This window comes from Mesorhizobium tamadayense, assembly GCF_003863365.1.
Taxonomy (GTDB): Bacteria; Pseudomonadota; Alphaproteobacteria; order Rhizobiales; family Rhizobiaceae; genus Mesorhizobium; species Mesorhizobium tamadayense.
This window is the reverse complement of record NZ_RQXT01000014.1, coordinates 1-56,607: the sequence shown is the minus strand read 5'-3', so window position 1 is coordinate 56,607 and position 56,607 is coordinate 1. Positions and strand designations below refer to the sequence as shown.

General features: G+C 60.9%; 56 protein-coding genes and 5 pseudogenes (1 of these 61 only partly in view). 32 read left to right on the top strand and 29 right to left on the bottom strand.

The window, feature by feature from the left end; genetic code table 11:
* Positions 1-298, bottom strand: partial view of a hypothetical protein gene (locus EH240_RS13970; protein WP_124999121.1) — the 5' portion only. 44 nt of this gene lie to the left of the window's left edge; only the first 298 of its 342 coding nucleotides appear in the window; it begins with the start codon at positions 296-298; the stop codon falls past the left edge of the window.
* 537 nt (positions 299-835) lie between these two features.
* Here EH240_RS13970 and EH240_RS13965 point away from each other — a divergent pair.
* Both EH240_RS13965 and EH240_RS13960 read left to right on the top strand, forming a co-directional pair.
* On the top strand, positions 836-1,288 hold the full coding sequence (locus EH240_RS13965) for a helix-turn-helix domain-containing protein (RefSeq protein ID WP_124999119.1): 453 nt from the start codon (positions 836-838) through the stop codon (positions 1,286-1,288).
* Positions 1,289-1,433: 145 nt separating this feature from the next.
* On the top strand, positions 1,434-1,766 hold the full coding sequence (locus tag EH240_RS13960) for a hypothetical protein (protein WP_124999117.1): 333 nt from the start codon (positions 1,434-1,436) through the stop codon (positions 1,764-1,766).
* Positions 1,767-1,809: 43 nt separating this feature from the next.
* On the opposite strand, the gene EH240_RS13955 is transcribed toward EH240_RS13960, so the two are convergent.
* Genes EH240_RS13955 through EH240_RS13945 form a run of 3 tightly spaced genes read right to left on the bottom strand, consistent with a single transcriptional unit; the run spans position 1,810 to position 3,666 of the window.
* Positions 1,810-2,508: a transglycosylase SLT domain-containing protein gene (locus EH240_RS13955; RefSeq protein ID WP_167484015.1), complete on the bottom strand. Its 699-nt coding sequence runs from the start codon at positions 2,506-2,508 to the stop codon at positions 1,810-1,812.
* A 1-nt stretch (position 2,509) separates the two neighbouring features.
* Positions 2,510-3,016 (bottom strand): hypothetical protein, encoded by a 507-nt coding sequence (locus tag EH240_RS13950; protein WP_124999113.1) that lies wholly within the window; start codon positions 3,014-3,016, stop codon positions 2,510-2,512.
* Between the two features lie 59 nt (positions 3,017-3,075).
* Positions 3,076-3,666 carry a hypothetical protein gene (locus tag EH240_RS13945; RefSeq protein ID WP_124999111.1) on the bottom strand — a complete coding sequence of 197 codons (591 nt, stop codon included), beginning with the start codon at positions 3,664-3,666 and terminating at the stop codon, positions 3,076-3,078.
* Positions 3,667-3,768: 102 nt separating this feature from the next.
* On the opposite strand from EH240_RS13945, the gene EH240_RS13940 reads away from it, so the two are divergent.
* Together EH240_RS13940 and EH240_RS13935 are read left to right on the top strand one after the other, a co-directional pair.
* Complete coding sequence (locus EH240_RS13940; protein ID WP_245436022.1) at positions 3,769-4,803, top strand: acyltransferase family protein; 1,035 nt, start codon at positions 3,769-3,771, stop codon at positions 4,801-4,803.
* Positions 4,800-5,075, top strand: a complete 276-nt coding sequence (locus EH240_RS13935; protein WP_124999107.1) for a hypothetical protein — start codon at positions 4,800-4,802, stop codon at positions 5,073-5,075. The genes EH240_RS13940 and EH240_RS13935 overlap by 4 nt, the downstream gene beginning before the upstream one ends.
* A 403-nt stretch (positions 5,076-5,478) precedes the next feature.
* On the opposite strand, the gene EH240_RS38870 is transcribed toward EH240_RS13935, so the two are convergent.
* The gene (locus EH240_RS38870) at positions 5,479-5,817 is read right to left on the bottom strand and encodes a hypothetical protein (protein WP_245436020.1); all 339 of its coding nucleotides are present in this window, start codon (positions 5,815-5,817) and stop codon (positions 5,479-5,481) included.
* A gap of 1,457 nt (positions 5,818-7,274) precedes the next feature.
* On the opposite strand from EH240_RS38870, the gene EH240_RS13925 reads away from it, so the two are divergent.
* A complete protein-coding gene (locus EH240_RS13925; RefSeq protein WP_124999103.1) occupies positions 7,275-8,012 on the top strand; it encodes a helix-turn-helix transcriptional regulator in 738 nt (245 codons plus the stop codon).
* Positions 8,013-8,648: 636 nt separating this feature from the next.
* Here EH240_RS13925 and groEL read toward each other — a convergent pair.
* A pseudogene (gene groEL, locus EH240_RS13915) lies at positions 8,649-9,045 on the bottom strand (chaperonin GroEL); the annotation flags it as partial.
* On the opposite strand from groEL, the gene EH240_RS13910 reads away from it, so the two are divergent.
* From EH240_RS13910 to EH240_RS13900, 4 genes and pseudogenes are all read left to right on the top strand, one after another.
* Entirely contained in the window at positions 9,039-10,385 is a 1,347-nt protein-coding gene (locus EH240_RS13910; protein ID WP_124999099.1) for an ISNCY family transposase, read from the top strand. The pseudogene groEL and the gene EH240_RS13910 overlap by 7 nt on opposite strands.
* Positions 10,386-10,706: 321 nt before the next feature.
* Positions 10,707-10,868: pseudogene (locus EH240_RS39850) on the top strand (helix-turn-helix domain-containing protein); the annotation flags it as partial.
* Between the two features lie 30 nt (positions 10,869-10,898).
* A pseudogene (locus EH240_RS13905) lies at positions 10,899-11,069 on the top strand (ISNCY family transposase); the annotation flags it as partial.
* Between the two features lie 237 nt (positions 11,070-11,306).
* On the top strand, positions 11,307-11,597 hold the full coding sequence (locus EH240_RS13900) for a DUF7673 family protein (protein WP_124999097.1): 291 nt from the start codon (positions 11,307-11,309) through the stop codon (positions 11,595-11,597).
* Positions 11,598-12,019: 422 nt separating this feature from the next.
* On the opposite strand, the gene EH240_RS13895 is transcribed toward EH240_RS13900, so the two are convergent.
* Together EH240_RS13895 and EH240_RS13890 are read right to left on the bottom strand one after the other, a co-directional pair.
* On the bottom strand, positions 12,020-12,502 hold the full coding sequence (locus tag EH240_RS13895; protein ID WP_124999095.1) for an RES family NAD+ phosphorylase: 483 nt from the start codon (positions 12,500-12,502) through the stop codon (positions 12,020-12,022).
* Positions 12,499-12,930, bottom strand: a complete 432-nt coding sequence (locus tag EH240_RS13890; protein ID WP_124999209.1) for an antitoxin Xre-like helix-turn-helix domain-containing protein — start codon at positions 12,928-12,930, stop codon at positions 12,499-12,501. The genes EH240_RS13895 and EH240_RS13890 overlap by 4 nt, the downstream gene beginning before the upstream one ends.
* A gap of 755 nt (positions 12,931-13,685) precedes the next feature.
* Between EH240_RS13890 and EH240_RS13885 the strand changes: the two genes are divergently transcribed.
* Positions 13,686-14,924 carry a DUF1173 family protein gene (locus EH240_RS13885; protein WP_124999093.1) on the top strand — a complete coding sequence of 413 codons (1,239 nt, stop codon included), beginning with the start codon at positions 13,686-13,688 and terminating at the stop codon, positions 14,922-14,924.
* A 324-nt stretch (positions 14,925-15,248) separates the two neighbouring features.
* On the opposite strand, the gene EH240_RS13880 is transcribed toward EH240_RS13885, so the two are convergent.
* Both EH240_RS13880 and EH240_RS13875 read right to left on the bottom strand, forming a co-directional pair.
* Positions 15,249-15,848: a thermonuclease family protein gene (locus EH240_RS13880; protein WP_124999091.1), complete on the bottom strand. Its 600-nt coding sequence runs from the start codon at positions 15,846-15,848 to the stop codon at positions 15,249-15,251.
* On the bottom strand, positions 15,848-16,420 hold the full coding sequence (locus EH240_RS13875; RefSeq protein WP_124999089.1) for a hypothetical protein: 573 nt from the start codon (positions 16,418-16,420) through the stop codon (positions 15,848-15,850). The genes EH240_RS13880 and EH240_RS13875 overlap by 1 nt, the downstream gene beginning before the upstream one ends.
* Before the next feature lie 59 nt (positions 16,421-16,479).
* On the opposite strand from EH240_RS13875, the gene EH240_RS13870 reads away from it, so the two are divergent.
* The 15 genes and pseudogenes from EH240_RS13870 (at position 16,480) to EH240_RS13800 (ending at position 30,254) form a co-directional block, all read left to right on the top strand.
* A complete protein-coding gene (locus EH240_RS13870; protein WP_124999087.1) occupies positions 16,480-17,337 on the top strand; it encodes a lytic transglycosylase domain-containing protein in 858 nt (285 codons plus the stop codon).
* 12 nt (positions 17,338-17,349) lie between these two features.
* Positions 17,350-17,658 (top strand): TrbC/VirB2 family type IV secretion system protein, encoded by a 309-nt coding sequence (locus tag EH240_RS13865; RefSeq protein WP_006205835.1) that lies wholly within the window; start codon positions 17,350-17,352, stop codon positions 17,656-17,658.
* Positions 17,655-17,972, top strand: coding sequence for a VirB3 family type IV secretion system protein (locus EH240_RS13860; RefSeq protein WP_124999085.1), 318 nt, complete (start codon positions 17,655-17,657; stop codon positions 17,970-17,972). Before EH240_RS13865 ends, EH240_RS13860 begins: the two co-directional genes overlap by 4 nt.
* Positions 17,973-17,974: 2 nt before the next feature.
* The gene (locus EH240_RS13855; RefSeq protein ID WP_124999207.1) at positions 17,975-20,386 is read left to right on the top strand and encodes a VirB4 family type IV secretion/conjugal transfer ATPase; all 2,412 of its coding nucleotides are present in this window, start codon (positions 17,975-17,977) and stop codon (positions 20,384-20,386) included.
* The gene (locus tag EH240_RS13850; protein WP_124999083.1) at positions 20,383-21,282 is read left to right on the top strand and encodes a hypothetical protein; all 900 of its coding nucleotides are present in this window, start codon (positions 20,383-20,385) and stop codon (positions 21,280-21,282) included. Before EH240_RS13855 ends, EH240_RS13850 begins: the two co-directional genes overlap by 4 nt.
* 41 nt (positions 21,283-21,323) lie before the next feature.
* The gene (locus EH240_RS13845; RefSeq protein WP_245436016.1) at positions 21,324-22,007 is read left to right on the top strand and encodes a type IV secretion system protein; all 684 of its coding nucleotides are present in this window, start codon (positions 21,324-21,326) and stop codon (positions 22,005-22,007) included.
* The gene (locus tag EH240_RS13840; RefSeq protein ID WP_124999081.1) at positions 22,004-22,237 is read left to right on the top strand and encodes a hypothetical protein; all 234 of its coding nucleotides are present in this window, start codon (positions 22,004-22,006) and stop codon (positions 22,235-22,237) included. The genes EH240_RS13845 and EH240_RS13840 overlap by 4 nt, the downstream gene beginning before the upstream one ends.
* Positions 22,234-23,304, top strand: a complete 1,071-nt coding sequence (locus EH240_RS13835) for a TrbL/VirB6 family protein (protein WP_124999080.1) — start codon at positions 22,234-22,236, stop codon at positions 23,302-23,304. Before EH240_RS13840 ends, EH240_RS13835 begins: the two co-directional genes overlap by 4 nt.
* 13 nt (positions 23,305-23,317) lie before the next feature.
* On the top strand, positions 23,318-24,049 hold the full coding sequence (locus EH240_RS13830) for a VirB8 family type IV secretion system protein (protein WP_124999079.1): 732 nt from the start codon (positions 23,318-23,320) through the stop codon (positions 24,047-24,049).
* Positions 24,046-24,882, top strand: coding sequence for a P-type conjugative transfer protein VirB9 (virB9, locus tag EH240_RS13825; protein WP_124999078.1), 837 nt, complete (start codon positions 24,046-24,048; stop codon positions 24,880-24,882). The genes EH240_RS13830 and virB9 overlap by 4 nt, the downstream gene beginning before the upstream one ends.
* A 7-nt stretch (positions 24,883-24,889) precedes the next feature.
* On the top strand, positions 24,890-26,224 hold the full coding sequence (virB10, locus tag EH240_RS13820) for a type IV secretion system protein VirB10 (RefSeq protein ID WP_245436014.1): 1,335 nt from the start codon (positions 24,890-24,892) through the stop codon (positions 26,222-26,224).
* A complete protein-coding gene (gene virB11, locus EH240_RS13815; protein ID WP_124999076.1) occupies positions 26,190-27,236 on the top strand; it encodes a P-type DNA transfer ATPase VirB11 in 1,047 nt (348 codons plus the stop codon). Before virB10 ends, virB11 begins: the two co-directional genes overlap by 35 nt.
* Positions 27,226-29,562, top strand: coding sequence for a type IV secretory system conjugative DNA transfer family protein (locus EH240_RS13810; protein ID WP_245436012.1), 2,337 nt, complete (start codon positions 27,226-27,228; stop codon positions 29,560-29,562). Before virB11 ends, EH240_RS13810 begins: the two co-directional genes overlap by 11 nt.
* Before the next feature lie 131 nt (positions 29,563-29,693).
* A complete protein-coding gene (locus EH240_RS13805) occupies positions 29,694-29,960 on the top strand; it encodes a type II toxin-antitoxin system ParD family antitoxin (RefSeq protein WP_124999072.1) in 267 nt (88 codons plus the stop codon).
* Positions 29,957-30,254: pseudogene (locus EH240_RS13800) on the top strand (type II toxin-antitoxin system RelE/ParE family toxin). The gene EH240_RS13805 and the pseudogene EH240_RS13800 overlap by 4 nt, the downstream one beginning before the upstream one ends.
* A gap of 409 nt (positions 30,255-30,663) precedes the next feature.
* Here the strand turns inward: EH240_RS13800 and EH240_RS39845 are convergent.
* Positions 30,664-30,846 carry a recombinase family protein gene (locus tag EH240_RS39845; RefSeq protein ID WP_342634082.1) on the bottom strand — a complete coding sequence of 61 codons (183 nt, stop codon included), beginning with the start codon at positions 30,844-30,846 and terminating at the stop codon, positions 30,664-30,666.
* Between the two features lie 214 nt (positions 30,847-31,060).
* Here EH240_RS39845 and EH240_RS40035 point away from each other — a divergent pair, with 214 nt between their 5' ends.
* Positions 31,061-31,186, top strand: a complete 126-nt coding sequence (locus EH240_RS40035) for an XRE family transcriptional regulator (protein ID WP_425374796.1) — start codon at positions 31,061-31,063, stop codon at positions 31,184-31,186.
* A gap of 11 nt (positions 31,187-31,197) precedes the next feature.
* On the opposite strand, the gene EH240_RS13785 is transcribed toward EH240_RS40035, so the two are convergent.
* Positions 31,198-33,468 carry a relaxase/mobilization nuclease domain-containing protein gene (locus EH240_RS13785; protein ID WP_124999070.1) on the bottom strand — a complete coding sequence of 757 codons (2,271 nt, stop codon included), beginning with the start codon at positions 33,466-33,468 and terminating at the stop codon, positions 31,198-31,200.
* On the bottom strand, positions 33,465-33,875 hold the full coding sequence (locus EH240_RS13780) for a hypothetical protein (RefSeq protein WP_245436011.1): 411 nt from the start codon (positions 33,873-33,875) through the stop codon (positions 33,465-33,467). Before EH240_RS13780 ends, EH240_RS13785 begins: the two co-directional genes overlap by 4 nt.
* Positions 33,876-34,203: 328 nt before the next feature.
* Between EH240_RS13780 and EH240_RS13775 the strand changes: the two genes are divergently transcribed.
* The 3 genes from EH240_RS13775 to EH240_RS13765 all read left to right on the top strand — a co-directional run bounded on the left by EH240_RS13775 (position 34,204) and on the right by EH240_RS13765 (position 35,800).
* The gene (locus tag EH240_RS13775; RefSeq protein WP_124999068.1) at positions 34,204-34,896 is read left to right on the top strand and encodes a ParA family protein; all 693 of its coding nucleotides are present in this window, start codon (positions 34,204-34,206) and stop codon (positions 34,894-34,896) included.
* Complete coding sequence (locus EH240_RS13770) at positions 34,893-35,234, top strand: hypothetical protein (protein WP_124999066.1); 342 nt, start codon at positions 34,893-34,895, stop codon at positions 35,232-35,234. The genes EH240_RS13775 and EH240_RS13770 overlap by 4 nt, the downstream gene beginning before the upstream one ends.
* Before the next feature lie 212 nt (positions 35,235-35,446).
* Positions 35,447-35,800 carry a WGR domain-containing protein gene (locus EH240_RS13765; RefSeq protein WP_124999064.1) on the top strand — a complete coding sequence of 118 codons (354 nt, stop codon included), beginning with the start codon at positions 35,447-35,449 and terminating at the stop codon, positions 35,798-35,800.
* Between the two features lie 343 nt (positions 35,801-36,143).
* Here EH240_RS13765 and EH240_RS13760 read toward each other — a convergent pair whose 3' ends face one another.
* The 6 genes from EH240_RS13760 to EH240_RS37910 all read right to left on the bottom strand — a co-directional run bounded on the left by EH240_RS13760 (position 36,144) and on the right by EH240_RS37910 (position 42,848).
* Positions 36,144-36,533, bottom strand: a complete 390-nt coding sequence (locus EH240_RS13760; protein ID WP_124999062.1) for a hypothetical protein — start codon at positions 36,531-36,533, stop codon at positions 36,144-36,146.
* Positions 36,534-37,319: 786 nt separating this feature from the next.
* Positions 37,320-38,168 carry a thermonuclease family protein gene (locus tag EH240_RS13755; RefSeq protein WP_245436010.1) on the bottom strand — a complete coding sequence of 283 codons (849 nt, stop codon included), beginning with the start codon at positions 38,166-38,168 and terminating at the stop codon, positions 37,320-37,322.
* 869 nt (positions 38,169-39,037) lie between these two features.
* A complete protein-coding gene (locus EH240_RS13750) occupies positions 39,038-39,334 on the bottom strand; it encodes a hypothetical protein (RefSeq protein ID WP_124999060.1) in 297 nt (98 codons plus the stop codon).
* A 626-nt stretch (positions 39,335-39,960) separates the two neighbouring features.
* Positions 39,961-40,269: a DUF736 domain-containing protein gene (locus EH240_RS13745; protein WP_124999058.1), complete on the bottom strand. Its 309-nt coding sequence runs from the start codon at positions 40,267-40,269 to the stop codon at positions 39,961-39,963.
* A gap of 716 nt (positions 40,270-40,985) precedes the next feature.
* Positions 40,986-41,912: an ArdC family protein gene (locus EH240_RS13735; RefSeq protein WP_124999056.1), complete on the bottom strand. Its 927-nt coding sequence runs from the start codon at positions 41,910-41,912 to the stop codon at positions 40,986-40,988.
* 666 nt (positions 41,913-42,578) lie between these two features.
* Positions 42,579-42,848: a hypothetical protein gene (locus EH240_RS37910; protein ID WP_167484014.1), complete on the bottom strand. Its 270-nt coding sequence runs from the start codon at positions 42,846-42,848 to the stop codon at positions 42,579-42,581.
* 350 nt (positions 42,849-43,198) lie between these two features.
* On the opposite strand from EH240_RS37910, the gene EH240_RS13725 reads away from it, so the two are divergent.
* Positions 43,199-44,848: an MFS transporter gene (locus EH240_RS13725; RefSeq protein WP_124999201.1), complete on the top strand. Its 1,650-nt coding sequence runs from the start codon at positions 43,199-43,201 to the stop codon at positions 44,846-44,848.
* A gap of 315 nt (positions 44,849-45,163) precedes the next feature.
* Entirely contained in the window at positions 45,164-45,589 is a 426-nt protein-coding gene (locus tag EH240_RS13720; RefSeq protein WP_124999052.1) for a hypothetical protein, read from the top strand.
* A gap of 72 nt (positions 45,590-45,661) precedes the next feature.
* Here EH240_RS13720 and EH240_RS13715 read toward each other — a convergent pair whose 3' ends face one another.
* The 5 genes and pseudogenes from EH240_RS13715 to EH240_RS13695 form a co-directional block, all read right to left on the bottom strand.
* Entirely contained in the window at positions 45,662-46,168 is a 507-nt protein-coding gene (locus EH240_RS13715) for a flavin reductase family protein (protein ID WP_124999050.1), read from the bottom strand.
* 27 nt (positions 46,169-46,195) lie between these two features.
* A complete protein-coding gene (locus tag EH240_RS13710) occupies positions 46,196-47,626 on the bottom strand; it encodes an FAD/NAD(P)-binding protein (protein WP_124999048.1) in 1,431 nt (476 codons plus the stop codon).
* Positions 47,623-48,798 (bottom strand): FMNH2-dependent alkanesulfonate monooxygenase, encoded by a 1,176-nt coding sequence (gene ssuD, locus EH240_RS13705; protein ID WP_124999046.1) that lies wholly within the window; start codon positions 48,796-48,798, stop codon positions 47,623-47,625. The genes EH240_RS13710 and ssuD overlap by 4 nt, the downstream gene beginning before the upstream one ends.
* Positions 48,799-48,831: 33 nt before the next feature.
* Entirely contained in the window at positions 48,832-50,079 is a 1,248-nt protein-coding gene (locus EH240_RS13700; protein WP_124999044.1) for an SfnB family sulfur acquisition oxidoreductase, read from the bottom strand.
* Positions 50,076-50,396 (bottom strand): annotated as a pseudogene (locus tag EH240_RS13695) (ATP-binding cassette domain-containing protein); the annotation flags it as partial. The pseudogene EH240_RS13695 and the gene EH240_RS13700, both read right to left, overlap by 4 nt.
* Before the next feature lie 35 nt (positions 50,397-50,431).
* On the opposite strand from EH240_RS13695, the gene EH240_RS13690 reads away from it, so the two are divergent.
* Complete coding sequence (locus tag EH240_RS13690; protein WP_124999042.1) at positions 50,432-51,589, top strand: IS110 family RNA-guided transposase; 1,158 nt, start codon at positions 50,432-50,434, stop codon at positions 51,587-51,589.
* Between the two features lie 81 nt (positions 51,590-51,670).
* On the opposite strand, the gene EH240_RS13685 is transcribed toward EH240_RS13690, so the two are convergent.
* The 5 genes from EH240_RS13685 to EH240_RS13665 form a co-directional block, all read right to left on the bottom strand.
* On the bottom strand, positions 51,671-52,396 hold the full coding sequence (locus tag EH240_RS13685) for an ABC transporter ATP-binding protein (RefSeq protein WP_124999040.1): 726 nt from the start codon (positions 52,394-52,396) through the stop codon (positions 51,671-51,673).
* 64 nt (positions 52,397-52,460) lie between these two features.
* Positions 52,461-53,792, bottom strand: coding sequence for an ABC transporter substrate-binding protein (locus tag EH240_RS13680; RefSeq protein ID WP_124999038.1), 1,332 nt, complete (start codon positions 53,790-53,792; stop codon positions 52,461-52,463).
* Between the two features lie 52 nt (positions 53,793-53,844).
* Positions 53,845-54,882, bottom strand: a complete 1,038-nt coding sequence (locus EH240_RS13675; protein WP_124999036.1) for a branched-chain amino acid ABC transporter permease — start codon at positions 54,880-54,882, stop codon at positions 53,845-53,847.
* A 3-nt stretch (positions 54,883-54,885) separates the two neighbouring features.
* The gene (locus EH240_RS13670; protein ID WP_124999034.1) at positions 54,886-55,782 is read right to left on the bottom strand and encodes a branched-chain amino acid ABC transporter permease; all 897 of its coding nucleotides are present in this window, start codon (positions 55,780-55,782) and stop codon (positions 54,886-54,888) included.
* Complete coding sequence (locus tag EH240_RS13665; protein ID WP_124999032.1) at positions 55,782-56,606, bottom strand: ABC transporter ATP-binding protein; 825 nt, start codon at positions 56,604-56,606, stop codon at positions 55,782-55,784. The genes EH240_RS13670 and EH240_RS13665 overlap by 1 nt, the downstream gene beginning before the upstream one ends.
* Position 56,607 lies beyond the last annotated feature (1 nt).

Genomic DNA, 56,607 nt, shown 5'->3' with positions numbered 1-56,607 from the left:
GCCAGATGAGGTTCGGATCCTTGGGGTTGACGCCGGATGTCGACCAAGGCGAGCGATCGGGCTTTGCAGCGTCATGTAATGGAAGATCGTCATCACAGCTCGACACCTGTAACGAGGAGGGAAGACGATAGCGTCCGAGTTTGTGCGTCAGAAACGCGATGACGCTGACTGCGGCGAGGGACAGGATCAAGAAAGCAGTGGAAAAGCCGAGCATGCGAAGGCCAGCCTCCTGATCGGGCAGGGCGAAGTAGGCGAGCACGCCGCCGGCAAATATTGTGAACGCTAGCTTCATGAGCATGACAATGGCTCCTCCTATTCCCGACGTTGATCATTATAATACCCCAAACAGAAAGTCATTATAATGATCAGCGGGGGACAGGACGGCGCGATCAAGCGTTTTTGACTGGAACATGGTGCCGCTCTCAGTGGCATCAGTTCAGGGTGCGGCATAATTTGCCCGGCGTGGTTTCGGGCTCGAAAAGGATAAAGATTGGGTTCTCGCCGACTCCGCGGGGCGAAGCCTTGCGGCTCATTTTGGGCGTGATCGGCTGCTGTGCAAAACGCTAGTTGTGCCGCTTTACCTAGGTTTACCAGGCCGCCTCGAGAGGCCAGCTCTTGAATCAAGGCGGTTGTGGCGCCTTCAAGTTTCGCTATGGGGGCGACCCAGCGGGGACCAAAAGCTATATGTTCACTTTTTGGAGGCTATAGGAAGGATGCCGCGACACTTTAGTGGCGTAGCGCGCCATCATCTCGTCCGGCTCGGGCGCCAGGCCGACCGCTGGACTTTTTAATAAAATATGGGCTTTATCCCGGTCGAATAAGGCAGGAGTGCACCGTGCCAATTTTTAAAAACAAGACAGAAGACAGCGATGGTTGGCTTTCGATCCTACTCGCGCTGCGACTTCGCCAAATCGAGAACGAGTACGCGGACTATGCGAGTTTTGCCGACGCCACTGGGCTCTCACGTGGCACGCTCTATCAGTTGCGGACGGGCAAGGGCAACCCGACGTTCGTTACTCTTGAGCGTCTGGCACGGCATCTGAAGGTGCCGGTGTGGACGCTGATCGGTCGGACTGGTGACGACGACAGCGTAAAGCGGGACATCGAGACGTTCGGCTTCAACTTCGACGAGATTGCGCGCCATATTGAGGCCACGCGTGCTGTGAAGCGTTCGATGACGGAGTTCAGTGGTGTACCTTCTTTGAGAGAGGCAGCCAGCCCCGCTGGGGCAACCTCCGAGAAGAAGCGGCTACGTCCGGCCAAAAAGGGACGCAGGAAAAGCCTGTAGCATACGAGAAAAGTAGAAGCTGCTAAACAATGAGCGTAGATTTATTTGTTACGATAGGCAGCAAATCTATTTTATATTTCTTTGACTGTCACCACAAAATCCGCCAGCGTCGATGCGATGGCATCACTTTGCTGGAGGGTTCACGATGCAAGCGAATAACTGGCAAGTCGCAGGAGACGACGCGCTCTATAGGGCAGCGGCTGTGTTCGTCGATTGCCACCCGAAACCAGGGGTGGAAGAGGTTTCGGAATTCCTGCGGAAGAAAGGCAAGCCCGAGACGATCACGTTGGTGATCGGACAGTTCATCGTGGCGGCCCTGTTCGAAGGACGACACGCGGACCTGCTATACTGGTCGCTGGTTGCGGCCGAAGTGAACTGCGTTGGGATGGAGCAATGGCCTGATGATGTATGCCAGGAGTTGGCAAGCCATCTGAAACGCGGATTTGGAAAGCTCTCGCCGCGCAATCTCTCCCATTGAAGAGGCTGCGGGCCGAAGGCCCGGCCTCAATGGGGAGACGGGGTCAGACCTGACCAGAGGCAACGTTGATGTCGCTGCCGGCGGGACCGGGAGCGGATGAAGCGAGTTTTGTGTCACCGCCGTTAGGCGTCGGAAAGTCGCCTGGTCCCATTTGGCAGACCGCTTGCGCGCTGCATCCCTGAGGAATGGATTGGCCGGCCGAATTGAGGCCGGCATAGCGGCGGTTTACGTCGTTCGTCCAGTTACGGCGCTGGCTTTCAGTGCTGCCGTTGTAACGATCGGCGAGGCAGCGAATACCTGACGTGCCCCCGCATGATTTGACGGCATCGCGAAGCGTCATTACGCCGCCTTCAATGTTTTCGGACAAGATGCCTCGATCCATTCCGTAGGCGCGGCCGGTCGCCCCCGTAAGCTGCATCGGTCCAAGAACGCCACTGAAGGAGCCGGCACATGCTGACATCGCGCCTTCGTGAGCGGACACGGCAAGAGCGAGCTTGGGATCAACGCCATACTTGGTGGCGGCGTCTACAATCATATTGGCGATGTTCGGGTTGCGCTCCATCATCTCTTGGGTGGACGGATAGCTCGGCAGACCCGCTCCGTTCTTGCAAAGGGAAAGCAAGGTCGTCTTGTCATTGAGGTCGCAAGTATTTGCATCCTGGTCAAAGGATTTCGCTTGCGCAACACGCGCTTGTCCGACGACCAAGAGCGCGGAGAGGAGTATTGGCAGGGGACGCAGCATCTTACTTGCCCGGGCAGAAATTATAGAGGGTGCCATTGATGGAGAGCGCGTCGCTGGATGGGCGCGTAATCTTCATGGGCGTGATTACCGGGGAGTTGCTGCCAGGCTCTGTACATGAGGCTTGGAACGCGTCTCCATGACGGGTGCCTGCTATCTTGCAGGTGCTTGCGCCGACGGTGATTGCGTCGCCGTCGAACTCGGCAAGTTCGAGAGCGCCGACGCCTTGATCGAGATCGGCACATATGTGTGTAGACGCTACATATGATCCCTGTGGAGCCTCGAGCGGATCAAGCGCTTGCGCGATTACCGGCGAGATCAGGACGGCTAGAGTCGTGAAGACTATCGGGCTAGCTGTGGTAAATCTCTTGAACACCATCCCGCCGCGACCGCCGGCAGGAGCCGCGGTCAAGGCCGGCCATCGCGCGCCGTGAGGGAAGCCTTGATCCGCAGACGATGGCGTGTGGGAGGCTGGGGTACTGAACAAGGTCAGGTTCTCCATGTCGGTCATGGTTGCGCTCCTTCCGAATATCGAGGTTGGCGGAAACACCACGGCGGGAACTGCTTCCTCTAGGGTTGCGGGACAGGGACCCGGAATTGGCATTCCTGGGCGATCTCGTCTTGAAAGACGATGCCGGCGCGAATGGTTTTGGCCTGAACATCATATGCACCCATCGCGCCATTCCGCGCGAAGTCGGGGCGGGCGTTGTTCGGTTGCAGGCCATATTCGATGAAACAGCCGAAGCCAGCGTCAGCGACCGTGGATCGGCCGTTCTGATAGATCGCCAAGCGCATGGGGCACCGTTTCAGCGTGGCATTGCCGACGGGATCGGTGCGGATCGGCGAGCAGCCGGTGAGCGTGTGCAGGACCGAGAGGACCACGGTTTTCGTCGGACTGCGCACGACGATGTGGCTCTCGGAAGCCGGCGCGTTGGCGACCGTAAAACGCGTATCGCCTTTGGCCTGGTAGGCCTCGTTGTTCTTTTTCAGGCGGTCGGCCCAAAGCGAGGCGAAGGGCACAGCTTCCGAGATCGGCAGCTCGAGATCGGCATAGGCGACGGCGCGCCAGGCGTTCGGATCAGGCGTGAGCGACTGAGCCGAAGCGTGGGGCGACAATGTAAGGCCCGCGGCCACCGCGATAAAAGTCAGGCGCTCGTGCATTCCTTGCCTCGCTTTTGTGCCCTATGATTAAATCAATATACTGATGATTGTCGAGAGCGTTATTTGATGAAACAGGAAGCTCGCCTATCGGGGTTGGATGAATTGCGGGGGCTGGCGATCGGGCTGGTGGTGCTGTCGCATGTCGGGCCGGTTTTCGGAGAAGGCGGGACGAGCGCCGCTCTGCTTTTTGCGCCGGCATGGAGCATCGGGGTCGACTTGTTCTTTGTGATTTCCGGCCTGGTGGTGGAACGCTCATTGCGAAGCCTGCGCCTCGAGCTCGGAGCGCTCGAGGCGGCCTCCGCCTTCTATGTCAGGCGTGCTATGCGGATCGTGCCGCTGGCCTGGTGCGTCGCCACCATCCTCTCGATCGGGCTGGTGATCCCGGGAAGTGGCGTTAAGCCTGCAGATGCGAGGGCGGCCTTCGCCTTCATCTCGAACGCGCATTGGGCGCCCTGTTTCGGGGGCGCCATAGGATGCGGGAACGCCTTTGCGTTTGGGCCATTCTGGTCGGTCGCCGCAGAGATGCAATTCTATCTGCTGGCTCCGCTCCTGGTGTTCTTGCTACCGCGCCGGGCGCTCGTCGCGCTGGCCGGGCTCGTCCTCGTGGTCGGGGCGTTCACGCTCCGGCCATGGGGCGGGACGCTTTGGACGTTCCGCATCGATGCCATCGCGGTCGGGCTGGCGATCGGCGCAACCATGGGCACAAGCGCGTGGCCACGGTTGGCCGAACATCTGCGGGCGATCGGTAACATGGAAGCGGCGTTCTGGATGACGATCGGGGGCTTCATGCTGGCGATCTTGCCGCCGGCGACACATGGCGTGGGGACTACCGCGCTGGCGCTGATGTGCGGGTGGATCGTGACAAGGGCGACCTTGCGGGATGATTCTGTGAACTGGCCGGGGCGGATGCTGCGCCACTTAGGAGACATCTCCTATGCCCTCTATCTGATTCATCTGCCGGTGCTGGCACTGTCGAATTGGTCCCTTGGCCAATTCCTGGGGGCTCCGGCGACGGCAACGCTCTCGATCGCGATCGCGATCGGGCTGTCTCATGTGCTGACGAAGGCGATCGGAGATCCGCTCCGCCAGCTCGGCCGCCAATGGTCAAATAGAACAGTACGGGAGGTGTCGCCGTGACGGAAGAAAATCGTCATTGGTTGCTTGGTGGTGAAGATGTCGATCAAATTCCGCGAGGGGTGAGGGCGCTGGCGGAGCAGCTATTGACCGAGACCGACGGCGATGCCGTGGCAGCGCTCGTCGCAGCATGCTGCGTCATTGGAGCCATGCGCTCGGCGGTATCGAGGGGTATGGTGCGCGACGGATCCCCGTCAGGGGTCCATATCGCGCAAGTGCTGGATGTGTTCGTGCGAAGCGAGCCGCCCAGCAGAAGAGCAGAACCTAACCGGTAGGTCTCCACCGTGAAGTAGCTACGATGTGGGGAGGCAGTCGCCCCCGTTCTTCCTGAAGAATCAGGATGGGAAGCATGATTTGCGGCCGGAGGTGAGCGATGCGGCCGAGGTGCTAAAGGCTGCCATGACTGATTGCGGGACCGTACGCAATACGCTCGAAGTCGCCGAAGACGGCCGTCACCTCTCGGAAATCTTCGATCCTTTCGGCATATCTGGGGTCTTCGCGAAAGAGACGCGGTAGCGCACCGGCACGCTGCGTGACGACGCATCCGCAGCGTCACAAAAAGCCGCTCGCGAAAGCTCTACCTCTCATGCGCCGCCATCTGTGTGGATCATCTTGGCGACGCGCCTTGTTCTTGTGCGCATACGGCTTGCCGACACGCGGCAGTGTGACGGCCGCCGCTTAGTAGCGGTTGCCGAACCAACCCTTGCTCTTCGGGGGTGAGGGTTCTTGATAAGCCCACGGCACAGACCTGTAGGGCGGCCTCGGATCTTGGACGTGCCAAGCCTTCTGCCAATAGTAGAAATTTAGGGGTACTCGGGCGAGCACGCGACCATCGGCAGACAGGAGGTCGGAAGCGCAGGCGACGACGGGGCCGTCGTAATGTTGCACGCGGCCGGTATAGCCGTTGAGCGCTCCTGGCCGGCAGGCAAAGACGCGAACGCCTGCAGCGATCGTGTCCGGGGCTTCCGCAGGAACGGAGATCGTCTTGATGCCTTCCTTCGTGATGAGCGTGCGCACAGGCACGGAGCTCCAACGTGAGCGGCGCAAGGCGTTATTCGCCTGAGCTTCAGTTGGGTAACCGGTTCGCTGGGTCATGATCGGCGGGAATCGGCCCCAGTCGGGCGCATATTCCTGTCGGCTGCGACTGACTCGATCGGGCTTCCAATAGGATTCTGTGGCCGAAACGGGGCCACGCGGTGCCGAATGTGGAGCATCCGGCACTCGCCCGGCGCAACCGGCGAGCAAGGCCGCAGATGCGGCGAGGGGGAGGATGTGAAGAAAGGAACGCATATCGTGCTCGGGGGTCATGGGTTCGCAGGTGAGGATTTCCGGTACAGCCAAGGCATCTGGACGGTGCTGGCCCAAATGCCACGATAGGTTTTGCGAGCCTCGCGCCCGATCTGGGCGTAGAGGGGGATGCGACGATCGGCATCGTGAGGGTGACGGCTACGCCGGCTTTCAGCACTCTCGCCGGCGACCTCGGCCATTTCGCTGATTGCACAACGCCCGGGGACGACAGCCTCGTCTTTCCGGATCGGTGAGCAGAGGACCCATTTTTTCAAGGTCGCGGTTACGAGCCATGCCATGGCGACAACGCCACATGGCTACGTCTGCTTTTCCAGATCGCGGTCTGGCCCAGGTCGCAGCCGTCAACGCCGCGGAGGGTGCACGAACCAAAAGTTGATTGCTCGTTCCCATGACTCACACTTCTATAGATTCATTAATGCATTAAACTATCTCAAAGATCGCTGTGCAAGTGTCTCTGACTCATATCCAGAGAGGGGAGGAGGGCGCTCGTATCCGGACCGGTTGCCCGATGGGCCGGGGGGTAGGGCCACGGTGCGAGTTGGCGCGGGACGGTCTTATTTTCTTGATTTCGGCTAGGGCTGGGATGACCATCAGACAATCGATACTCTGAATGCGCGCTATGCCGCAGCGGTCGCAGCGGCATCCGAATGGACGAAACTCAGCGGCTTTGTGGGTAGCCTTGCCTGATGTCGCTGCGAGCTTCCCGAAGCCGCTGTTCGAGCGCCAAATAGCGAGCCGTAATCGCACTCAGCTTTGTGAAGAACTGCTTGCTCTGCGCAGGGTTGCCCGGCGCAGGTGGAGGGGCGAAAGAAAAAAGAGCATCGCTATCAGCGTCTATTTGTTCCAGCTCCGCACAGAAACGGCAAACCTCGTGGTCGGTGGTTCCGGAACTCCGATGGGATGCAGGGCGCGAGGAACGCGTGGAGCTAGTCTGCCGACCCACATCGTTTGACGAAAGTACGAGCGTATCCAAGGCGTTTCCTCCACGCCGGGTTGTGGCCATGCAATCTGGAATAAAGCAGGTTGCAACCTGAGTATACTGGCGGTTTCGCCTGTCACTTTTGACAGGTCGTGAGACGCTGGAATCCCGCGAGGAGCAACCTTAGTTAAATAGCCCGCCCGAATGGCTTGGAGAGGCACGTCGATAGCAAGGAGGTAAGCTGGAGATGGCGCAATTTGATTCAAATTTTCACGAAATGATTGAGGGTATTCGAGCAGTTGCCTCTCCTGCGGACGCAACGGACCTTCTCAACGCAATTGTCGAAAGTTACGGCCTGGAGACGGCGGCCTTCCTTACCGTCCGGCCGGTTTACGAGGAGCCGAGTCAGCCGTTCTATGTGACCACCTATTCGCCTGACTGGGTGAAACGCTACATTGAGAAGGATTTTTTCGACATCGATCCGGTGCTTCCCTGTGGGCTGCGTGCTGTGACATTGGTTGATTGGAAGGAGATCGACCTATCGGACAAGGCCGTGCGCACGTTCTTCGGTGAAGCGAAAGAACATGGGGTCGGGAAGCATGGCGTCACGATCCCGGTTAGGGGTGTCGACGGCGACCGCGGCATTCTGAGCGTGACGAGCAACGAGAACGCAGCAGCGTGGCAGGCGTTTCTCAAATCCGAGGTTCGTGACTTCCAGCATCTCGCCGGCGAATTTCACAATGCTATCGGTCGAATCCAAGGAAGGCCACGCCATCAGACGGTCTGCTCTGATAGAGAGGTCGAATGCCTGAAATGGTACGCGAGGGGAGAGAAGGTCAAGAGGACCGCAGAGATACTGTCGCTGTCCCCTCGCACGGTCCGATTTCATCTTGATCTGGCACGGGCCAAGCTGGGTGCCAAAAGCTTGGCGCATGCGGTTGCGATCGCGGCAGAGCGCGGCCTTTTCTTCCGAAGACTGTTCTGATCGGTAGCCATGCTTCGCCGGAAGGGCCGCGGGCGATGGTTGCCGCCGGCAAAACTCGTTCCGCTTCGTGAAGCTGGGATTATAGAATGACTAGATGATGGGGAAAGAAGGGAGACGTCGCTCTGATCCGGAAAGGCGCCGCGACGCTCTGAGGGTAGAGCGCTGGCCAAACCAAGTGCCCTATTCGCAGACCATACGGTACCGCTTGCCGGGCTCGCTGACGTTCTTGCACACAAGCGGCTTGTGTGGCTCGGAAGAGGAGAGCGAAGGACTTGCGACCCGCCAAACGCCTCTCTTTGATGAACGGCGCGGTTCGAGCCTCTCCGGCTCATGTGGCGCAACCGGAAACAGGCTGGTTTCGATCTGTGGCTGCTGCAGCCGTAGCGGCCCTTTGTCAAAGAATCGCCTAGCATCAAGTGATCTCGGAATAATCACCGTACCATCCTCGCTGCGCGCGCAGCCGCTACCCAACAGTAAAGCCAGCCCCACGAAAAAAGGCAGAATCCGTTCAAACATAAGCACAACCATTGGCGGGCATATACCCCGGCTTGCGGTCGCCGACAACCGGCTGAATGGGCACGAAGAAAGGGCGACATTACTCGCCGCCCTTCCGAAATTGTCGAGATGGGTGGATCTTTAGAAGTCCATGCCACCCATGCCGCCGCCGGGCATGCCACCCGGGATAGCGCCGCCGGAGGTTTCCTTCTTCGGAGCTTCGGCGATCATGGCTTCGGTGGTGACCAGCAGGGCGTCCTGAAGGGGCCGTGCGCACGACCTTGACCGGATCGACGATACTCATTGCGATCATATCACCATATTCGCCGGTCTGGGCGTTGTAGCCGTAGGTCGCAGCCTTGTTGTCGAGGATCTTGCCCGCAACGAACGAAGCTTCCGCACCGGCGTTTGAGGCGATCTGGCGGGCCGGAGCCTGCCAGCGCGCGATGGCGATGCCGCGGCCTGGTCGGAATTGACGGCCGGTGATGGTGATGGCCAGCGAAGTGCGCAGCAGAGCGACGCGAGCGCGAGCTGCAACGCATCGAGGTGCTGTCGAAGGTTTTGGAGCGGCGCATGACGGTTGTCTCGGCGGCGCATGTGCTGGATATGACGACGCGTCAGGTCCAGCGTCTGCTGAAGCTGTTCAGAGCCGAAGGCGCCGCAGCACTTCGGCACAAGGCTCGAGGACGACCGTCGAACCATCGATATGTCGCCGGCATCGGTGAACTGGCGGTTCAGTTGGTTCGGGAACACTATCTCGACTTCGGGCCGACCTTGGCGGCCGAGAAGTTGGCGGCGAACCACGGCCTGGTCGTGTCGCGAGAGACGTTGCGCAAATGGATGGCAGAGGCTGGAACCTGGCTGTCGCGAAAGCAGCGCAGGACGTTCCATCAGCCCAGATTACGTCGGGAGTCGTATGGCGAGCTGGTACAGATCGACGGCAGCGATCACCGTTGGTTCGAGGAGCGGGGCGATCCATGTACCCTGCTCGTCTTCATCGACGACGCCACGAGCAAGCTTCAGCAGCTTCGCTTTGTAAAGTCGGAGAGCACCTTCAGCTACTTCGAGGCGCTCGAGCTCTATCTGAAGGCACACGGTTGCCCGGTAGCGTTCTATTCCGACAAGCATACGGTGTTTCGGGTGGCGAAGGCCGAGGCCCGCGCCGGCCGGGGCATGACGCAATTCGGGCGGGCGCTTTCCGAACTCAACATCGAGATCCTGTGCGCCAATTCAAGTCAGGCCAAAGGCCGGGTCGAGCGGGTCAACCGGACCCTCCAGGATCGTCTTGTGAAGGAACTGCGCCTCGCCGGCATATCGAACATCGAGGCGGCCAACGCTTTCCTGCCGGGGTTCGTTGCCGACTTCAACGAGAGGTTCGCCAAGGTCCCTGCCCGACCGGACAATCTGCATCGCGCATTGAATGTTGCGCTGGATCGGCTGCGTGACGTGCTGTGCAAGCGGGAGCAGCGTTATGTCGGCCAGCAATTGTCGTTCTCCTACGAACGCAGGCAAATCATGCTTGAGAAGAACGAGCTTTCGTGCGGGCTGGTCGGCAAATACGTCGATATCTACGAGCTCGCCGACGGTCGGCTGGACGTTCGATGGAGAGCGTGTTCCTTGCCCTACACCGTCTTCGACAAGGAGCAGCGCATCACGCACACGGCGGTCACCGAGAACAAGCGGCTCGGCGAAGTGCTGACCTGGATCAAGGCTCAGCAGGACGAGGCGCGGCCTCCGTCGAAGATCAAGACCAACAGCGAACAGATCGCTTACAAGAAGCGTGGGTCGAAGCCGGGCCGCAGGACAGATTTCATCAACGACCCTGCCGTCATCGCGCGGCGAGAACAGGCACTGACAAGGGTGGCCGCTGCCGAGTGAAGCGGCTTTCAAAGCTAAAGCCAGGGAGCCAAGCTGGAACGCGCCCGATCGGGCTGCGCAACCCCGACCAGCTGACGCCCGATCGGGCACTCATGTCGGCGCCAGGAAGTGCGTCACTGTCGCATTTCTAACTTGCTGGACCCTGCCCCTCGCAAACGCAGGATGCGACATTTCTACTTTGCAGGGCCGGCGACATTTCTACATCGCCGCCACAAGTTAAAATGTCCGGGTTTGGCAAAGTAGGAATGTCGCTCCTGCTTGTGCGCTGCCAATCTCTCCGCCTTCGACGGTGCGGGAGATTTCAACTTGGGACTTGTTCTGATGAGCGAACGCGAGCTGAAGCGTATCGAGGTTTTGTCGAAGGTCATTGAACGACGCATCTCCACTGCGTCGGGCGCGAAGATCCTGGGGCTCACGGTCCGCCAGACCCAACGATTATTGAGGACATTCCAAGACGACGGTGCCGCGGCTCTCCGGCACAAGGCGCGCGGCAGATGTTCGAACAATCGCATCCCTCGGCGGACCGGACAGACCAACCATCTGTTCGGGATTCCTGATGGCAGCCAGGCCAATGGCTATGTGAAACGCGGTCGCAAGCCGGGCCGCAGGACGGATTTCATGAACGATCCAGCCGTCATCGCTCGGCGGGAACAGGCATTGGCGGGGCTGTTGGCTGCGGAGTAGACGTCCAGTCCGGCACTCAAAAGCTAAGGCCGGGGAGCTTGGCTGAGCCGCACCCGATCGGGCTGCGCAACCCGGCCAGCTTACGCCCGATCGGGCGCTCCCGTTGCGCCAGGCGGCACGGCACAGTCGCTTCGGTTGAGCCGACAATGCAGCAAAGGTTGCGCTCGCGTGCCGTAGCCATCATCTTCATGTGGTGTCATGATATAGGTGTCAGAAGCGCCCTGTGAGGAGCCGACCATGGAGCCTGAAGCGGAAGCCGCCCTGTTTCGCCTGATTGACATCGCCAGAAGCGATACCGGTCAGAGTAGACGCGTAGCCGATTTTCTATTGGCATGGTGGAACGCCGGAAGCTGCGGCTCCTTTGATCTGACAAGTCTATGGGCGCTGGATCGGGCTATTGTCGAGGACATGGCTAAGGTTTTCCAGGCGATTGGTCGCGTTCATTCATACCCAGATCAACTCGGCTACGGCGAGCGATTTGAGGCGATCGTTCGAGCGTGGCGTCCTGAGCTTGTCGAGACTGCCTAGACTCCGTTTCCCGCAATTCGCGTTTAGCACGACAACCTCTGATCAGCTGATGCCGATCGGGCGATTTCGTCGTGGCAGGCAGCAACGTGATACGACATTTCTACTTTGCTGGCGGCGCGACATTCGAACTTGGTTGCAACATAGGTTGTAGATATTAAAGAAGGCGGCAACTCTCCGCTAGGAAGTGACGTTCCTAGATTAGAAACGCTATCACGAAGAATTTCTGCAAGAATTCGGGTTGCACTGACAGAGATAAACGAGTTAGCCCCCATCTATTGGTCTGGGCAGCAACCCCTGCGGGAGGGGCAAACCGCCGAGGTAATGCTCAAGCCTACGATGGCATGTAACGACGACAATCTCATCAATGCTTCGAGCCTTGTGCGATAGACTTGAGTTGCAGGCGACAGAAAAGCCCCTCCCCGTTAGGCGCCAAACAGCCGCCGGTCCCAGTAGACGGGCTGATGCAGACTCGTCTGGATCCTTGAAAACTCCGGATGCGCTGGATTGATCAGCACATTGCTATCGAGACGCGCCACGACACTCGGCACCAGCAGGATGACGCTGCGCCGTTCTAGACACCAGCTTTCGCCAAATCCCTTGCTCACCGTCGCCGGCATCATGTCCCAGCCGGGCAGCGTCGGCTGGGAAAAGACCTCGTAGCTCAGTCCGCGCGGGATTGTGATTTCGATGTAGTGCTGGTTGGGCGGCAGTCGCCCGCTGCCATGCACCAGCTTTTCCAACAGGGCCGTCGAATAGTGCTCACTGGTGTAGATGATAGGACTTCCAGGCGTGTTCCATCGCCCTGGCGCAATTGTCGAGCCGGTCTTATCGAAGATCGGGTAGGTGCCGGCCGGATCGCCGATGCGAAAGGACGATAGCGTGCGATCGAGAGTCTGCGCCGTCACGCAGCACTGCCGTACTTCAGACTTCCGAGGATATCGACCACCATTTCGGCGCCGAATTCGCTCAGGATAACGACGTCGATCGGTCGCTTGTCCTCAATCATCGGGTGCAGCCGAAACAAGAAATCGCGCGCTTCCTCTTCGTTCTGCCAGACATCGACAGCAAGCCCCCAGACGCGCGCCACGCGGGCCAATCGTGTGCCCTCGTCCGAGGAGAGGCGATGTACGATCTTGCGCCGTTCGTAGGTCGCCTTGGGGATCAGCCGGTATTTGAACTGAGCATCGCCAGGCGCCAGAAGATGCGCAACACGCTCGAGCGCGCCAATGGGAAGTCCATCCTCGATCCGGGAGATCAGCCCGAAAGGCGACCGCGCCGCCACCTCTTTAACGGGCAGCCCCAACACGTCTGCGACATTGCCGAACGCTAGCATATCACTCTCCATTCCATGTGAGGCAACATATAGCCTCATATGATGCGCCATACAAGCCCTTGCATCAGCGCGAACCGGTGCGGTCACCCTGTGATCCTTGCAGTCACGCCCTTGGCCTTGGGCGCCCGCCATCAGCATCGGTCCCATCGACAACTCCCCCGCGTAGCCTTCGAAAAGCACAGAGCGGCGAGTGCGAACTCGTCTTGCCCTCGAATGATCGACACCAGGAAAAACGCGTTCCGGCAGCGCTCCGGAACAAAGAATAGCCGGGCTCGAAACAGCCCGGCCAAAAGAACGTTAAAACCTTGAGAGGAACACCGTCCGGCGGAATGGGAGGAAACCGCCGGACGATCTTCCCTGTTTGATCTTATTTCAAAACCTTGGCGACGAATAGAATTCCAAAAAACATATAAAACGGCAACAATTCGTGCGCCGCGATTGTCATCATGCAGCCCCATTTCGCAGCCCGCTTGCGCAAATTCGTGTCAGCTTCATAGATCCGTTGCGACGGTTTCGTACGTTTGGGAGACGGCTTTGCTTTGCGGCCGTGGAAAAAGGATGGAAAAAATGTCCAAGATCCCCGGCAAGACCGAAACGATCGAAAACGTCGAATCCCTACCTTCGACCCGCCCAAGGCTACCAAGCATAACCACAGTCAATCCATAGAAAGCATCGTTGAACCTAATGGGTTGAATGAAACATCGATTCAATGATTTAATCATAGGGTGCACGATCTAAAGTCGGATGGCAGCCTTATGAGTGACTTTGCTATTCTGGGTCGCACGGTTGGCCCACAGCATCCGGAAATTCAGACGTTCTTGCGTCAGGCGCGGGACAAGCAGGCCCGTGTCTTGTGTTTGTGTCGCCATCCCGGCGTGCCGATGTACATTGCCGCCGTCGGTGAGGAATTGATCGTCAAGCGCATGCCGAACACCGGCAAGGACCATGCGGTAGACTGTGATCGCTATGAACTGCCCCTTGCACTGTCGGGAAAGGCGGAGGTCTTGGGTCAAGCGATCATTGAGGATCCTGCATCGGAGGCAGCGCGACTGAAGCTGGCCTTCGCACTGACACAAGGCAAGCCGCGACAGGGACCATCCGGCGAGGGGACTTCGCACCACACTGTGAAAGCCGATCCGAGGAAGCTCACGCTGCGAGGCTTGCTCGACTATCTCTGGGAAGAGGCGGAGCTGACATTAATGGCGCCCGGCTTTGTGGGAAAAAGAAACTGGGGCTTGGTCCGGAGATTTCTTTGGGGCGCGGCCGATGCAAAGTCGAGCCAGAAGTTCCAGTTGCGCGAGCTGCTGTTTATGCCGGCAATGTACTCGCCAGAGCACAAGGATCGCCTGGCAGCGGATCGGGAGCGGGCTTTCGCGGCGGCAGCCATGGCGAAGCACAAGAAGATCGTGATCGGCATTGTGAAATCGCTGGATCCCGCCCGGTTTGGCGGCAGGCTGTCGATCAAGCATATACCCGACGCGCCGCTCTTCCTGGATGAGAAAATGTTCAAGGCAGTGCCGAAGCGCTTTGCAGCGGAGTTCGACCTGTGGCGACTGCACGAAAATTCGCACCTGATCACCATCGCAACGGTCATGCAGATGCCGTCCGGCATTCTGTCGATCGACGAAATCGGCTTTATGAACGTGACGGAGAACTGGATTCCATTTCAGCGCAACGACGAAAAGGAATTGATCGAGCTACTGACCGGGGAGCATCGGCGGTTTGTGAAAACGCTGCGCTACAACGTCCTGCCGGCGGCGGCGATGGCGTTCGGTCTTCTGACCGACGTTGACCAGCAGGGAACGGCGCTTTTTATAGTACCGCACGATGCCAAGGAGGCGGTACGGGCGGAATTCGACCATCTGATTTCAAGCTGCGAGCTCGAGACCTGGTGCTGGGACGCAAGCGGCCCCCGGCCGGCGCTACCGGGCAAACAGCAGCGGCTTTCGGCTCCGCCTGGCAGGCAGGCTTTGGAATATCGACCGAACACGTGAAAAGCGCAAAGTGCGTGGCTGCCGCGCAGTAATCGGACCCAGCCAGGAACCAGATATCGTGAACAAGCGAAAGGCCAGATGACAGCAATGATTGGACGCGGTTGGCGGACCGCTGATCGGGGCCGTGACCAGGGAGTGCGAAAAGGAGAAAGCGATGCTGAAGAAATTCGACATGGATCCGGGAACGGGCATTGTCATTGCAACAGCCCTGATTCTGGTGCTGTCTGGCGCCCGGCTTCTGAACCAGTGGGACAGTCTTTCGCGTTCGTGATCCGGCGATGGCCTCTGCAGGATGGCCAGTATGATCCAAACCGCCGGGACCGGTTATGGATTTGCAGGCGGATTCGAAGACTGACCAGCCGCGTTAGATGCGTTGCGGATATTCTGGAGGATGATGGCATTTGGATCGGGAACGTCGGCGAACTGCCACAGGCCAAGGTGCTGCTTTTTAGCAACCTCCTGCGCGACGATATAGGGCGCATGAACCGGAGCGCCGTTCGGAGTGATGGCCGCAAAAGCCCAGCCGGTTGAGATCAGCGCCGTGCCGAGATCGATGCGAGAACCAGCCGCGTATCCTTCAGTGGGCCGTGCGACACAAACGACGAAGCGCGTTTTGGTCGCGGCCTGCCAGGCGGCCGTGTAGCACTGAGGTTTGAGATCCCGGATGAGAGAGACGAGCATGGCAAGGCTTGCCTCGCCGCAATCGACACGCCCCCCTGCCCCATTTGTGAAATAAGTGCCTCGCAGGCAGGCTTGAACGCCATACAGACGGTGGGTCTCGCCGGCATAGGTCCAGGTGTCGCCGGTGCTGAACGATGCTGTGGCAGGGATCTCAAACCAGGGATCGGGTTTGTCCTCGGCAAGTGACGGCACACTGGCGAGGACGGCCGCGAGAATGCCGGCGGCGGCGAAGCCAGGCTTCATTATTGATACCTGCTCAGATCGAACCAGAACCGCTGTTTGCCATCTGTCGTCGTGAGATCGAGATAGTTTGGCTCCGTCCTCTGCTCGCTCGGCGTCACGGCCGATGTGCGATGGGTGCCGTTGCCCGAACCTCTCGGGTAAGTGCCCCAGGAGGCATTCGTCGCATTTCGCGGAGCACAGAAGGCGCCGTTATTGTCGGGCTTGTAGACAGTTTGTGAGCGAGAGCTGGTGTCGCTCCCGCTCGATTCCATCTCGGGCGAGACGGCGATCGTGCCGTCCGGGCAGGGTTTGAATTTCTCATATCCGATACGACCGGAACTGCCGGCCTCGGGGCACTGAGGCCAGGGCTCCCCATGCGCGACCATACGGAAAGCGCGCTCGACCGGGGGCACACATTCGCCGACGCTCGCCCAACCCTGCGGGTTGAGGATGCACAGCAAGACCTTGCAGCCAAAATCATCAGCATGTGCCGGCGCCGGCGGCAGAGCCGACAAGATCGGCAAAAACGCCACAACGGGAAGAACCCTGCTCATTTTCATTGTGCCAGCCTCAACTTCGCGATTGCGGTTCATCGAGTCATTGTATTAATTCGATATCGCAAAATCAGCAAACGGGCGTAGGATTCTTTTAAGTGATTCGATTCCGCAAAACAGTGCTGGCAGCGGGTGCGATCCTGGTGATGTGCCAAGCAGCGTCTGCGCAGGAAGCTTCGCAAAGATTCCAGGACCGCGTTACGGCACCTGCCAGGCGCGTCGTTAATGCTGCCGTCGACGCGAATGGCCGGGTGATGCCGGCCTATCAGGTTGAGAGCCAGGACGTGCAGCAGATCGGTGCAGCGGAAAACGCTGACGGCGCGGCCGCTACGGTGACATCGACCAAGGCAGACAACCCCTGCCCCGGCGTCGCTGCCCTGTCGAAGGAAGAAGGACAGCGGATCGTCGAAACGGTCGCGCGCCAGCAAGGCTTTGCCCCGCCGCTCGTCCTCGCGGTTGCCCGGGCCGAAAGCCGCTTCAATTCCGGCGCGCTATCGCCCAAAGGGGCGTATGGCCTGATGCAGCTTCTGCCGTCCACGGCAGCAAGCTACGGGGTCAATATCTGCGATCCCGCGGATAATGTGAAAGGTGGGATCGGCTTTCTGCGGGATCTGCATCGCAAGTTTCCGAACCCGATATATATGCTCGCCGCCTACAATGCCGGCGAGGTCGCCGTTCTCAAATATAAGGGCGTGCCGCCCTACTCCGAGACGGTTGGCTACGTCGCCAACGTCATCAACGATTTCTACCAATGGCCATCGGTCGGTACTGAGGCAGTGATGCCCGCCGGGGCGGTGAGCCTCGACCTGGCCGGCGTTCAACCTGCTGCGGCCGGCGCGGCGGATCAACGAAATGATCCGACATCCCGCACCACCTCCCGCAATGGCGGCACCACGAAGTCTCGCGAAGCGACGGCGCCGGTCTGGCAGGGCGGGATGGTGCAAAACTTTGACTGAGGAGAAGCTTTGATGACCATGTGGAAGATGATTGCGACACGCAGCGCTGGTGTGGCGATGCCGCTCATGCTCTTGGCAACGCAGGCGATGGCCGGGGGCGGAAATCTCCAGCCGGTGCAAAGCACGCTGCAGACGTTGGTGCAGACCCTGACCGGGCCGATCGCGACGGCTTTGGCGGTTCTGTTCTGCATTTTCATGGGCTTCATGGCCTGGGCGGCACGCCTGTCATGGTTTGTGGCCGGAAGCTGGGTCTTGGGTATCGTGTTGGTCTTCGGCTCGGCCCAGATCGTCGAATTCTTTCAATCCGCGGTCGGTAGATGATCGGCATGGCAGACGGCCGGATCGATCCTGGCGAGCCCAAATTGTTGATCACTCCGCTGGTCAAGGGCTTGACCCGAGCGCCGACGGTGCTCGGTATTCCCTACGAGCTAGCGGGGTTCATCGGCGTGCTGACCGCGGTCGTGTTCCTCGCAACCCATAATCTGGTCATGCTCTCAATCTGTGTGCCGCTCTATGCGGTTGCCAGGATCGCGATCATGCGCGATCCCATGTTCATCGAGATCATGTTCATCCGTTCACGAAAGATGCCGCCCCGGAGCGCCAGCTTCTGGGGCGCGCGCAGTTATCGGGTGTGACCGTGGCGATCGCACGGGCGCTTCGCGATGAACTGAGTTTCGGGGCCGTGTCCCGTCGGGAGAATCCGGTTTCGGCCCACATACCCTATTCGCGGCATGTGTCCGACGAGGTGATCAAGACGCAGGACGGCATGTTGATGTCCTTCGTTCACATGAGCGGCCTGTGCTTCGAGACGATCGATATCGCGGAGATCAATTCGCGCCTGCTCGGCCGCAACGATCTCATTCGGGGGTTGGCGAATTCCCGCTATGCGATCTACTCGCATATCGTGCGCCGCGAGGTGAAGCCGGCGATCGAGTCGAGCTTCGACAATGCGTTCTGCCAACAGCTCGACGCGCGCTATACAGCGGCTCTGCGCACTCAGCGCATGTTTGTGAACGATATCTACCTGACGATCGTGCGGCGCGAGCTGCAGGGCACCGTCGGGACGGCGGATCTTGTGATCCGCAAGCTTTTGGGACGCAAAGCGGCGGACGGTCGCTCTTCGAGCGAGGAGCGGGCGCTGATCGAATTCATGGACGTGATGAAAGCCGTCCGAGAGAGCCTGCAGGCGTATGGCGCGCGGGTTCTCACCGTCGTCAAGCGCAATGAGGTTTGGTATTCCGAGCCGCTGGAATTCCTGGTGCAGCTTGTCAATGGCGGGTTTCCGCGGCCGATGGCACTGCCGCGCATGAAGCTCGCGGAGGCGCTGGCGACGAAGCGGCTGTTCTTCGGCCCCAATGCCCTGGAAATTCGCGGTGCGTTCCCTGGCGAAACGCGATACGGCGCCATCATTTCGGTGGGCGAGTACCCCTCTATCACGGGACCGGGGATGCTCAACCCAATGCTGAAGGTGCCGCACGAATTCATCGTGACGCAATCCTTCGCAATCATCGACAAGCCCCAGGCGCTGACCCAGATGGAGCGGGTCGGGCGCAAGATCGACATGTCGGATGAAGCCGGCTCGATCGTGGGGGATCAGCTCGATGAAGCGCGCGATGAGCTTCTGTCCTCGGAAGCACTCTATGGCTTGCATCATCTGACGGTGCTGTGCCTTGGGAAAACCATGGACGACGTGGCGCGCTGCGTGACCGATGTCGGCACGGCGCTGACGGAGGTGTCCGCCCTTTGGGTTCGCGAGGACCTGAATTGTGAACCGGCGTTCTGGGCCACCCTGCCTGGCAATTTCGCCTATGTGGCGCGTAAGTCGATGATCTCATCGAAGAACATGGCGGGCTTCTCGGCCTTCCATAACTATCCGAGCGGCCGGACTGGCGGGGTGCATTGGGGAATGCCGATAAGCGTCCTCGAGACGACGTCGCAAACGCCCTACTTCTTCAACTTCCATGTTCGTGACCTTGGCAACTTCACCCTGAATGGTCCCTCGGGCTCGGGCAAGACGGTGCTGCTCGGCTTTCTCGCGGCACAGGCGCAGCGCATCACGCCGCGCCCCAAGCTGGTGATGATCGACAAGGATCGGGGCTTGGATATCTTCGTGCGGTCGCTTGGCGGCCGCTATGAGGTTCTGAAGGCCGGCGAGCCTTCCGGCTTCAACCCGTTGCACCTTCCCGATACGCCGCACAATCGGGAATTTCTCTTCCAGCTTTTCAGCTTTATGCTGCGGGGAGCCGACGGACACGGCCACTCGACGCGCGAGGAGCAAGTCATCCGCAACGCGATCGCCCAGGTGGCGAGCGCGCCGCCTGAGGGTCGAACCATGGAGGAGTTCGCCGAATTGTTGCGCGGTGCGATGCGCGCCGGGGATGACGACCTCTATTCGCGCCTTCAGCCATGGATGAGGCCGGATCAGCGCGGTTGGTTGTTCAACAACGCGGAAGACTCGTTTTCGATGTCGTCCATTTTCGGCTTCGACATGACCAGTGTGTTGAGCGACGCAACAACCAGTACGGCGGCCTTGCTCTATATCTTCCATCGCATCGAGGAGCTGCTTGACGGGCAACCGGTCATGATCTTCCTCGATGAGGGCTGGAAGCTCCTGGACAATGATATTTTCAGCTACTTCATCAAGGACAAGCTGAAAACCATTCGAAAGTTGAATGGCATCATTGGATTCGGCACGCAGTCTGCGGCGGATATTGTAAAGTCATCGATCGCCAATACACTGATCGAACAGACGCCGACCAATATCTTTTTCCCCAACCCGAAGGCCGATGAGGAGTCGCACAGGGCGTTCGGGCTGTCGGAACGCGAGATTAAATGGATTCGCGAAACCCCGCCCGAAGCCCGCAAATTCCTGATCAAGCATGACCAGGACAGCGTCATTGCGCGCCTCAATCTCGCCGCGATGCCTGACGCGATCAAGATCCTTTCCGGTCGAATTGAGACGGTTCAGGAGCTCGATGCGCTGCGTGCGCGCGTCGGCGACGATCCGCAGGTTTGGTTGCCAATCTTTCTTGGGAGGGACCCGGAATGAAAACCATCATGGGCGCGACGGTCGCCCTTGTGACGATTTTCGCGGGATCGACGGCCATGGCGGCCGTGCCGGTTTCTGATAGCCCGATCTTGTCGCAGCGGAGCGAGGACAAGGCCGACAAGGTTCAGATCAAGCTCATCCAGGAGGACACGAAGTCCGCCACGCAGGGGGTCAATTGCTCGGTGACGACGCCCAAAAAGGCGCAGGACGTGAAGAGCCCGAAGGCTTCGGTCGATCCAGCAAGTGGCCGGGCGTCCCTGGAACAGGCCAATCCGGACATCAAGGGCTCTTCGGCGTTCGCCTCGACCGGGTCGGGATCGAGCGCTGTCGGCGGCAATGCCGGTGAAAGGAGCCTGCTCGACAGCACCGGTCAGGTTCTAGGCGGCATGAACGGCAGCATGTCTACGGTGGCCCCCAATAAGCAGGTCTTCGAGACCATGGGTCAGGATATCGGGACCGACAAAAAGGTCATGGAAGCCTTCGACCGCAACAGCGCAATCCGCGCCCAAGGCGGGCTGACCTTCAACGAGGTGATCCAGGCGACAGGGTTCTTCGCCCAAGCTTTCAACGTGCGAAACATCGGCACGGCCACACTGACGAGCCGCGGATCCTCCGGCCTGGGGGTGGCCACTCCCGCGTTCCCGCCGCCTGGCTCGGGCCCGCCGCCTGGCTCGGGTGGTTCGACGAGCTGCCCTGGAGGTACGAGCGGCGTCGGCACGGCCGGCAACCCGTGCTGCTCGTCGACGGACAGCGGCTGCACGGTTCCGCGTACGACCGATACGGTTGAAAACGTGTCGCCCATGCTGTCGCAAATCCAAAGGGACGCGAACAGCGCTCCCGTCACCATGACGACCGACGAACTGATGTCGGCCGTCAAGCAATATCAGGCTCAATAGGAGAAAGGGCTATGCGTGGAATTGCGTTAACAGCGGCACTCTTGCTTGGCTTTCGCGGCATCGCCTTTGCGCAGGTGCCTACGATCGACGAGGCTAATCTGGAACAGGCACGGCAGATTGCATCGGCCACGAGCGAGATCCTCAGCACCGACCGCAACATCATGAACTATACGCAAAAGACGCTGCAGGCCGTCACGGGCGACCGGTCGGGCGAGGCCGGTCAGCTCGCGCAGATGGCCTTGGGCAATGGCGGCTTCTCCATGGGGGGCGCGCCTTCGCTTGGTAGCGTGATCTCAGGCGGCTCGTTGTCATTCGCCGGCCTCGGCAATGGATCGCAGGGAATGGTTTCGAACCTGATCAACGGCTTGCAGCTGGTGAAAACCATTTCGGGCCTGATCAATGGCCAGACGACGCAGATGGATAAGAACTACAGCGCCCTGGTGAACGTCGCGGCCACGGTCTCCGGGCTGGTCGACTCCTCGCAAAACGGGGTGAAGACGCGTTCCAACGCTTTTCAGTCGGGCGCTCAGCGGATCGGCACGGCGCAGGACATCAAGGGCTCGATCGATCAGAACAGCCAGATCATGGTGCAAACCGGTCTGACCGTGAACGAGCTGATCGGCGCGGTGAACACCGCTACGGCGGCTGCCAACCAGGAAAACATCGATCGTATGAACCTGATCACGCAGGCCTCGCGGGGGCTCGAATACAAGTCCGGCCAATGACCCTGCGCTTTCTTCTATTAGCGGGCGCCATTATTGGCGCTGTCGCGACCTCGGGGTGCGGCCACAAGCCGCTCAAGGCTCCATGCTCGCGCGACGACGGACCGGTGCAGCCACTGGCGTTCGCGGCGCCCGAACCAAAAACAGAAGCGGCGAAGCCATTCGAATGCGGTTCGATGAAGGCACTCAATAGCGATCCATCTCTGTTTCCAGGTGGGATGGCGAAAAAATGAACTTCAATATCACGACGCTTCTGCAGCAGGTCGACCAATTCGGCAATAACTACGTATCGCAAGCCTACCAGAACCTCGCGTCGGCCTTGACCGGCGGCGGACAGGTGGGTGTCGCCGGCCTGATGCTGACGTTGTACGTGATATTCTGGGCCATCAGCATCTGGCAGGGAACCTCGACCGGATCGGGGAAAGAGATGATCTGGCGCCTGTTCCGCGCCTTCGTCGTCTACGCTCTGGCGACGAGCTGGGGGGACTTTCAAACATATGCGTATTCGTTCGCGAATGAGACACCTTCCGCGATCGGGAACAGCCTTCTCACGAGCGTGTCGGCCAATGTGACCGGGACATCGGCCGGGCTGAACTCCGTCAACTCCGTGCAGACGGCCCTGCAAAATATCTGGGATTCGCTCGCCAATTCCACGTCCGCCTTTATCAAGAGCCTTGGGGTGTTGAACTTCGGCGGCTACGTGCTGGCGGCGATCATCCTTGTCGTCGGCGCCCTGCTCATCGGTTATGCGATCTTCCTCATCATCCTGTCGAAGATCTTTCTTTGGCTTTTGCTGGCGCTCGCCCCAGTGTTCATCATTCTCATGCTGTTCGGCTACACGACCCGGTTCTTCGCTGGCTGGATAACCGCGATCGTCCAGTACATGTGTGTGCAGATTCTGGTCTACGCCTTCTGCGCCTTCTTCATCTCGATCACGCAGACCTATTTCGACGCGATCAACCGGTCGAACGGGGCCGCGACAACGACTTTGACCGAAGCCGCGCCGCTGATCCTGATCTGCCTTGTTGGCGTGCTGCTGCTGTCGCAAATCACCAACGTTGCCGCCTCGCTCGCGGGCGGAATTGGTATTGGAACGCCTTCGTTTGGGCGGTTCTACGGCGGCGCTTTCGGATCGCTGGGCCAAGCCGGTCAGCGGAGGCTGATGGGACGCTTGGGCTGGAGCACGCGGCAGGAACGCCTGGCGGGTCGCGAGCGGGCGCGCGTGAGCCTCGCACAGAGAAGATACGAAAATTCAGCGGAATATGCGCGGCTTTCGCGAAAGCTGACGGATCCCGCATAATCTTGGGGCACCGATGAGCGATGTGAAGGAAAACGCTGGGGGACCGGCGAAGGCAACCGAGTCTCCCTTGCCGTACTATGTGGATGCGGCAATCTGGGAAAAAGATATCGCGCGGCGCAATCGCTGGTCGCGATCTCTGGCGTGGTGTGTGGCGAGCGTCGCCTCGGTCATTGCCGTAGCAGCGGTGGGCGCGCTGATCCTTGCGCTGCCACTCAAGACTTATGAGCCCTACATGGTGGTGGTCGACAAATCCACCGGGTTTGTCGAGGTCAAGCGGCCGCTGGCTGACGGTCCTTTGCAGCAGGACGAGTCGATGGGGATGTTCGATATCGTCCGTTATGTGAAGGCTCGCGAGACCTACGATCCGAAGGCGCTGAAGGACAACTTCGATCTCGCGCAATTGCTGAGCGCAGGCGATGCCTCGAGAGAGCTCGTCGAGCTTTTCAGCCCGGCGAACAAGGTGACGAACCCCGTGGTGCTGTACGGGCGAAACACCGTCGTGGCTGTGACCGTGAAGTCGGTGACATTTCCCAACCAGAGGACCGCCCTGGTCCGGTTCATGACAGAGGAAAAAAGCCAGGCGAACACCGTGCAGCGGCATTGGGTGTCGTTGATCCGGTTCCGCTACACCGACGTGCCAGCCAAAAACGAGATCCGCTTTCAAAATCCGCTCGGCTTCCAGGTGCTCGAATATCGGCGCGATCAGGAGACGGCGCCGGCACCCACCGCGGAGACACCGCAATGAAGATCGCCGGCATCCTGATGGCAATCGGGCTCGGCGTTTGCGGGGTTCAGCCGGCCCTTGCCGAACAGACCCCTCGGGCGGGATCTCGTGACAGTCGCATTCGCTTCGTCTGGTATCAGAAGGACGATGTGGTGTCGGTGCCGGCCAGCTATGGCGCCTCGACCATGATCGAATTCGGCGATGACGAGAAAATCGAAACCCTCGGCGCTGGCGACGTCCCGGCCTGGAGCATCGAGCCCAACAAGAAGGCCAATGTGCTGTTTGTGAAGCCGATCGAAAAGAATGCGGGCGGGAATCTCAACGTGCTGACCAACAAGCGCAGCTATGTGTTCTTCCTCAACGGCGAGTTTCGGCCGGTTGCGCAACAAGTCTATGCGATCAAGTTCCGCTATCCCGAAGAGGCCTCGGACGCGGCACTGATGGACGAAGCCCGGGCCCGGGCAGCGCAGCCGAACCGGCAAGGCTTCAAGGCGGAAAATGCCAACTCGTCCTATGCCTATAAGGGGTCATCGGCAAATAAGCCGCTCGTGATCTACGACGACGGCGTGAAGACCTGGTTCCGCTTCGATCCCGCAAGGGAGGTGCCGGCGGTCTATGTCGTCGACAGCGAGCGCAATGAGACGCTTGTGAATTATCGCCGCGAGGGCGCGTACATCGTCGTCGACAAGGTCAATTACCAGTGGACCCTGCGCAATGGCGACGAAGCGACCTGCGTCTTCAATCTGAGACTGAACAATGTGAACGAACCGACCGGGCTTGAACCTTACGAGCCGCAGCGTGTCGGCGGTGGGACTGTTCGGAAAGTGAGGGGACCCGATGCCATCTCCCAATGAGTACAGAATGCTTGCTGAGGAGGGCACGGCGGTCGCCGCGCCAAAATTCGGGGCGAGCACATTCTTCAAGATCGCCGTGCCGCTGGGTGCGGTGGTCCTCGCCGGCTGGATGATCTATGCCGCGACGCGTGCGCCGGACAAACCGCTGTTGACGGCGTCGGATGGCGAGGAGTTCCACACCACACAGTTTCCCGCACCGGGGCTCGATACGCCGCGTCCCCAGCTTGATAACGGCACCCTGAAAATCCCGACGGCTCCCGAGGAGCCGCCGGCGGCACCAGCGCAGCCGCCGTCGACGATCGAGGCTCCCCCTCCGCCTCCGCCAGTATTGCAACCGCCTGCAGCTCCACCGCAGGTTCAGGACGATTCCGAGGCCCGGCGTCTGGCTGAGGAAGAACGGCGCAGGCAGGAAGAAGAGGAGCGCCGCAAATGGGAGCGCTTGCGCGCCAAGCAGCTCGTCGTCGATAGCGGCGATGCGCCTGGCAGTGCGTCAGCGCCGGGCGGCAATGGAAGGGATGCAGCGGCGGCCGGAAACGCAGGCGAGGGCGAAGAGGACCCCAATCGGCGTTTTTTGGCGCGGGCGAGCCAGAGCGGAGCGGATACATCGAAGGCCACGATGAACCCGCGCACGGACGCTCTGGTCGCCCAAGGGACGATGATCAAGGGCGTGCTCGAGACCGCGATTCAGAGCGATCTTGCCGGTATGGTTCGGGCCGTCGTGTCGGAGGATGTGTGGTCGTTCGACGGTCGCAGGGTTTTGATCGCCAGTGGCTCCCGCCTTATCGGTGAATATCGCAGTGGCCTCGCAACCGGCCAAACGCGGGTGTTCATTGTGTGGACACGCCTGCTTCGATCGGACGGCATGTCGGTGCAGCTCGGTTCGACGGGCACCGACGAGCTCGGTCGCAGCGGCATGCCGGGCGAGGTCGACAACCATTATTTCGAGCGGTTCGGCTCGGCGATCCTTCTAAGTGTCGTCGGCGGCGCGACCCAGTTCATCGCCAACCTTGGCAATGACCAGAACGGGTCGAACACCAATCAGACCTATACTGATCCGCAGACCGGACAGACGGTGACAACCCAGACGCAACCCAACCAGTACATGCAGAGCGCCCGCCAGATCGGCGCGCAACAGATTTCGCAGAGCCTCAACCGCATTGCCGAAGAGGCGCTTCGCAACTCGATCAATATCGCGCCGACGATCCATGTCGATCAGGGGGCACGGATCATGGTGTTCGTGCGCCGCGACCTCGATTTTTCCGAGTTCTATCCGGACCCGGTACGCGAGGCGTTGAGGGAGATACGACGTGAGCGGGCAGCAAAGAACCGTCTTTCTAAATAGGGCGCTGGAGCCCGTGCGGCGCTGGCTCGATGACGAGCGCGTGGTGGAAATCTGTGCGAACGGGCCTGGACGGGTATGGGTCGAAATCGTCGGTTCCACACATATGGAGCCCTTCGACGTGCCTGAGCTCGACCGCGCCGCGATCACGTACCTCATGGAACGGATCGCGGCATCATCCTCGCAGTCGGTCAGCGAGGAAAATCCCTTGCTTTCGGCCGCCCTGCCCGGTGGCGAACGCCTTCAGGGCGTGCTTGCGCCGGCGACGCCGACAGGGGGCGCCTTCGCGATCCGCAAGCAGGTGGTGAAGGACATGCGCCTTGACGATTATCGGAAGCGGGGGGCGTTCGATACGATCTCCGTCCAGGATCCCAGCGACTTGAGCGAGACCGACAGCGCCCTTTGCGAATATCTCGACGCCGGCAAGATCGAGGATTTCCTTCGCTTGGCCGTGCGCGAACGTTATTCGATCTTGCTTTCAGGAGGCACATCGTCGGGCAAAACGACGTTTCTGAACGCGATTTTGCACGAGGTGCCCTCGGATGAGCGGATCCTCACCATTGAGGATACGCGCGAGGTCAAACCCCACCAGCCCAATTATCTGCCCCTCGTCGCGTCGAAGGGCGACCAGGGCCTGGCGCAAGTGACCGTTGAAACGCTGCTGCAGGCGGCCATGCGGTTGCGGCCGGATCGAATCTTCCTGGGCGAGATCCGGGGAGCGGAAGCCTATTCGTTCTTGCGCGTCGTCAACACGGGTCATCCGGGATCGATCACGACGATCCATGCGGACAGCCCGGCCGGTGCGTTCGAGCAGCTGGCCTTGATGGTCATGCAGGCTGGGCTCGGGCTGAGCAAGGCGGAGATCATCGATTATGTACGGTCGGTCCTGCCGATTGTGATCCAACAGACGCGCCGGGGCGGCTGGCGCGGAACTTCGGCGATCTGGTTCAACCGCATGAGCGAATGGAGAGCCGCCAGAAAGGTTCCCCAGGATGTCTCGCGTATTGGCTTATAGGCTTCTCCTCGGCCTCATGGGCCTCGCCGCCTTCTTTGCCCTTTGGAGCCTGGCCTACGAGCTGGTGGCGACATGGCGGTGGAATCCCGCCCTCCCTTCCGAAGGCGCCGCGCGCTGGGGGCTTCTAAAGTACCAGAACGCGCAACGCAGCCTAAGCGGCCTGTTCGTTGCCTGGCAGCATTTCAGTCAGCGCTTGGCCTATCATCCCACGCAGGGCGAGACGATCATCCGCGGCACGATCGCGGCCACGGTCGTGGTGGCGATCGGCGTCGGCCTGATTTTTGCAAGCCTGGTCAACCGCAAGCCAAAGCACTACGGCGATGCGCGGTTCGGCACGATCTTGGACGCCGAAAGGAAAAGCCTGCTGGCAAAGCAAGGCTTGATCCTCGGCAAGATGGGTGGGGCGACGATCCGCTCGGACGATCCCGCGCACGTCCTGGTGGTCGGCCCGACCCGATCCGGCAAGGGCGTCAGCTTTGTCATACCGAACGGGTATATGTGGCGAGGATCCTCGGTGTGGTTCGATCCGAAGCGGGAGAACTTCGAGGCGTTCGGTGCACACCGGCAGGCTCTCGGCGACAAGGTCTTTTTCTTTTCCCCCGGCGAGCGGGATTCGCATCGCTATAATCCGCTGGATTTCATCCGCCGCGATGCGCGCATGCCGACGGACTGCGCGGTGGTCTCCTCCTTCATCATCCCCGAGGCGACAGGAAGTTCCGAGATCTGGGCGCGCGCCGGCCGGCAGCTGCTGACGGCCATGATCGGTTATGTGCTGACGTCGCCCCGCTATGAGGGGCAGCGTCATTTGCGAGCTGTCGCGATGCTACTGTCGACTGGCGTGGATTTTTTGAGGGTGCTGACGAATATCCGCAATGACGAGGAAAAATATCTGCCTTCGTGGGTCGTGCACGGGCTCAACCAGTTCATTGCGCTGGAAAAGGAAACGCGAAACTCGGCCTACTTCAACCTGACGGCGGCTCTCAACCCCTGGACCAATGATCTCGTTGCAGCCGCTACGGCGTCGACCGATTTCGATATCTCGAAGCTTCGCAAGGACCCGACGGCTCTCTTCATCGGCTGCTCGGTGGCGCAGCTCGACGTGTTCCGGCCCATCATCAAAATCTTGGTCCAGCAAATCCATGATGTGCTGATGGCTTCCTTGCCAGGCCCGGACGAGCCCTACCAGGTCCTGGTGATGATCGACGAGTTTCGCCAGCTCGGTAAAATGGAGTCTATCGTGTCCAAGCTGGCGATCAACGCGGGCTATGGCTTCCGCATGGTCCTGGTCCTGCAAGACCTCGCCCAGCTCGACGAGGTCTATGGAAAAGCGACGCGGCAGACCACGGTGTCGGCATGCCAGGTGAAGTTTTTCATCCGCATGAACGACGTGGAGACATCGGAATATGTCTCTGTCATGCTGGGACCGACCACGATCGAGGTGCCCACACCGATTATCAGGGCCGGTCAAGGCATATTCGGGGCCCGAGACAAGAGTCTGAGTTATCAGGAAAGGCCGTTCCGGACGGCGGCGGAGCTTCGACAGATGCCGACGAATCAGGCCGTGGTTCTGGTCCCGAGCGCTGGTTTCAGGGTGCGCAAGGTCACCTATTATAAGGACGCTCCCTATAAGGCGATCTACCAGGAATTTCGGCACCGGCGCCTGAAGGTGCCGCCTCTCTCCCGATGGCAGGATCTTCCGCTGCGCTCCATGGCGGACGTCGAGGCGGCGGCCAACAGTACGCCAGCGGCGCCTTTCGAGTTGCGGGAACCCGATACCGTCGAAGCGCCGGTTTCGGGCGATACAGCCTATGCCGATGCGGTGCCGCCTGCGACCGGTGCGGCGGCTGAAGGGGTTGATCCTGCCGCGTTAAAGGCGAAAGCGAATAGCGACAGCGCGGACGCACCACGGGCGCTGCCAAGCTCAGGCCGTCCAACGGGTGGTGAGGCTGAGGCAAAGAGCAAGGTCGCCGCTGAAGTTCCGGAGTTGAAACCGAAGCGGACCGATCAGACGGCCGACAATGCGCCGCGGCCGCTTCCCACCCTTGGCCGGCGATCGGCGCCGGCAGCATCAAACGCGTCCGACCCGAGTGCGTCTGAAGGCAGGGCGAGTGTCCTGCAATTCCAAGTCCGGCCGGGAAACAAGTCCACGTCGATCGCCGCGCTGCTGGCATCGCTCGATCAGGAGGTGGAGGCCGGCGCTCGTTCACTGTCGCCGTCAGTGGATAGCGGAGATGTCGACGGGGTACCGTCAGCCGCTCTTGAGGCGCTTCAGGATCAAATTAGACGTCACGGCGATCGCCGGGACAGGCCGGCCGAAACGGCTTAAGGGAAGCCGTGATCTCATGAAGTCATCGGGTCATCACGCCAATTCCCGGCCGGGCCGATAACGATGGTCCCTTTATAATAGTTGATAAGCGACCTATTTTGAGAGCAACTCGTCCGAAGGAGGCTTTGCGCATGATCAGTGCCGATCTGCGTAAACAGCTCGAAAGCTATATCCAGCAGCTCGTCGATACGGGCCGCTATGGCTCGAAAAGTGAAGTGCTGCGGGAGGGCGTGCGGCTGATTCAAGATCGTGAGACGCGCCTTCTCGCCCTTGACGCCTCAATCATGCGCGGTATTGCCGATGCTGATGCAGGTCGAACGAAACCCGCGAGCGACGTTTTTGACCGACTTGAAGCAAAGTATCGCTCTATGGCTGAACAGGCCGAAAAGTCAGCATGATCGTCGAGTTTTCGGACGAAGCCGAAAGCGATCTTGAACGGGTTGCCGCCTACATAGCGAAGGATAATCCTCGTCGTGCTCTTTCGTTCATCCAAGAGCTACGCGGTAAATGTGAAGCCTTAACCGAGACTCCGAAGGGCTCTCCTTTGGTGCCTCGATATGAACGGCACGGCATTCGCCGCAGAGTTCATGGCGGTTACTTGATTTTCTACCCTGTTGAACGAGAACAGATTGTGATCATACATGTCCTCCACGGGCGCGATGGACCATGCCGCGATACTGTTTGAGGACTAATATAAATTGGCACCGGCTATTCTCGACGTGATCCTTCGGCAGCGCGCCGACCGGGCTCGTGCTGCCGGGTGGTCTTGTTCGTGTTGCGCGTACTGATATCGATTTCAGAAGACTGCGGCAGAGGTCAAAAGAGGATTTCAGTCCTTTCTCAAGGGGCGCGCAAACTGCCTTTTGGCCCGACAAACCGGTAGAGAGGGTCTGTCGTGTGATCCCGACCTCGGCGCACAAGTCGCTGGCAAGCAAGGATCGCAAACACGAGGCGACCGTTGGCAATCGAGGTGCCGCCGACGCGCCTTCACCGGCAAGCACCTTCAGGCCGAGGTTCCGCTTCATCAAATCATCGACAAGATTGACGAGGTGGCGCAGGTCACGCCCGCGGCGGTCCAGCTTCCATGCAACGAGAATGTCGTCAGCCCGGAGCCCTTTCAGGCAGGCCCGCCAGACGAGGGCGATTGTCTTTGCGGCCGGATGCCGCGTCCTCATAGATGTTCTCGGTATCGAAACCGGCCTGGGCCAGCGCATCGCACTGAAGATCGCGGACGTGGCTGCCGTCGGTTTTCGATACGCGGGCATGGCCGAGAAGTGTCGCCACATAAACGCTCGTATTTGTTAAAGACCTCGATCTGGCGGCTCAGCGGCTAAAACGATGGAAGGCAGAACGATGAACGTAGAAATCCATGAGAACGTCTGGGACGCCCTGGCGGACACCGAACAGGAGGCAGCAAACCTTAGAGCGCGCTCGGCGCTGCTCTACGAAATAGTCCAGCGTTGGGACATTCCTCAGGAGGAACGCCAAGCGGCTCGGCCTGACGCGCCTTCGCACCAATGATCTGCTGCGCGGTAAGCTCGCCAAATTCTCGCTTGACGCACTTGTCAACATCGCCGCCTCCGCACACCTGGATATAGAAATCCGGGTAAAAGAGGCTGCATAATGAAGAGGCAACTACTGCTTTTGCGGCTTTTGTGAATCGGGCTCTTCGCCTTCGACCGGAGCGGTGTTGATGCTCCTCGACTGCAGGCGCTGCAGTTCTTCGAGCCGTTCGCCTTTGACGATCTCGGGATCAAGCCGCTCGTTAGGATTCTGCGCCAATGCCCGCGCGGCTTCGCTTGCGGCGTGTGCCTCGCGGGCTTCCTTCGCAGCGATGCTTTCGGCGTTGCGCACCATTTCGCGGTCTTGCGCAACCTGCTCAAGCGAGGTCGGATCAGCCGATCCAGCGCGTTCGTCACGGATCTCCTGCTCGATGGCGCGGTTGCGGATCTCGCGAGCGCGATCGGCCTCAAGCCGCTCAGCCGCCTCGATCTCCTGGGCGCGATGGATCAAAGCTTCGGCGCGTGCGCCGGCAATCCGATGGGCCTGGTCTTCGTTGACATGCGTGACGCCACCTTCCTGCAGGGATTTGAGATCCGTCCGGATCGCAAGCAGTTCCATGGTGGGCGCTGCGCGCCGTAAGAACTCCGCTTTGGTCTGGCCGTTCATCATCGCCGCGGTCTTGTTAACGGTCTCGTTGATCTCTTTTAGGTTTTCCCGCATCTGGTCCGCGGTGGCATCTGAACTCATTCGAACACCCTTTCCATCTCGAATAGCGACCACAACAGTACCGGATCGGAAGGCTTGCGTCATCCGATCAATGAATTGACTCACTATCGCGTTATCCGGTTGAGAAGCAGCGACCGAGCGCCAGTCCTGAAGGCTTGTCTGGGTGGCCTGCAGCTGGCGCGCCGAAATCGGAATCTTTATCGGGTTGGCCTTTGCGTAGCTGATCCGCTGGCGAGCTTTCTCGATGACATGCGGGTTTGCACGGGCATAGGCGCGGTCCCGCGCCTCCCTGCCCGGCCGCGGCTTGTCCGCTGCCGCCACGATCGCCTTGTCGCGCGGACCATAGCTTTGTGATGACGCACGATAGGCCGCGGAGGTCGCGACGATTTTCATACCTTGCGCTTGTGCGTGCTGAGCATAGAGCGCGCGCCATTCGCGAAGCTGGGCCGGGCCTGGTCGCAAGCGCTCACCGTCCTCACCCTTCACCGCGACGATGGCATGGACATGAATATGGCCGCCCTCCTCGGCCATATCGGCATGCATGCCGAAGGCGAATTTGTGATTGGGGAACTGCTCATGCAGGAACCCACGCGCGGCCCTTACCAGAGCTTGCCTGTCCTCGCCCGCCTTGGCCGACAGGATCATGTGCATGGTGTCGCGAGGCTTGTAGGAATTCAGCGTCTTGTCCCAGGACTGCGCGGTCTGCCGAACCGCCTCCTCAGACGCGATCGTGGCGCCGGCGGCGCCGATCGCCGCTCCGTCATGGGTAAGGCGCGAGAGCTGGAACACGACACCGGCTTTGCCGTGGCTGGGTTCCCCAAGTGGCTTCACCGAAACGGCATCCTCCTTGACGCTAAGCGCGTCGGAGATCCGCAAGGCGATGATGGCCCGGGTTGGGGCCGAGAACTGGCGATCATGCTGGCGCCGATCGGAAAGGTGAAACCGATGCTTCACCTTCTCGTCCCCGCCCTCACCCTGCACGACGCTGTGTCCCGCCATTGTCGCGACAACACGCGCGACGCTCGATCCGTCCTGCAGTGTGTCGATGCGATAGGCGAAACCGTGACCGGCAAAACCGGCCTGGACTGCCAGTGAAAGGCGCTCGGCACTCTCCTCCCCTGCCAGCGAAAGCCGGAACGTCGCCACATCCTCGCTTTCCCGCCGCTTGTCGAAGCCTTTGCCCCACTGTTTCATTTCCTCGGCAACGGCCTCCTGCGTTGCGAGGATGCGCGCGTCATGCGTTTCGAGCGCGACGCCCTCCTTCTGGATATATTGACCGATGGCGGCTGCCCTTGTGACGCCATGCCCGTAGGAAATCACCTTCAGAACGGCCGGCTGATACCCGGCCGCCAGCTTGTCGGCAGCGGCCCTCGGCGCAGGTCCGCCGGCGAGCTTCCGCCGCTTCGTTGGCTGGCCGAGGTTGAGTCGCCCAGCTTTACCGCGCGGCGGCTCCAGCTCCCGGGCAGACGAGCGCGGCACGGCCGGTTCCGGTGGCTGGCTTCCCCCCAAACCGCCCTTCCCCGTCCGGCCGCGAACCGTCTTGAACAACCAATCATCGTCATTTCCAGCAAAGGACAACATGGCCTGATTTCGACGCTTGCGGTTCTCTTCTTCAAAAGCTGCGCTCGCGCGGATCCGATCGGCTATTGCCTGTATGGAGGACTGGTCGAGGTTCACGCGTCCTCACCATCCAGCAGATGCGCCGCCTTCCGAAGTTTCAGGCCATGGGCAATCGTCATCGCCGTCAGTTCGGCGTCGACGGCTTTCACCCTCTCATCCAGTGCTTCCCATATCGGTAACGCCGCTTGCATGGGGACAGCATCGCCGGAATGAATGGCATGGAGAAGCTGGCTGAGGTTTCGGCCGACCATCCGGACTTGCGAGGCCAAGGCTGCGACAGTTCGTGAATTCTCAGCTGACAGCGCGGGACCGACATCCAGGCTGGCCCGGATAATGCGCCGCAACGTCTCCGCCCGGTCAAGCTGGAACACCTTGCAGGCCTCATCCAGGAGCGCGCCCGCCTCCGGCCCGACATCGATCCGGGAGCGCTTTCGGGTGTCCTTGTGGGCGGCGCTGGTGTCCAAAATTCCCTCGCTATGGCGGATGGGCCTCCCGTCGAAGACGGTCCAGGTCAAAGCGAAGCGACGACCTGCTCAGCGATTTGGACCCAAATTGCGTATCTTGTCAATTTACTATTCAACATTATACTGACTCTGTGATTCGATAATCCAGAATCATTCATGCCTCTAGAAACATTGCGCCGGTGGCACAAATTCATATTATCACACAGTCGCTTATGTGCCTTCGCACCTTGCCGCATCGGCGCATAGCCATAATGCAAGGAAGTCACTTTGGCGCCAAATCGTCCGTGCGATTTGGCGCCAAAGTCGAACGGAACATTGGGAAAAAACAATGCCGGAACAACGCGCGGTGCAAATCACAGTGGCCTCCCCCAAAGGCGGGGTCGGCAAGACCATGACCACCATCCTGCTCGCTGGCGAATTCGCCGCCGCCGGTCATCGGGTGACGGTGCTCGACACCGATCCGCAACTGTCCGCGGTGGAGTGGAGCAAAAACAGTCGCCGCGCAGGGTACGCTCTTTCAAACATCGACGTCATCCCCATCGGCTCGACCGACGAACTGATCGATCGCCTGGCGCAATCCGACGCCGAGGACCTGCTGCTGGTGGATGTACAGGGCACGGCCGTGGCCGCACTCGGCCCGGCCGTCGCCAATGCCGACTTCGTGCTGATTCCGACGAAAGCGCATGTCTTCGATGTCAAGCAATGCCTCGGTCTCATCCGGCACATCCGCTCACTTGGAGGGCGCCACCGCGAGATTCCCTACGCGGTGATGCTCAACATGGTTTCGGGGATCGAGCACAACACCATGGCCTTCCGCACAGCGATCCAGCTGTTGCGGCAGGCGGACGCCAGCGTGCTTGAGACCTTTTTGTCGCAGCGGCCGACCTTCGCCTCGATCGCAACGGCCGGGACGCTTTACGAAGCGCAGCCTGTGAACAAGGCCGTGCAGGACGCTCGCGACCAGACGAATGCCCTGACTGCCGAGATCATCCGCAAACTGAACGGAGCCACCACGCCATGAACGAGAAAAGCGATCGGACCGCGAACCAGCTCCCGCTGCCCGCCTTGAAATCGCGTGCACGTTCGGATGATCCGTTCTCGCGCAACATGGCTGCCATAGTGGAGTCTAGCATCAGCGAAACGGACAGCCTGGAGGAGCAGACGAGAGCCCAGTCTGCCAGAGCGGCGAAAGCGAAGCTCGAAAGGCCAAAGGCAGACGGCGAGACAGCCCGGCTGCACACACGCATTCCGGTCTCGCAGATGATCGAGCTGCAGGTCCATTGCGCGCGCAATAGGACAACCATGCAGGAGGTGGTGCAGGGCCTGATAACGGAATTCCTTGCTCGCCAGCCGAAGTAGCCAGACGCGCCAATCAGCGTCGATTCGTTACGACCGCCCGCGTGCGACTCGGGCCCAACGAGGCTTCGCTACATCTCTCCGGGGAAGGCCATCACAGATGCCGCTGAACGACTGACGTTCGGTTCCATCCATCACGCGAGTGAATCGATCCGCGTCCGCTGATTCAAACCAATCATTGGACGCGCGCGTCCGGCTGCGCGATTCTGTCCGCCATGATCGCGCAGCACTATCGCCTCTATATCGAACGCCACGAGGCGGATCGGAACATGGCGCGCTTCTATGCGCTGTCGATCGAGGAGACGCTGTTCGGCCAGACCTGCCTGGTCCGCCGTTGGGGCCGGATTGGAACCACCGGCCGCACGGTACAGCACTCCTTCGATACCGAGGGCGAAGCCGTCGGGCTTTTCCTCGAGCTGCTGCGCGCCAAGCGGATGCGCGGCTATCAGCCGAGATCCGCCTACCCGACGCGCAGAAGCGATGCCGTCTGGTTGACGGGTCAGCCGCTGGGGGTGACGGGTGTTCGTTGCCTGGCAAAAAATCGGCTTTTCTGGATGCGTGTGATTTGAGCCACAAGTCTTGCTATCCCGGTGAGGCATCCAATTCGATAGCAGACCGCTACTGCCGACTGGGCAGGGGACCAACCCAACCCGATCAAGAGCTTCTTCCCGCAGGCGCAGCAGGGGCCTACGTCGGTTCCCACCCTCTCCTCGCTGAAGATACTTCGACGGGGGTCATCTATCGTGCCGCGTCTCCACCTCTGGCGGATTGCGTCGATCATCACGCCGTATGAACGCGGACCATGGCAGGTGACCGAAGGGCGGCCGTCGGTTTCGAATTCGTAGATTGCCACGCCCACGATGCACCTGTCGCGCACCTGTGCAGGGCAGGGTCGAGATTCATCCGCCACTATCAGGTCGGGCTCAGGGTGTGCCGTAGGTTTCCTAATTCTGAGCGGAGCCGCTGCCCAGCGGCTTGGAGCGATTTTACCAATCCTTCGGCTTCGTTCTCTTCAATAACAAGCACCGTGCGTTGCGGCTGCTTTGATCGGAACGCAAGTGTCCGCAACACGAGCAACCAACCCCCTTGTTGGTCGAGTACAATTTTGCCGACACCGTGGCACAGCGATGCTCGAAGGCTTTCATGGGCGCGGAAGGTCGACAAAGCTACTGCGGATGTCTTGCCTTCCAAGGCGAAAGCTCCGGCTGGTCCGATCAAGTTTGCCAACTCCTCGAATCGCTGGCCGACCAGATGGGGCAGTTTCACGACGATGCCCCGCTCCGATACGTTCGCCAGAACCAAAAGCGTATCGCTAACGGCTGCTTCGCTTCGAGCAAATATATCGAGACAGCGTCCACGCCATGCGTTTGCTGCCGCGAGAGCACGGGGCCAGTCTGCGTTGTCGACAGCAGGGATAGAGGGCATTTTGATACTCATGTGCGGACGAATGATAGCAGCAGAAACTTACCCACACGTTGGCTGTGAGCCTAGCGGAAGGCCTCTTTGCATAGAAGGGTTAGAACGAGTTTTTCTGCGGCATTCGGTAGCAAAGACCACGTATTGTCCGCTGTGTCCCACCCTTCGCTGTTTGATACTTATTGCCGAAAAACAACACTGCCATGCAGCAGCGCCCGCTTGGACCTACGAACAACGGGGGCCGGGCTTAAAACGAAAATCGTCCGTGTCCTCGGTCTGGTTGGTGCTGTCGCGCTTGGGTCAAGCGAGGAATTCGACGGCGTCGACGATGATTTCGGAGCTGTGGCCGCTCGACGCCCGCGTTATCCCTCCGCTTCATGTAGTGGATACGCGCACGCACCCCGACCGACATGCCCTTGACGCTTTTGCAACGTCTCGGGCGAGGCTGTTGAAGCCCTTGATGCGCGGCCATTCGATGTCCTGCTCGTGTAGCCGTTTTCGCCTTGACCACCATGCCGTCGACCGGCCGGGCGAGATGTCGCCAGCCGGAAGTCAGCGATCTTGACGCTGCCATAGGTCGCACTTTCGGGGCCGTTGCCGATGTGCACTCCGCGTTGCCGCGGCCCGCGCCAGCGCAGGTGAAAAACAGGGCAACACCTGCCCCCCTGTGACTTAACGCTTTGCTTTCCGCCAACCAGCGGCCACCGCCTCTTCCTCGCTGCAGAACCACCGCTCTCCCCTGCTGGTCGTGATCACGGTGCGATCGTAATACTCTTGGCCGGGCATGTGATAGATGTGCTCACTGCGAGCGTTGATGTTGCCCTTGATGTTGCAGGCACTGGGCGACGCTGCGAGCAGGGGAGCGATCGCCGATGGCTGTTCATTGTCAGCGCGATGCTCGGCACGCCAATCCCAAGGCGCTTCAAACGTTCCTGCCCAGATGCCAACCCTTGCCGCCTTGACCTTCTCCTGCAGCATGGCGTAATCACCTTGGCTGTATTTCGGCCAATCAAGAGCTTGGCCGTTCTCGACCATCCAGACGGCGACGCTGACCCCATCGGCCCGGCTACAATTGCCGACATAGCGGCCGTAGCGATCCCATGACACAAACATGCACTGGGTCGGTCGGGAGGCGGCGAGAAAGGCATCGAGAGCGGCGGCAGACTTGACGCCACATTGATACTGGAAGCCATTGGCGTCGTCGCACTGCTGTGCTGACTCCGGTGCATCGATACCATTGAAGCGAATGCGCTGGCCATGGATCTCGATCGTGTCGCCGTCGACCACAGACGCGACCCCAGCAATTGCTGCCGGTCTCGGCTTGATCAAGTTCTGCAGATTGATTTCCCGCAGCGACCCGCTGTTATGCGTGACAAACTGCGTCACCAGAGCGGAGGCCGCAGCCACGGTCACGAAGACCAGCCGCATGGGCACGCTGGCCCAGCGCCGTGGGCGCGGGCGTCCTGCGCCAGTGCGCTTGCGCCACGCGCTCGACCGATCATCGTAGCGGGATTTATCCAAGCCCCTTCTCCCCGGCGGTGAGAATGCGCCCAAAATACACGGAAAGTCCAGAATCCTATCGGAACCGCGCAACGGCTCGGCTGTTATGAAATCAAAGGGACATTGCCGCTCTAGGAACTGTCATGAAACGGCTTTTATTCGCATCCGCTGTGTTGGCCAGCAGACTGGTAGTGCAAAGCAGGCGGCTCTCGGCCAGCAGGATACTAAGCCAAGACAGCTGCCCCCGGTCAAATGAAACCGACCTAAAGGGTGTTTAGCAATCCCTCGAACGAACGTCCGGAGGGCGTGTTGACTCTGTCCCAGGAACCACCTCTGTTCTGGCCACTCCAGCCCTCCCGCTGGCCGGAGCCAGCGGGCTTTTTTGTTCAGGGATCATGATCCAGTTGTGTGGGCCGACTGCTCATGCCCTGTCGTGGGTTGGTGTCGGTCGAATGCCTGATCGCACGCTTGGCACCTGTGGAAATGGTCGCCTTCTTGGTCGACTATTTCCCATGCCGACGGCCGATAATCGGCGGTCCTGAACAGAGCTTGCCGATCGGCGCGGTCCATAAAAGAGCTGCGTTGGGTGAAACTCCGCATCAGCCCTGAGGGCCGCCGCTCGATCCTCGCGTGGCTTCGGATTGCCGGCGACGGTGCCTGAGGCATAGCCTGACGCCATATTCTCCAGTGTGACGGCCTCCTTTCTGGCCTCTCTCGTCGAGGTGGCCGGACGCCTACACCATTGTGCTCGCCGTCGGCGCCTCGAACGAGCTCTTCCAAGCCGTGAGGCGGCATGAAGGCATGCTGTCTGTCTGTGATTCACTAAGCGGTTAGACAGGTCATCGCGAAGTCGAGCGGCTGCAAAGGATAGCCGTCTGGGGTAGACGCCGCTATCCCGGCTCGTGAGGCGGGATCTTCAAGACTCTTTTGTGCTCGCGTAAGTGGATTGGTCGAACGTCCAACGGTTCGCCGAGAATTTCGTCGTGCTTCGGACGATCGTCGGCACCGGCTTTGTCCTCGAGTAGCATGATGGCGACATCGCGCGTGCGAACCCTCGCTATGCGCCGCTGGGCCAAAAAGGTTTCCGCCATGTTCTGGCACGATCCCTGTTCCGCTATGCCACCATCGCCGCTGTTCTGGCTTTGATCTTTTTGTCTGTCAGGACAGGTCAGGATGTCGGCGAACACAGCACAGGCGGCCTGACCGATCCGGCAAAGACGGCCGGTCTCCGGCGACCACGACTCCGAATCGTTTCGACGAAGGCGACGATGATTACGCGCGCCGGCTCCTCTGAGCTCCTCCGGCTCGGCGCACTACGACCATGGAAAAAACCGGGGTGCGCAGGGGGGCTCAAGCCCCCTACCTAGCCATCGCTTCGACGAGATCCTGCAAGTTGGCGTTCCACCGCGTTGTGCTCTTCAGTCTCCAACACGCATTCGCGCAACTCGGCAAGCAGCTCTTCTATTTCATCGATGAAGGTCATGAGCGTATCTCCTTGTCGTTGACGACAAGTGCGATGCGCGCACGAGGACCGGGGAAAGGTTCGCGCAGCGACCGGCGCAAGGAGGAGCCGAAATGCGTCACCATTTTGGTGAGGCCGTGCGGCCCTTGCGGCGGGCCGAGAAACCGTAGGCTCGGGCAGGCAACAGAGAGGAACATCGAGAATCCGATAGCCCGCGTCCGCTTGCCGTCTCGGCGAGACGGCGAGGAGCAGCACCCCCGAAAGGCGGCGCTTGGTGCTCCTTCCGCCTGCCGGCGTTCGCTTGGGAACGGCCGAAGGCCCCGCCGTGCAGCGGAGCCCTCGTCGAGGCGATCAATCCCGGTTGGGGCGAGACCAGATCAGCTGCAGGCCTTCCTCGCCTTCCACCTCGATCAAGGTGGCGTAGATCGGCGCGGGGAAGCTCGGGTCATCCAGCTTGACCGAGAGGTAGTCGCGGCCCTCGTTGGAGACCTTCTGCCAGGCGGCTCCCAGTTCGACGCTACCCGAGTAGACGCGGAAGTGAGGGCCCTTGTCGGAAGGGTTCTCGACGCGGATCAGCTTGGCCTTGACGTTAAGGTTGAGGGTCTTGATGGCGCCGGAAAACGCGTTGCCGTTTGAGGTGAAAGTGCCGATGGTAGCCATGATGTCGTCTCCGTGAGTTTCTCGGGCCGCGACCACCGCGACCTCGATAGCGGTCGACAGACCGGAGGCGATCGGCCCGCACCCACCGGGGTCCCCGTTGCGCGTGCGCAATGGGGTGGTCCTTAGGGCCGGAACGACAGTGAAGGGCAGCCAGGACGAGGCTTTCTTGTTCCGCGCGGAATGATGGCGAAGCCAGCAGGGGAAGAAAGTCGCGACCGGCTGTTGCGGGCTTGAGAACGAGACGCAGCGTAGCGAAGACGGCCTTCGGTCAGACCAGCCACATCGAGGACGCAGGTGGTGCGCCCTTCCATGAAACCGCCGGCCAGACGACAGGCGAACCCTAGCGGCATGATCACCGCAACCGCAGCCACGGTGAGGCGCCATCAAGCCCGGCCATCCCCGACGCATCATGGCAGAACGACGGACAATCACAGCCGGAAAGGGACGCACCCGCCCCATCACTTCGGTCGGTTTGCGGTTGACGACCGGCCGACTGGCGAAACTCCGAAGGTCCGGCATCTGCCGCTTAAGGATGGATGGCCGCGAACACGGTCACGGAAATGCCTATCCCGGGCGGGACGTCGGCAGGGGCGGCTGATCTGGCTCGGCCCGCTGGGGTACTACCCGACCTGACCGGGTGCCAATGGCGGATCCTCAGCCGGCTGCAAGATGGGATGGCTCTGCGCTAACCCCGGCAACGATCGGAGAATGCAACATCACGCAGCCTCCGCGATCTGTGTCGCATTCGGCTGGAGATCATGCAGATAGTTGACCGCACGCTGGGCATGCGCCGCCGCGGCAAAGATGAAGCGCTTGTCGTTCCTGAGGATTTCGAGCCAGCTTGCCAGGTAGCTGGCATGATCAGGCCGCGGCTCGAGCTCTGGCACGATGCCGAGGTCAGCTGCTAAAAAGCAGCCGCCGAGGTCGGCCACGAGCTCTTCGTGGGCCCGGAACTCGCGATCCTTGTGGTAACGGGAGAGGTTGCGATCAAGCCGCTTTTCCGACCCGACCCAATGGGTCATTTCGTGTCCGAGAGTCGCATAGTAGCCGGGCCCGTCGCGGAAACTCTCGAACGGCGGCATTTGCACAACATCGAGAGCCGGATTGAAATACGCTTTGTCGCCACCGTGGCGGATGACGGCCCCGGTATTTGCGAAGAAGGCATCCGCATGTTCGATCCGCTCCACCGGATCGGACACCGGCGCGGGATTGCCGTAGTACTGCGCGGGCAAGCCGTCGATCTGGTCGGCACAAAACACCGTATAGGCCTTGAGGAACGGAATCCCGCGCTCGACCTCTTCGCCATGGGCATCGGTTTCGGTGCGTACGATTCGGCTGGCATAGACAACCATCGAGCCGGTCTCGCCTTTGCGGACATGACCGCCCAGCTCGACGCTCTGCTTGAACGTCATCCAGGTTGGGGAAACAAAACCCCTCGAAACCGCCTCCGACCAGAGAAGCAGGGTATTGATCCCCTGATACGGCAATCCATTGTGGCGCAGCGGGCGCGTGATACGCCCCGTGGTGTTCGCCGCGCTCCACGGCTTCACCCACGGACGCACGCCCTTTTCCAGGTCCGCGACGATGCGGTCGGTGATCTTCGCGTAGATATCGACGCGGGATTTGTTGCTCTTCCTGTCCATTTTTCCGGACCTCCATTCGAGGCCGCGCCAATCGCGGCCGTCACGAGGTCCGACAGCGCAGGACCGCAGGTCCGCGAACCCGCAGAAGAGCAATCGGAAGAAAGGAACACGTCGCGTAAGGGCCGCAACGTTAGTGGAGGACGGCGAAGCCGTTTAGCGGAACGAGGACCGGAGCAGGACCAACATTCGTGACGACCGCGATTGGCACGCTTGCATTAGGTGGTCTGCCTGCTTTTCTCATTTATTGCTTTCAGGGGAACCACCGTTGAGCACCGGCTTCGAGGGATCAGTCGTTGACCAGCCCGTCAGGCAACGGTCACCAGACCCGTCTGCCGGATCTCCTTCATCAGCACCCCGCGATCAGCACGAACATTCCAAGCGCAAATTTTGGAGTGAGAGGGATCCTCGCCGTTCCTGCATAGCTGCTTTGCACAAAATGTGTTTGCGCATCGCCCAGCCTTTAGCCATTAAGGCTAAAGCCGATGGACGCGATGGTTTCCTCGCAGTTGCATCGCAATCGGCTGTTCCCCTCTGGAGGTTTTGACCTTCACACCTAAAGGGCCCTCGGTTTTCCGATGGCCCTATTTTTTTGGTGGTGCAACGTCATCCTTCGTCCCTGTGCGGAACGTGGCGTGATGGCCGCATCCAGCCCTCAGGCTTTGGGTGTCATTTCTGCCTGGCGCAATCGACCCCTCCCGACAAAAGTCTGACCTTTGCCAGCCGTCTGCGGGCAAGCGTTCGCGCCAGAAGTTCAAAGCCACGTCCGTAACACTCAACAACGAAAGACAGCGTCATCAGATCGAGCAGAAAGTCGATCGCATGTGTGAGCGCATCGGACCTTGGTTTGAATTGATGAAGCAAGGCGCGCGCCTCTTCGATCGCGGCCGGGCAATCGTCTGCGTCTATCAGTGCGTCAAGCCTGTCAAGGATCTGCAAGCGCCCTCACTCCCCCCAAGCCACACTCAGCGCGTCGAACGCCGCTGGTGAGTGAGTTTTCAACGAAAGAACATGGTCGCGTCTCGCCAAAAGGCATCGCTCATCAAAGTGCCCGTTGATGAAGCATGCCGCGTCAAACGACAAGCAAGAAGCCGGGCTCCACCCAGATGAAGTCTTCCAAGGCGAGTCGAGCCGGCTCGGGTCTGCGTCTCGACCGAAAAATGCTGCTCAGAGGAACTGTGGCCGCATTCGTCGGAAGCAAAAGAGTTTCTCTCAATTTTGTCAGCCGCCACGGTTCAGTCGAGATTACATGCGAGACGGCCGATACCGGAAAGCAAAGGCTCGCAAAAATGAGTAGAGTGGCTGGATCAGTTGAAGATTTGGCTGCACCAAAGACGTTTGCGCCACTCACGCAGCCGACCTTTCGTTCGATCTGGCTTGCCACCCAGGTCTCTTCTCTCGGCTGGCTGATGCAGACTGTCGCCATCAGCTGGCTGATGGCAACGATCTCGACTTCCGATCTGATGGTGGCGCTGGTTCAGGCTTCATCGAACCTGCCCGCGTTCATTTTGTCCGTGTTCGCCGGGGCTCTTGCCGACAATTTCAGCCGTCGCCGGGTTATGTTCGCCGGCCGCTGCCTGATGGTGATAGGATCTGCGATGCTAACCGCTGTTGTGGCGCTGGGCTTTGTCAGTCCGTGGATGATCCTCGGCTTCAGCTTCCTGATCGCATGCGGGGGTGCTCTTCACGATCCCGCCTGGCAGGCCTCGGTTGGCGATATCGTCGACCGCCGCGATGTCCCGGCTGCCGTGACCCTGCTCTCCGTCGGCTTCAACACGGTCCGGACCGTGGGCCCGGCGCTCGGCGGCATCGTCGTTGCCTCGTTTGGGCTTTTGGCAGCTTTTACCGTGACCACGCTTACTTATCTGGTCCCTTTGGGCACGATATGGCGCTGCAAGTGGAAGGTTCGCTCTTCGCCTCTGCCGCGCGAGTCGATGAGGACGGCGATCTATGACGGACTGCGCTTCACGGCGATGTCTTCGGAAATCAAGGCGGCGATCGCACGCGGAACCCTGTTTGGCCTGGCAAGCATCGCCATTCTCGCACTGCTGCCGCTGGTTGTCCGCGATCACTTGGGCGGAGGACCGCTCGCCTATGGCACGCTCATGGCCGGCTTCGGGACGGGCGCCGTCTTCGCCGGCATCTCCAACGGCACATTCAGACGGAGCTTGTCGCAAGAACGTCTGATGAAGCTCGCGTGCGTCGCCTGCGCGGCGTGCTCCCTCTCCCTTGCACTGACCTCTTCGATTGCGGTGGCGGCGATCGCGCTCGCCTTGGGCGGCGCGGGCTGGGTCACCGCCTGGTCCGGGGTTGGCGTCAGCGTACAGCTGGCGAGCCCACGCTGGGTCGTGGGACGCACCATCTCGATTTACTACGCCTTGATAGACGGCGGCATCGCGGCCGGCAGCTGGGTATGGGGCACGGTTTCCCAAAGCCATTCCCTGACCTGGGCGCTGGAGGGTTCCGCTGGAGCGCTGCTGCTCGTCGCCGCAGCTGGCGTGCTGTTTCCTTTGCGCGAGCGCCGCGAGTCCGAGCCCGATCCTTTGGAGGCATTCGACGCCCCGGCAGTCGCTCTCAATTTGAAGCCGAGAAGCGGCCCTATCGTGGTCAAGGTCGAATATTTGATACCTGAGAAAAATGTCGAGGCCTTCCTCGAGCTCATGCGGCAGCGCAGGCATATCCACAGCCGCGTCGGTGCCCGGAACTGGACGCTTCAGCGCAACCTGCAGAAGCCCATGCAATGGACAGAGACATTCCGCACGCCGACCTGGACCGACTACCTTCGTCTCAACCATCGTCTCACGGAAGTGGACAAGGAACTGGACGAGCGTGTCTCCCAGTTGCACGCGGGCGAGGCAGCGCCTCAAATGACGCTTTCGATTGAACGGCCGACCAGCTCGCCTCGTAAACGCGCAATCCTCCCACTTCCCCGTCATTGAAGTCTGGCCGGCAGGGCACCAGCGATTGCTAATGTTGGTACTGCTAATGGTCGTGGCGAACGCGGAACAACCACCGGGATTCGATGGTCAGCGGCGTACAACAGGCTGTCTCGCGCGAGTGGGTACGCAATATCCTGTGTCCGCGACAGAAGCCAAAGACCAATTTCATCCGGTCTGGACCTGGCTGCTGCAGCGTGCCGGAAGCGGACACCATGAGGGTGCTGGCCTGATGTGGAAAATGCGTGGGGGCGGGTGGACGACGGCGCGCGATGGGCTTAGACGACGTTCGCAATCCCCAAGTCCGCCGAGAGCACCGTGAAGCAGCAGCGACCCTTTGTCGTCGAGATCAAACAGAAGCGTGGCCTCGTAAAGCGGCCAGAGTCGATCTGGGCCGGCATCGACCTGGCCGCTATCGCCAACGATGTCGCGAAAGCGAACACGACAGGTGCGGTCGCTGAGGCGACGCGGCAGCCGATTGGTCCTCGCGAAAATCTTTCCCAGCCCGTGTTCACCACCTCTGAAGAAGTATCCCAGGCCAAGGAGATGACCGTGCCCGACGCATCGCCTCCTGAGCCACCAACGATCGAGAAAGCGCCGGTTCCGGATGCATCGCACGCACCGACTGGAGACGGACGAACTCGCCGCAAGAAGCGGTGGCAGAAAGATGTGCCTCTGCCGCGAGGTGAACGATGGAAGCGGCGCATGCGATGGGCGCTGCGCCAGAGCCGGGCTAAGCGGTAGGTCGACTGTTCAACGGGCCAGAAGGAGAATAAGAGCGCGTGGCTGCGGCCCACTCACTGGCGTACCGCTCGCTCAAGACGATCCGTAAGCGCCATGATGATAGATCAGCGCCGGACCCGGCTCTCCGCTGACCACATGCCGGACGCTGCCGAGGACGAGCGCGTGGCTGTGGCGCACAATCGTGTCCTCGACCGTGCAATCGACCGCGGCGAGCGCGTCTTCAAGTGCCAGTGCGCCGGTCGCCAGAGCAGACCAACTGGCTCCTTCGTAACGAGCCGAACCCTTCAGGCCACCGCGTCCGGCGAACCGCTCGGCGATCGCCATCTGGTCGGCTCGAAGCACGTTGACGCAGAAATGCCGATGCCGACTGATGGCCGCCCATGTCGACGAGTCCAGGTTGATGCTGACGACCATCACCTCCGGTTCGACCGACAAGGAATGGGCGGTGGTAACAGTTGCGCCCGTCCGCTCGTCGCCAATACCTGCGGTGACCACTGAGACGGCTCCGGCCAGGTGTCGCATCGCAAATTTCAGCGGGATCCGGGTTTCATCCAGCAGAATGCGTTCGGTCAGTGTCATCTGGATAGCCTCATCATGTTTGCAGTTTCACGACGCCTTGCGACGCAACGCCGTTTGATAGCCCAACCATTGGTGAATTTCGGTGGCGATGCGTTCGGCATGCGCGGTAATCTCGGGAATTCCCATCAATTCGCCGACGCTGCCACGCGCCAGCGGCCCGCTGACGAAAATGCTGTCGGTCATGCGCCCGGATGTGCCGACCGCATGGCCTTGGCCGTCAGTTTCCAGGCCAAGACCGACCTGGTCTAGTCGGACCATCCCCAACCGTTCGAGTGCTGCAATCGCCGTGTTGGTCCGGAAAATATCGGCATGCGCCGGCCCTGTCGTGACGACCACTTTATTGAAAGTCTCGGTAGTCCGGGTGCGTTGGCGCCTTGGCCGCAGCGTGACGCGGATGCGGCCGTCGATCTGCTCGGCATCGACAATCGATGCGGCGCGGTAGTCGAGCATGCCCTCGGCAATCCGGCGATCAAGCACGGCCGCGACCTGTGGCGCTATGCGGAAGCGATGCACATCCCACAGCACGCGCAAATGGCGCACTACCCGACGCTGCTCAGCGAGCGGCAACGCCTGCCAGATAGGCTCTCCTTGACGTCGCACGGAATCGAGCACGGGGTGCCAGTCTTCGCCCCGACGCTTGGCATCTAGAATCGTGGCCCGGATATGCCTGAGCAGCACTGTGGCGCTCCGTGAAGGCAGGCCGGTGAAGTCGCCGATCGGATCGGCTTGCGTAGCCGCGTGGCAACGCGACCGGTAGCCATGGCGTGAAAGTCCTGTGATGCGGCCGCCATGGCCCTTGCGGTCGAGCGTTGCGATGACATCCGCCGACGTCAGTCCAGTGCCGACGACGAGCACATGGTCGTCACGTCCTATCGCTTCCAGCCTTTCGAGATCATAGGGATTGGTTACCAGCCCGGCTGCACCAGCCACGGACTGCAGCGGCAATGGCAAGGTCGGTGGCGGATGCGTCGTCGCAATCGCCAGGGCGTCCGCTGCGAGCGTTCCTCCATCAGCTAGGATCAGGTGGTAGCCCTCGCCACTGAGCTCGACTGACGCGACCGCGGACCTGACATGGCGGATCGTTTTGCCGAGCAGAAAGGGCTGAAGATGGGATTCCACGTAGCGCCCGAAAACGCGACGCTGCGGGTAGAGCGCTCCATTGGCGGCAATAGCCTCGGCATCGTTCGCAATGGCGCCGGTCTGCTCCAGCCAGTCGGCAAAGTGGCTGTCCTGGCCGGAGATCAGCGTCATCCTCGATGCCGGCACATTGATGCGGTGTGAAGGATCGGGCGTCGAATAGGCCAAACCATAGCCGAGCCCCTCTCGGGGCTCGACGACCACGATATCGGCAATACCGGCGGGCAGAAGCCGCGCAAGGTGAAACGCGGTCGCCGCACCGGAAAAGCCGCCGCCGATGATGGCTACGACCGGTTCCCTGCTCGATTCCCTGGTGCTCAAGACTGACTCGCGCGCAGCGCCGACGGCCGATGGTCGCCGGCCACCGTTTCGCCGAAGGGCCCCATGTTCACGGCCGTCGCTCGTGTCGAGATTTCATGATCGAGCGGCAACAACGGCAACACCAGTTCGCCGAAGCGATAGGCCTCCTCCAGATGCGGATAGCCGGACAGGATGAAGGTATCGATGCCAATGCTCCGGTATTCCTCGATCCGTTCCGCCACGGCGGCCGCATCGCCGACCAAGGCGGTGCCGGCGCCGCCGCGAACCAGGCCGACACCGGCCCATAGGTTCGGACTGATTTCGAGCTTGTCGCGACGGCCGCCATGCAGCCGGCTCATGCGCGACTGGCCGACGGAATCCATGCGCGCGAAAACCTTCTGCGCCTCGGCGATCGTCTTATCGTCGAGGCGGCTGATCAGGCGGTCGGCATCAGCCCAAGCCTCGTCATTGGTTTCGCGGACGATGACATGCAATCGGATGCCGAAGCTCACTTCGCGGCCGGCCTTCTCGGCAAGGCCGCGCACATGGTCAACCTTTGCCGCGACGTCCGCCGGCGGCTCGCCCCAGGTCAGGTATTTGTCGATCTGCTCGGCGGCGACCGCGTTGGCCGATTCCGACGAGCCGCCGAAATAGAGCGGCGGGTGCGGCGTCTGCACCGGCGGGAACAGCAGCCGTCCGTCTTCGATGCGGAAATGCTTGCCTTCGAAAGCGACGGTTTCGCCGCGCAGCACCGCCTTGTAGATGTCGAGGAATTCCCGCGTCACCTCATAGCGCTCGTCATGGCTGAGGAAGATGCCGTCGCCCTTGTTCTCGACCGGATCGCCGCCGGTGACCACGTTGATGAGCAGGCGCCCGCCGGAAATACGGTCGAGCGTCGAGGTCATGCGTGCTGCAAGCGTCGGAGATTGCAGCCCCGGACGGACCGCAACGAGAAAGCGCAGCCGTTGCGTCAGCGGCGCCAGCGCCGACGCCACCACCCAGCTGTCCTCGCAACTGCGCCCGGTCGGCAGCAACGCACCATAGTAGCCGATCGCGTCGGCCGCCTTGGCGACCTGGGTGAGATAAGGCAGGTCGACTGCCCTGCCGCCCTCGGAGGTGCCGAGATAGCGGCTGTCGCCGTGTGTTGGAAGAAACCACAGGACCTTGATCCTGTCGGGGGTGGCAGTGCTCATAAAAAGTCCTTTGTGACGTGACGACCTTGGCGCTCAGCTCCAGGCATGGAACGGCGGGTTGACGTCGTTCAGGTAGTAATTGCCCAAGATCGCGAATTTCCAGCGCACCGGGTCGTGCAGCGTGTGGGTGCGGGCATTGCGCCAGTGGCGGTCGAGATTGTGCTCGGCCAGTGTGGATCGCGTGCCGGCCAGCTCGAACAGTTTGTTGGTGGCGTTGATGGCGATCTCGGTGGTGAGTATCTTGGATTCGGCAACCGCGATCTGTGCTTCCGCGACGGTCTTCTCGTTCGGGTCGGCCACGGCGCGATCGACCGCAAGGCCGGCCTTTTCCAAAACCGCCTCGGCCGCATTGGCTCGCAGGCGAAGGTCGCCGATAGCCTGGATGGTATAGGGATCCTGCCATGCATGATCGACGCCGCTGTCGATCCACGCGCGCGACTTGGTGCGCACGAAGCTGACGGTTTCGTCGATCGCCGCCTTGGCGATGCCGAGGTCTACCGCGGCCTGGATGATCTGGAAGATGGCGCCGTCGGCCGTCGGCCTGTCGTAACCCTTGTAGCCGGGGACGAGATGCGTCTTCGGCACCTTCACATTGTCGAGCAGGACGGTACCGGACAGCGTCGTCTTCTGGCCGAAGCTCGACCAGTCGTCGATCACCGTCAGTCCGGGCGCGCCGCGATCGGCGATGGCGTACCAGGCGCGGCCCTCGTCATCCAGCGCCACGATCGGCACCAGATGGGCGAGCAGCGCACCGCTCGAATAGAATTTCTGGCCGTTGACGACGACATGGTCGCCGGCGTCGACAAACTTGGTTTCGAAGTCGGCGGCACGCTTGGAGCCGTACTCGGAGAACGCATTGCCGAAGCGGGTGCCGGACAAGACCTCGGCGAACAGCAGCTGCTTCTGTGCCTCGTCGGAGACGGTGCGGATGGCGGCGACGACGCCGAGATGGTTCTGCGGTATCTGGCCGAGCGACGGATCGGCCGCCGAGATGATCGTAATCACCTTCGACAGCGTCACATAGGAGAGCTCCGGCCCGCCATAGGCTTTGGGCACGTTGATCGACCACAGGCCGCTCTGCGAAAACGCATCGAGTTCTTCCTTCGGCCAGATGCGCTCGCGGTCCCGCTTTGACGCCTCCTTGGCGAATTCAGCGGCCAGTTTTTCCGCCACCGCGATCGCCTCGGAGGCGGTCTTGATGACATGCGCCTTTGCCGATGGGCGCTCGACCGGGGGCACGGCGACGCGCGCGTCGGACGGCTGCTTGGATTGGATGGTCATGCTGCTGCCTCCTTGGGAAAATGTTGCGGTGGAAGCGGCGCGCCGCCGAGATAGTAGGTCTTGATGTCGTCGCGCTGGCGCAGGTCGGCAGCCGAGCCTTCCAGCACGCTTTTTCCGTTTTCGAGCACGATGGCGCGGTCGGCATATTTCAGCGCCACCGCCGAATTCTGCTCGGCGACAAGGATCGAAAGACCTTCGTCCCGATTGAGCCGCTTCAAAGCGCCAAAAATCTCGTCGACGATCAGCGGCGCCAGCCCCATCGACGGCTCGTCCAGTACGAAGATCCTATGGGGATGGAAGGCGACCAGCGCTCTGCCAGAGTGAAGTCGCCAAACATCACCTGGAGGTCAGCATGCAAGCCAACACCACCAAAGCCCCGGCCGCTATCCGCGTCGATCTTGCCGCAATATTTGTCTCGTTGGAACTGTCTCGTTCAAAATGGCTCGTGACTTCGCTTTCGCCAGGTGGGGGCGAGAGAATGTCGAGACACCTCGTGTCGGGGGGCGACATTCCGGGTTTGCTCGATCACTTCGCAGAGCTGCAACGAAAGGCGGAAGTGCGGACAGGGCAGAGTTTCCGGGTCATATCAATCCAGGAAGCTGGTCTGGATGGATTCTGGATACATCGGGTCCTCGAACGCGAAGGCATCGAGAGTTATGTCGTGGACCCAGCATCCATTGCCACATCGCGTCGCCGCCGGCGGGCCAAGACCGACAGGATTGACGGGGAAGCACTGGTTCGATCGTTGTTGGCCTACAGCCGCGGCGAGCCTCGGGTTTGCGCGATGTTGCGAGTGCCAACGCCGGAGGAGGAAGACCGTCGCCGGTTGGTGCGGGAGCGGAAGGCGCTGACGAACGAGCGGATCAGGCACGTCAACAGGATAAAGGGCCTTTTGTTCAGCCAAGGTGTGTCCGGATACGAACCGTTGAAAGGCGATCGACGCAAATGCCTCGACGCGCTCATTACCGGAGATGGGCGTCCACTGCCGCCAGCGCTCATGGCGCAGATCAGCCGCGAGCTTGATCGCATCGAGTTGCTGATCCAGCAGATCAAGGATGTTGAAGAGGCACGCGACGCCTTGCTCGTCGCGGCAGATGAGCCAACACCGGCCCTGCTGCTCAGCCTCAAGGGAATAGGTCCGGAGTTCGCGGCCGTCCTGTGGTCTGAGGGATTGTCGCGCAAGTTTGACAATCGACGACAGGTTGCCGCCTACGCTGGTTTGGTGCCAACGCCCTGGCAAAGTGGGCAGATTAATTGCGAGCAGGGAGTCTCGAAGTCCGGCAATCCTAGGCTCCGGTCGACGCTTGTCCAGGTTGCGTGGCTCTGGGTGCGCCATCAACCCAATTCGGCACTCAGCCAGTGGTTCAGGGCGCGAGTCATCCAGAATGGTGGCCGGTACAAGAAGACGGCGATCATCGCCCTCGCTCGGAAACTGCTTGTTGCGCTGTGGAAATACGTGAACGCCGGAGTCGTTATAGAAGGAGCTCTCCTGACGAAACCATCAGCGTAGACGCCAATCGATCATAACAATCTCCCAGGACCGATCAGGCCTGGCAGATCCTCGGTAGACGAACCGACGAAACTCATGGCCTCAAACAGCCGCTGCTGAAGAATGGTTTCGTCTCTTGGGTCCGAATCCGCCGCAAGCGGGATCATGGAACAGGTGCATGCGCCCTGACCGAATATAAGGTGGACTGGGTTCGTTCGCGAACCGCGTCACGCATACGGACTCATCGAATGGGGATCTACGGATTGCCCCGGAGGTACATGACAATGTCGACGTGATGCCCGTTTGTAGTTGACCATCCCCATATAAGAGTTTCGGCCGCGACATCAGCCCGCGGCCGATCGCCGTCATCTGCTGTTCGCCGCCGGAGGTGAGGCCGGACCGCGTACGCCGTTTCTCGAGAAGCCTCGGGAATAGCGCATAGACACGCTCGAGGTCAGCCTTGACGCCGTTGCGCGATGACGAACGCCCGAGCGCGCCGGTCAGGAGATTCTCCTCGACCGTCAGCGAGCGGAAACAATGCCGGCCCTCAAGGACCTGGACCAGGCCTTTGCGGACGAGGTGCGAGGGGCTCGCCCTGGAGACATCCTCGCCGTCGAAGCTGATCCGGCCGGCGGTAACCGTGCCGCGCTCGGCCGGCAGGAGATTGGACACGGCGCGCAGCAGCGTCGTCTTGCCGGCGCCGTTGGAGCCGAGCAGCGCGACGATCTCGCCTTTGCCGACCGCCAGGTCGACACCATGCAGGGCGGCGATGGCGCCATTGTAGACGGCCTCCACGCGACTGACCGACAGGATTTCCGGGCTGGACATGGATCGCTCCGTTCGAGGGCAAGGTGGCGCGGCCGGCCCGAAGGCCGGCCGCCTTATATCGGGATCAGTTGCTCACCACCGCTTCGGCGTCTTCAGCCGTGCGGATCTTGAGGCCCTTTTCCTTGGCATAGGCCTCGGACGACTTCTCGATGATCGGGCGCAGCAGCTTCCAGTCGGGTGCGATCCAGTCGGAGACGACGTTCCACTTCTTGCCGTCCCACTGCTGGAAGGTCACGTAGCCATCACCTTCGTGATTGTCCCAGGAGACATTGATCGAGTGGAACAGGTCCTTGGCGCCGAGCGCCTCGACGCGTGCCGGATCGAGCTTGAGATGCTCGACACCCCAGCGCACTTCATCACCGGTCAGGGTGCGATTGCCGAACTTCACTTGCGCGATGCGAACCGCCTCGACATTGAGGATGCCGTTGACGATGCCGAGATTGTGGTAGACGGAGCCGATGCGGCTCTTGTCCTCGAGATTGCCCTTGCCGGCGCCGTAGACCGTTTTGACGATCTCCTGGACCACCGGATACTGCTCGCCCGACGCCTGGGTGGTGATGGCGGTGTAGCCCTTGGCGGCGTCGCCCGCGGGGATGACGTCCTCTTCCGAATTCGACCAGACATTGCCGACGATGTGATCGGCCGGGAAGCCGGTCTTCTGCGCAGTCTTGAGCGCAACCGGGTTCATCACGCCCCAGCCGCGCAGCACCACATAGTCGGGATGCTCGCGACGGATCGTCAGCCACTGCGCCTGCTGTTCGTTGCCGGGATGCGGAACCTCGATCTGCGACAGCTCAAAGCCGTATTTCTGCGAAAGCAATTCATAGATCGGGATCGTCTCCTTGCCGTAGGGCGAGCCGTGATAGAGCACCACGATCTTCTTGCCTTTGAGCTTGTCCAGGCCGCCTTCCTTGGAGGCGATGTAGTTCACGATGCCGGAGGTCTCGCTGTAGGGATTGAGCAGCAGCGGAAAGACGTAAGGAAACACGCGCCCGTCGGTGGTGTCGGTGCGGCCATGGTTGATAGTGATCAGCGGCACTTTGTCGTCGGTGATGCGGTCGATCATGGCATAGGCGATGCCGACCGAGAGCGGGTTCCAGGCGGCGATGCCGGGATTGCTCTTCAGCCGCTCATAGACCTCGACACCCTTTTCGACCTCATACTGCGTCTCGCCCTCGCTCCAGGTCAGCTTGACGCCGTTGACGCCGCCGTCGCGGATGTTGATCAGGTTGAGGTAGTCGATGAAGCCGCCGAAGAAGCCGGTGCCGCCAGCGGCATAGGGGCCGACGCGGTAGCTCTGCAGGGGAAAATATTGTTCGTCGGCGTGAACCGCCGTCGCGCCGAGGACGAAGGCCGTAGCGATCGCCGCTTTTCGTAGGTGACTAAAGAAGGTCATATGCTGCGTCTCCTGAGGTTGTGGTCCGTGAGGGGAGGATGTCGAGCGGCGCTCAGCTGGACCTTGAGCCGATCCGTCGTTTCAGGCGGTCGAAGAGCGCCGACAGCCCGTTCGGTTCCGCGATGAGGAAAATGATGATGAGGGCGCCGAGCACGATGCGCTGGCTCATGTCGAGCACACCCGAATCGAACAGGCCGCCGAACACGAAGGCGCCGAACCGGGACAGAAAAAGCGGAAAGACGACGATGAACGCCGCCCCCAGAAAGGCGCCGCGTATCGATGCCAGCCCGCCGATGATGATGATGAACAGGATCTGGAACGAGCGGTCGAGATTGAAGCCGGCCGGCTCTACTGTGCGTAGATAGGTGAAGGCCCACAGCACGCCGGCGACGCCGATGATGAAGGACGAGATGGCGAACGCCAGAAGCTTGGTCCTCAGCACCGGCACGCCGATGACGCGTGCCGCGGTTTCATTGTCGCGCACGGCGATGAAATTGCGGCCGGTGGCGCTATTGACCAGCCGCCAGACCAGCGCCGTCAGTGCGATGACCGCGGTGACCGACAGCAGGTAGCGGCCGGTGGCGCCGTCGAGCGAAAATCCCGCCACGGCCATACGCGGCGCCGAAATCACCCCGGACGGATTGTCGTTGGAGAACCAGCCGAACTTGGTCAGCGCCCACTGCACGAAGAACTGGGCGGCAAGCGTCGAGACAGCGAGATAGAAGCCGCGCAGCCGCAGGCTCGGCAATCCAAACACGACGCCGATGCCGGCGGCCGAAATCCCGGCCAGGATCATGGTCACTGCCAGCGGCAGTCCTTCGACCCGCAGGTTGAAATTATAGGCGGCGAAAGCCCCTACCGCCATGAAGGCGGAAGAGCCGAGCGAGAGCTGGCCGCAATAGCCGGTCAAGAGGTTGAGACCGACCGCTGCAAGGCTGAGCGCCAGGAACGGCAGCAGGATCGCCTCGACCAGATAGCTCGACGCATAGGCCGGGATCAGGCCGTAAGCGACGACGATCAGCACGGCCGGCAGCGCGAACTTCTGCCAGTCGATTGGAGCCCTTGAGGCATCGAGCGCTTGCACGGCCATCGGTCAGACCCTCTCGACGGTTTTCTGGCCGAACAGGCCAGAGGGGCGCACCAGCAGCACGACCAGCGCCAGCGCATAGGCGAACCAGCCTTCAATGCCGCCGCCGACGAAGGGTCCGAGATAGACCTCGGCGAGCTTCTCGCTGGCGCCGATGATGAGGCCGCCGACGATGGCGCCAAGGATGGAATCAAAGCCGCCAAGCACCAGCACCGGCAGTGCCTTCAGCACGATCAGCGACAGTGAGAACTGGACGCCGAGGCGCGCGCCCCACAGCAGTCCCGCAACAACCGCCACGAACCCCGCGGCCGTCCACACCGTTCCCCAGATCCGGGGCAGCCGCAGTCCGACGGCAAGTGCCGCGAACTGGTCGTCGGCGACGGCGCGAAACGCCAGCCCGATCCGGGTCCAGTAGAAGAATGCGCTCAAGCCCGCGACCATCGCCGCGGCAATGCCTGCCGCCAGAAGGTCGAACGACGAGATCAGGATGCCGCCGACCTCGAAGGGCGTGTCGTCGATGCCGAGATCGAGCCCATGCACCTGCGTGCCCCAGATCAGCTGGGCAGCACCCTCGATGATGTAGGACAGGCCAAGCGTGGCCATGAACAGCGTCATCGGCGAGCGATTGACCAGTGGCCTGAGCACGGTCCGCTCGATGGTGAAGCCCAGCGCAACCATGACCGCGAAGGTGATCAGCAGCGAAAGGGCAAACGGGATGCCGCGTTCGACCAGGCTGACAAAGGTGAGCGCCGCGAACAGCACCATTGACCCTTGCGCGAAGTTCAGCACGCCCGACGTCTTGTAGATCAGCACGAAACCGATGGCGACGAGCGAGTACATGACGCCGGACAGCAAGCCGCCGACCAGCACCTCGATGACGAAGAGAAAATCATAGTAGCTCATCAGATGCCCTCGCCGTCTTCGCCTTCGGCGGTGCCGAGATAGGCCCGGATCACTTCCGGATCGGCGCGCACTTCGGCCGGCGTGCCGTCGGCGATTTTGCGGCCGTAGTCGAGCACGGCGACGCGGTCGGAGAGGCCCATGACCACACCGATATCGTGCTCGATCAGGATGATGGTGACGCCGTGCCGGTCGCGCGCCGCACGCACGAAGCCGGCCATCTCGGCCTTCTCGGTCGCCGTCATGCCGGCCATCGGCTCGTCGAGCAGCACTATCTTCGGCTCGGCGACCAGCGCGCGGGCGAGTTCGACCCGCTTCTGCAGGCCATAGGGCAGCGTCGCGACCAGCCGGTCGGCGACGGCCTCGAGATGCAGGAAGGCGACCATCGGATCGGCCTTTTCGGCGATCACCGCATCCTCGCGCCGGGCGCGTGGCAGGCCTGCAATGTGTTCGACAAAACTGGCGCGCCTGGTGTGGACGCGGCCGGACGCGATGTTGTCACGCACCGAAAGCCCGCCGAACAGCGCCAGGTTTTGGAAGGTTCGTGCAACGCCCAGTCGCGCCAAGCGGTTCGCCGGCACCCGGGCAAATGGCTGTCCGTCGATCGCAATCGTGCCGTGGTCGGCGTGGTAGAGGCCGCTGATGATATTGATCAGCGAGGATTTGCCGGCGCCGTTGGGGCCGATGACCACGCGGATCTCGCCGCTCTTGACCTCGAGGTCGACATCCCTCAGCGCGGTAACGCCGCCAAAGGCAATGCCGATCCCACTCAGCGTCAGGATCGCATCAGCCTTTGCCGACAGGCGCGCCCGGCGCGTGTCCTCCACG

Excerpts from the sequence above, each read along its gene's own strand:
- EH240_RS13745 (WP_124999058.1), bottom strand. The coding sequence starts at position 40,269 with ATGGCTACCATCGGCACTTTCACCTCAAACGGCAACGCGTTTTCCGGC.
- EH240_RS13805 (WP_124999072.1), top strand. The coding sequence starts at position 29,694 with ATGATCAGTGCCGATCTGCGTAAACAGCTCGAAAGCTATATCCAGCAG.
- EH240_RS13735 (WP_124999056.1), bottom strand. The coding sequence starts at position 41,912 with ATGGACAGGAAGAGCAACAAATCCCGCGTCGATATCTACGCGAAGATC.
- EH240_RS13880 (WP_124999091.1), bottom strand. The coding sequence starts at position 15,848 with ATGAAGCCTGGCTTCGCCGCCGCCGGCATTCTCGCGGCCGTCCTCGCC.
- EH240_RS13830 (WP_124999079.1), top strand. The coding sequence starts at position 23,318 with ATGAGCGATGTGAAGGAAAACGCTGGGGGACCGGCGAAGGCAACCGAG.
- EH240_RS13885 (WP_124999093.1), top strand. The coding sequence starts at position 13,686 with ATGAGTGACTTTGCTATTCTGGGTCGCACGGTTGGCCCACAGCATCCG.
- EH240_RS13860 (WP_124999085.1), top strand. The coding sequence starts at position 17,655 with ATGATCGGCATGGCAGACGGCCGGATCGATCCTGGCGAGCCCAAATTG.
- EH240_RS13770 (WP_124999066.1), top strand. The coding sequence starts at position 34,893 with ATGAACGAGAAAAGCGATCGGACCGCGAACCAGCTCCCGCTGCCCGCC.
- EH240_RS13765 (WP_124999064.1), top strand. The coding sequence starts at position 35,447 with ATGATCGCGCAGCACTATCGCCTCTATATCGAACGCCACGAGGCGGAT.
- EH240_RS13680 (WP_124999038.1), bottom strand. The coding sequence starts at position 53,792 with ATGACCTTCTTTAGTCACCTACGAAAAGCGGCGATCGCTACGGCCTTC.
- EH240_RS13840 (WP_124999081.1), top strand. The coding sequence starts at position 22,004 with ATGACCCTGCGCTTTCTTCTATTAGCGGGCGCCATTATTGGCGCTGTC.
- virB10 (WP_245436014.1), top strand. The coding sequence starts at position 24,890 with ATGCTTGCTGAGGAGGGCACGGCGGTCGCCGCGCCAAAATTCGGGGCG.
- EH240_RS13835 (WP_124999080.1), top strand. The coding sequence starts at position 22,234 with ATGAACTTCAATATCACGACGCTTCTGCAGCAGGTCGACCAATTCGGC.
- EH240_RS13900 (WP_124999097.1), top strand. The coding sequence starts at position 11,307 with ATGGAGCCTGAAGCGGAAGCCGCCCTGTTTCGCCTGATTGACATCGCC.
- EH240_RS13725 (WP_124999201.1), top strand. The coding sequence starts at position 43,199 with ATGAGTAGAGTGGCTGGATCAGTTGAAGATTTGGCTGCACCAAAGACG.
- EH240_RS13955 (WP_167484015.1), bottom strand. The coding sequence starts at position 2,508 with ATGCTGCGTCCCCTGCCAATACTCCTCTCCGCGCTCTTGGTCGTCGGA.
- EH240_RS13685 (WP_124999040.1), bottom strand. The coding sequence starts at position 52,396 with ATGTCCAGCCCGGAAATCCTGTCGGTCAGTCGCGTGGAGGCCGTCTAC.
- EH240_RS13945 (WP_124999111.1), bottom strand. The coding sequence starts at position 3,666 with ATGCACGAGCGCCTGACTTTTATCGCGGTGGCCGCGGGCCTTACATTG.
- EH240_RS13700 (WP_124999044.1), bottom strand. The coding sequence starts at position 50,079 with ATGACCATCCAATCCAAGCAGCCGTCCGACGCGCGCGTCGCCGTGCCC.
- EH240_RS13890 (WP_124999209.1), bottom strand. The coding sequence starts at position 12,930 with ATGCTAGCGTTCGGCAATGTCGCAGACGTGTTGGGGCTGCCCGTTAAA.
- EH240_RS13675 (WP_124999036.1), bottom strand. The coding sequence starts at position 54,882 with ATGGCCGTGCAAGCGCTCGATGCCTCAAGGGCTCCAATCGACTGGCAG.
- EH240_RS13850 (WP_124999083.1), top strand. The coding sequence starts at position 20,383 with ATGAAAACCATCATGGGCGCGACGGTCGCCCTTGTGACGATTTTCGCG.
- EH240_RS13690 (WP_124999042.1), top strand. The coding sequence starts at position 50,432 with ATGCAAGCCAACACCACCAAAGCCCCGGCCGCTATCCGCGTCGATCTT.
- EH240_RS13875 (WP_124999089.1), bottom strand. The coding sequence starts at position 16,420 with ATGAACCGCAATCGCGAAGTTGAGGCTGGCACAATGAAAATGAGCAGG.
- EH240_RS13775 (WP_124999068.1), top strand. The coding sequence starts at position 34,204 with ATGCCGGAACAACGCGCGGTGCAAATCACAGTGGCCTCCCCCAAAGGC.
- ssuD (WP_124999046.1), bottom strand. The coding sequence starts at position 48,798 with ATGAGCACTGCCACCCCCGACAGGATCAAGGTCCTGTGGTTTCTTCCA.
- EH240_RS13670 (WP_124999034.1), bottom strand. The coding sequence starts at position 55,782 with ATGAGCTACTATGATTTTCTCTTCGTCATCGAGGTGCTGGTCGGCGGC.
- EH240_RS13960 (WP_124999117.1), top strand. The coding sequence starts at position 1,434 with ATGCAAGCGAATAACTGGCAAGTCGCAGGAGACGACGCGCTCTATAGG.
- EH240_RS13950 (WP_124999113.1), bottom strand. The coding sequence starts at position 3,016 with ATGACCGACATGGAGAACCTGACCTTGTTCAGTACCCCAGCCTCCCAC.
- EH240_RS13925 (WP_124999103.1), top strand. The coding sequence starts at position 7,275 with ATGGCGCAATTTGATTCAAATTTTCACGAAATGATTGAGGGTATTCGA.
- EH240_RS13715 (WP_124999050.1), bottom strand. The coding sequence starts at position 46,168 with ATGACACTGACCGAACGCATTCTGCTGGATGAAACCCGGATCCCGCTG.
- virB9 (WP_124999078.1), top strand. The coding sequence starts at position 24,046 with ATGAAGATCGCCGGCATCCTGATGGCAATCGGGCTCGGCGTTTGCGGG.
- EH240_RS13865 (WP_006205835.1), top strand. The coding sequence starts at position 17,350 with ATGACCATGTGGAAGATGATTGCGACACGCAGCGCTGGTGTGGCGATG.